Below are 57,671 nucleotides of genomic sequence, written 5' to 3'. Positions count from 1 at the left end.
TGGATCATAAAAAACATCATCTGGCTTAAATGCTGCTTCTGCATACCAGCTAAAATCCTTATAATTTAAGGTATTAAATAATGTAAATGCATTTGTATTATAGTTGGGAATAAACTGATCTTTTGCTAAGTATCCTGCAGAAATGTTGGTGAGGTCTGTTACTATTGCGTCGCCGTAAGTCCTGTTTACAAATCCAGCACCGGGTGCTATTGACCAGTTAGAGGAATCATTTGGCTGATAAAATCCATTTATAGATATTCCCTTTATTATTGAGTTATAGATCGTGAATAGATTTTTTTGTTTGCCGGTAAATGCTTTTACATTCCACTGTTCATTTATCCTGTATTTGGCGGAAACTCCCAAAAGAGCATTATCTAATAGTTGTGCCCTCTCTTCATACGCTCTATATATGATTCCGGAACCTATTTGATCATATAAATAACCCACAGTTAAGTCCAAGCGGTCTATTTCCTTATTGATGAACCATCGTCCAATCCCTTGCGCAGTATATGAATTCAATGGATTTAATAGATTTGAATTATTGAAAAGATCAAATCTTATGCCTCCATTAAACCCATTATAAGACATATTCAGATCCAACCAAGACTCTGCTCCAAATAGTTGATAATCATATTGAGGAATACCGGCAGCCCCAATTGCACTATCTCTTAGAAATAAATTCCCATTCGTCTGAAAACCGCCACTGATTAAAAGTGACTCTTGTGCTCCAGCCCCCCAAAAAACCAAAGCTAAAAGCTTGGCAATGAACAGTTTTCTAAATAGGTTAATCATTCGTTAAATATTTTTCGAAGGCCCAAATTAATGGAAATTTTAATTGAATTTTACGTTTAAATAAAAAACTTAGTCCTAGATGAAAAATCTTATTCTTTTATCTCTAATATGTTCATTTGCTCTGCTTTCATTTAAGCCGGTTGCAAACAAGTTTCCTTCTTTAAGTTTAAAAACTCTTGATGGGAAGTCTTGTGAACTAAACCAAAAGTTCTCTAAAAACAAACTAACCGTGATCAGCTTTTGGGCCACCTGGTGTTCCCCGTGTAAAAAGGAGTTAGACGCAATGAGCAGTCATTACTCCGAATGGCAGAAAAAAGGTATAGAAGTTGTTGCCGTTACTATTGATGATATTCAACAAGTTAATAAAGTGAAACCAATGGTACAACAAAAGAGCTGGGGATATACCATTCTATCCGATGCAAACAAAGACAGCCTAAAAAAACTTGGTTTTCAATCAATTCCACAAACATTTGTAGTGGATGCTAACGGCCAAATACTATATACTCATTCTGGTTACACACCAGGTGATGAACATGAGTTAGAGAAAAAACTAATGTCATTTTTATAAATTTTAAATCTCCGGATTTAATTTATAAAGTTATATATATTGGATTTTCCTATTGTGAATATTAAGAAAATTCTCAATTAATTAGTTCGAAATCTAAATCGATAATTTTATTCTACTTCATTCTATTCAATTAATTATCGTTAAAAATGTAGGGGTTTGATTAAGTCCAAGGAAATTGAAAATAGTTTACGGACTTTTATTCCATTGAAACCAATACTTTTTAATATTAAAAGTACTTTCTAGAATGATATCGTTGTTACTGCCATAAAGTTCTAAAGTTTTATAACTAAGCACAAATGGTAGTCTTTATATCTTGTTACAGTATTGGGTTTTGGTTGGAATAATTTTTCCAGAAATCATTTGCTTGTGGGTACAATTTGTTTTTCTCCAAAAAATTTAAAAAATCTGAGGTACCCATTATTTCTGCCCCCATTGACTTCATGTGGTTGGTATCCTGTTGACAATCAATTAATTCAAAAGAATTTTCTGTTAAAATTCGGCACAAAACAATAAGTGCAAATTTTGATGCACTGGTAACTTTTGAAAACATTGATTCGCCACAAAACATTTTCCCAATGGCTAAACCATATAATCCGCCAACCAAAACATTCTCCTTCCATATTTCAATGGAATGCGCTAAACCTAATTGGTGCAATTCCAAAAATGATTCTTCTAGTTCATTATAAATCCAGCTACCTTTTTGTCCTTTTCTGTCGATTTCCTTACAATGACTCATTATTTCTTTAAAATGCTGGTCAATGGTAAAATGAAATTTATTACGACTTATTACAACCTTCATACTCTTGCTAATATTAACTTTTGAAGGGTATAGAATCAATCTCGGTAAAAGACAATACCAAGAGATTGGTTCTCCCGCAGAACTCCAAGGAAAAATTCCATTCTGATACGCTAAAATTAACCTTTGTGGACTAAGGTCTCCTCCTATTCCGAGTAAACCATCACTATTTGCTAAAGTTGGGTGTGGAAAAACAATTTTATTATCCGGTATTCTGAAAACCGGCATTGCTCTTAAACTTTCATTTTTTCAATTACCGCTGATAATCCACGTTCACATAAGGATTCTTTCATAGGTCTGAGAGCATCAAAAGCACCTCTTTTGACACTGGCTTTCCCATTAAAATGAACCATAAGGGAAAGCTGCTCAGCCTGTTCAAAAGTATGATTGCATACATCGACAAAGCATTCTATAACCCAATCAAATGTGTTTACATCATCATTAAATACAATGATTTCTGATATTTCACCGACATGATCTTCAATTAGAACTTCTTCATCTAGATCTTGCCATGTTTCTGGATTAGAATTGATCATAATATTAATTTAATGAAGCCAAGGTTTGATTAATGAGATCGAAATTAGGAATATCTCCCGCATTTTCCAAAATTTCTTCATACTTTATTATACCCTCACTATTTATTACAAAAGCAGAGCGCTTTGATACTCCCTTTAGTCCAAGAAAAAACTCCTCATACAAACAACCATAAGCATTAGAGATTGATTTATTAAAATCAGAAAGTACTACATAAGGCAATTGCAATTCCTCTTTGTACTTTTTAAGACTATGAGGACTGTCTACTGAAATAGCTATAATTTGTACATTGAGGCTAGAATATCTGGTAATGTCATCTTTTATCATACATAACTCCTTTGTACAGGTTCCAGTAAATGCAAATGGGAAAAACAATAGGACTACATTTTTGCCGGCAAAGTCTGAAAGGCTCACCATCTGCTTATCTGTAGAGACAACTGTAAATCCAGGTGCCTTATCTCCAATGTTCAAAATTTTCATTCCCTTCTATTTTTAAGGACACAAAAATAGATATTTGCCTCATATTTAGGTTTAGCTTTTTTCAATTTTATATGCCTCAAGATGACCTTTTTTGTTAAGTCAGAACAATAATAACCTCAAAAAACCTTATGAAGTCTGAAACTAAATCTTATTTCTATGTGCATTTTGCTGTTTTTCTATTTGGCTTTACTGGTATCCTAGGGCAACTTATTGAGCTTCCGGCAATCATCTTAGTGTGGTGGCGAGCTTTGTTAACATGGGTTCTTCTCATCCCATATATGTTGTATTCAGGGGCTTTTAGTCACTTTGATAAACAAAATTTTAAAATTTTTTCAAGAATTGGAATTTTGGTTGCCTTGCATTGGATTTGTTTTTACGGTTCAATAAAACTCGCAAATGCTTCCGTTGCTATGATTTGCCTTGCAACAATTCCTGTTTTAACTGCATTTTTTGAAGCTTGGACAAGCAAAAAAGCAATATTATGGAGAGACGCCTTCATTGGCATTGTTACCCTTCCTGGAATATTATTGATAAACCAAAGCATTCCTGATAATTTTCGCTTGGGTTTTTTTGTAGGTTTAATTGCCGCAGCTTTATCTGCTCTTTTTGCAAGCTACAATAAAAAACACATTACCAAAGCTGACCCCATTTTAATAACTTGGATAGAACTCTTTTCAGTTTGGATTTTTATTAGTGTACTTCTACCTGGCTTGTATTGGTTCAAACCGGAAACTGCATTTTTGCCATCCTACAATGACTGGTGGTATATAATCCTTTTGTCTTTATTTTGCACTGTTTTTGCTTATGTTTTGGCCTTAAAAGCCATGAAATTTTTGTCTGCATTTTCGGTGATGCTCGCCTTCAATATGGAAACAGTTTACGGAATTTTACTTTCGATGATTTTCCTTCAAGAACATAAACAATTAGGCGGACTCTTTTATTTGGGCGTGATCATTATCATGGTGAGCCTTTTCATAGACCCCATCTTGAAAAAATCAAAAAATGCTTTCTCAAATAAAGAATTAAATTAAACAATATATGATTCAATATTAATTCGGAATATTTACTTCCAATTAGTTAAAAGCATTAATACCTGTTACATCCATTCCCGTTATAAGCAAATGAATATCATGGGTTCCCTCATAAGTAAGTACTGTTTCAAGATTCATCATGTGTCGCATGATTGGATATTCGTTAGTTATACCCATTCCACCTAAAATTTGTCTAGACTCCCTTGCCACGTTTAGTGCAGTTATTACACTGTTCCTTTTAGCCATTGAAATTTGAGCCGGAGTTGCTTTTCCATTATTTGCTAAGGTTCCTAACCTCCATACCAGTAATTGGGCTTTTGTCAGTTCAGTGATCATTTCAGCTAGTTTTTTTTGTGTTAACTGAAATGCAGCCAAAGGTTTTCCAAATTGAATTCTTTCTTTTGAGTATCTAAGTGCCGTGTCATAACAATCCAACCCTGCACCGATAGCTCCCCAGGCAATTCCATATCGAGCTTTTGACAAACAAGACAAGGGGCCTTTCAAGCCTCTCACCAATGGAAAAACCTGATTTTTTGGGACTCTAACATCTTCAAATACCAGCTCTCCTGTTATGGAAGCCCTTAACGACCATTTTCCATGCATTTCAGGTGCAGAAAAACCTTTAGAATCACTTTCAACAACCATTCCTAAAATTTCCCCTTCTTCGTTCTTTGCCCAAACTACTGCAATGTCTGCAACTGGGGAATTTGTTATCCACATTTTCGCCCCATTTAAAATAAGACAATCTCCATCGTCCTTAACATTTGTAACCATTCCAGCAGGATTTGAGCCGAAATCAGGCTCCGTAAGTCCAAAACATCCAATTAGTTCCCCTGCTCCCAACTTTGGCAAATACTTTTTTTTCTGATCTTCAGAAGCAAAACGATATATTGGATACATTACCAAAGAACCTTGGACAGAAGCCATGGAACGCAAACCTGAGTCACCTCTTTCCAATTCCTGCATTATGATCCCGTAAGCAATCTCATCCATTCCCCCTCCTCCATATTCCACAGGAAGGCTCGGGCCAAATGCACCGATTTCTGCTAATCCTTTGAATAAATGCGTAGGACATTCTGCCCTTTCAGTATATCCCTCAATAAATGGTGTAACTTCTTGTTTTACCCAACCTCTAATTGATTCCCGGGCAAGCAAATGCTCTTCTGAAAGAAATTCATCAAGATTATAATAATCATGTCCTTCATATAAATCCTTTCTATTGGCCATGGTTCAATTTTTTGCAAAGGTAAATGTTGATCTTCATAAACTCTAAAAGACGTTAAAGTTTCCAGTTCTAACCTAAATCTTATTCAGTGTTTTCCAATAAACTGATTCGTACATTGGTAAAATTTTACCAAGTTCAAATTTCATAGATTGCTTATATGCATTGGATTTAAACTGAGCGTGTTGCTCATTATTACTTAAGATCTTTAGACTGGCTTCTATGAATGCCTGAACATTACCAACTGGACAATTGAATCCTGAATAACCTTCAATATTCACCTCAGGCAAACCCCCAGCGTTGGATGAAACTACGGGAACTGAACATGCCATAGCCTCTAGAGCAGAAAGACCAAAACTCTCATGCTCAGAGGTTAACATAAATAAGTCAGATATTGCCAAAAGATCTTCTACTGCATCTTGCTTACCTAAAAAATAAACCTTCTCCTCAATCTCCAACTCCCTTACTAAATCTTCTAATCCTGATCGCTCTGGCCCATCACCAATGAGCAGTAGTTTTGATGGAAGTGTTTTATTTATTTCAAAAAATGATTTGACAATATCTCCTATCCTCTTTACTTTTCTGAAATTTGAAATATGACTGATGATTTTTTCATTTTCCTTTGCAAACCGACATTTAAGTAATTGATTGTCATTAGGTTTAAATCTCTTTGAGTCGACAAAATTAGGAATTACCTCAATCTCTCTTGTTAAATTAAATGCTCTTATTGAGTCGTCTTTTAAAGAGGCCGAAACTGCAGTCACGCAATCTGATTCATTTATACTAAACTCTACAACTGGGTAAAAGGAACCATCTAAACCAACCAATGTAATGTCTGTTCCGTGCAGAGTAGTTACCAATGGGACCCTCTTACCCTTTTTTGCGAGAATTTCTCTGGCCACAAATCCTATAATTGCATGAGGAATTGCATAATGAACATGGAGTATATCAAGATTGTGATGAATGGAAACATCAACAATTTTACTTGTTAAAGCTGTATCATAAGGCTTAAAATCGAAAAGAGGGTATTCACTAGTAGAAACTTCATGATAATATACATTTGTTTGAAAAGAGCCAAGTCTGGCGGGTCTTTTATAGGAGATAAAATGCACCTGATGACCCTTGGCTGCTAAAGCCTTTCCTAATTCTGTTGCAACAACTCCGCTGCCTCCATATGTCGGGTAACAAACAATACCAATATTGATGAATTCCTTACGCATATAAACTCTTAAACAAAAAAATGTATTAAATGTTATCCTCTTTGAATCAAATCAAGTACAGAGTTGGCCATTTATTCAATTACGGATTTAGAAAAATTAACAGGCATAAAGGCTCATACTATTCGTATTTGGGAAAAGAGATTTAACATTATACACCCTAAAAGGACTTCTACGAATATTCGGTATTATGATGACAATGATCTTAAAAAAGTGACCAGTATTGCGTTGCTCAATCATAAAGGTTACAAAATTTCTTCTATCAGCATGATGCCTGATAATCAAATTGAAGATATCGTTGCCCATTTGAGTGATGTTGCCTCTTTTAATGTAGATTCTATTGATGCACTAACTTTAAGTATTATACATCTTGACCAAACCAAATTTATTCATATAATTGACAGACACATCAAGCAACACGGTTTTGATGAGACATTTGAGGAATTATTGATGCCCTTATTGGATAAACTTCATGACATGTGGTTAGGTGGTTCTATTCGGAAAGCTCATGAAGAATTTGCTATGCAATTAATCAAGAGGAAAATTATACAGCAAATAATCCTTTTCGAAGAGAAACCCAAACTCAATGAAAACAGGTTTATTTTGGCCATGCCGGGTACCGAAAATCAACAATTAAGTCGTTTTTTTATTGAATATCTGCTTAGCCAAAGGAGTATACCTTCTTTATATATGAGCAATGATTCTGATGTCAAAGACATAGTAGAGGCTGCTCAAACTTTTAAAGCACGATTTATTCTATGCTTTGTAAATGAAGAACCAACTCTTAATTATGCAAAGGACTTACTACATTCTCTACAAAAAACTCCCGAAAATATTACACCTGTGTTCGTTGGTTTTCTTGCGCCTGAAATTAGCAGATGTAATGCACAAATAAGAGCAATATATAATTTTGATGATCTCAAAAATTTTCTAAATTTTCTTTCCGGTTCAATTGGATAAGAGTATCAAGAGCATCTATACTTGCAAGGCTCCTGATAATCCAATATTCATATTCCAATTAAACATGTCGTTACTTGAATTTTAATGAAAATAGTCAGAACCTTTAAAGCTTCTTACTATAATTCTTTAAATGATGGAAAAAATTGTCAGCGCATAAATCGCTTTATGAAATCCAATTATTTAAAATTAGTTAAAAACTAATTTTATACGTAATTTTCAAGCTAAATTTTGTCTTGTGTTTGGAATAAAACATTGGTATTATCCACTTTTATTTGGCTTCATTTTTATTGTTGCATTTTCAGGTTGGAAAATGTATAGTCTCCCTTTATGGGGTCATCTGCCACTCCTTTTCTTCTCTGCTCTGTGGGGTATTATAGTATTAGGATTTTATAAATTCAAGTCTAATAAATTTGAATTCCCCAAATTAATATTAGGGTCAACTATTTCTGGATTATTGTTTGCTCTTTCTTTTCCTCCATTTGGATTGACCCCACTCCTTTTTATTGCTTGGGTACCATTACTTTATATAAATGATAGCTCAATTATTAATGATAAATTTAATAAACTAAATCTATTCTTTCCTTACCATGCATTTGTAATTTGGAATATCCTTACTACTTATTGGGTTGCAAATGCTGCTCTTATTCCCGGTATGGTGGCTATTTGGCTCAATTCCTTTTTTATGCTGATACCCTGGTGGGGCGCAGTTAAACTCAGTCACAATAAAAAAAGTATAAACTTTTGGGCATTAATTTTCTTTTGGATGACTTTTGAATGGGTTCATTTAAACTGGGAAATTTCATGGCCTTGGCTGACGTTAGGAAATGCATTTGCTTCATGGCCTTCATGGATTCAATGGTATGAATACACTGGTGTTTTCGGAGGAACGCTATGGGTCCTCTTAACGAATATTATCTTTTATAAAATTTTCTCAGTTTTTATAAAATTTGGTAGGCACACCTTGTTAACAAATAATAAAAAATTATTGTGGAGTTTTTTCCTGTTAGTTTTTATCCCAATTCTAATTTCCTATTGTGTTTTCTTTACATATAAAACAACAGGTGTTCCAGTGGAAATTGGAATTGTACAACCAAACCTCGAACCACATTATGAAAAATTCAATGTTCCTGAATATTTACAACTAAAGAAATTTCGAAAGCTTGCAAAAGAAGCTGTTAGCCCAACTACCCAATATTTAATTTTTCCGGAGACTAGCTTCGGGGATCCTCCAGGAAATATTTTTAGAAGAAATGAAATGTCTTCAGATTCTAGAATTCAGGACTGGCAGAATTTCATAAGTAATTATGAAAATTTGAGTATAGTTATGGGAATCACCAGCATGAAAATCATCGAAAAAAATGAAGAAATTACAAAATTTTCAAGACCATTTCGCAATCTTTCAGAACCAAGATTTTATGAATTAGAAAACAGCGCCATTCAAATTTGTAAAGAAGATCCTAATTTCCAATTATATAGAAAATCCAAACTGGTTCCGGGAGCAGAAATCTTCCCTTACAGAAAATTCCTACCTTTTTTAAAACCATTGGTGGACCAATTAGGTGGATCTCCTGCCGGTCTTGCAACTCAAAAAAATAGAGCCGTCATTTCAACCAATAATTTTAAAATTGCGCCTGTAATTTGTTACGAATCCATTTATGGTGATTATATGCGCGGCTACATGAAAAATGGTGCTCAAGCAATTTTTATTATGACCAATGATGGATGGTGGGATAATACACCAGGATATAAGCAACATCTTGCATTTGGTGCACTTAGAGCCATTGAATTTAGAAAACCCATAGCAAGGTCAGCAAATACTGGAATATCCTGCTTCATTGACATAAAAGGCATTATACATCAGCCCACAAAGTATGGACAAGATGCAGCAATCAGAGGTGTTTGTAATTTTAACAACAAAGTCACAATCTATTGTTTGATTGGTGATGCATTAGCATACCTTGCCATGATAGCAAGTTTAGTGTTGATTGTATTATCAGTATTAACTAGAAAGCGATAAAAGTTAATTCTTCATTTCTCCAATGTTATCAGATTCCCCATTCATTTTTTGCTTGTTTGGTTGTTTCCCTTTACCAAGATCAAAAGACAAGGTCAATTCATGAGATCCATTGTTAAAGTTTTGGAAGGTTTGATACGACTGATCATAAGAATAATAAAACCTAAATTGTTCTACCCTAACACCTCCTAAAAAAGATACCCTGCTGTCAGAAGGGCCAAAGCTGTATGTAAATCCAGCAAATAACCGATCATCAAGCATATTTGCCACCACATTCAGATCGGTTCCAAAAGGAACATCACTGATTTTCCTGACACAAACAGAGGGCTCAATACTCATTCGGTAGGATGGAACATTCCATTTTACGCCTAAAAATCCAACAAAATTAAATGGCTTATCCTCGTCCGATTTTTTATTATCCAATCTGGATAACACCAGCTGTGGTAAGGTTATCCCAATTTTAAATTTATCTGAAAAATCAGCCCAAAATCCTAAGTCTGCGCCGAAAAAGTTTTCTCCATTTACCGCTGCATTGATAATGCCATCAGATGCTTGATGTAATCCATCTGTAATTGCCTCATTATCCAAGCTGTATTGGATATAGGAACCTGACAAACCTAAAGACATCTTTGTGGTTTCAGTAGCTCTAAAATTGTAAGCATAATTAACTTGACCTGTGAAGCGGTTTGCTACTCCAAAATTCTCAGAGTATATAACTCCCCCCAGTCCCATATTAGCAGCAGGACTTCCATTAATTCCAAGTGTCAATCCTTTTGGGGATCCTTCAAAACCAGCCCAATGGTTTCTGAAATTAAAAACGATTCTGTTTATTTGCTCAAAACCTGTATGTGCGGGATTAATTAAAAAAGGATTAAGCGTGTAGTGATTATATACAGCTGGTGTTTTTAATGCAACTGCATAATCTTGTGCCTTAATAGATTGGCCAAGAGTCACCAGAGCTACAAATATTATAATTGAATTAATTGATTTCATTTTTTGGTGTTTACTTGGATTAAAATTATTTTACCAGGGTAACTGTTCCTTTGTAAATTACATCATTTTTTCCTGGCTCCTTTACCGTTAGAACCCACATATATGTACCTTCCGTAAGGTCAGCTTCATCAGGGTTTTGGTCTGGCCACTCATTTACATAATTACTTTTATTGAAAATCAACTTTCCCCATCTGTTAAATATTTGAAGATTGTTATTATAATTTTCAATGCATTCAATTACAAAAAAATCATTAAAACCATCTCCATTAGGAGAAATAGCCAGACGTCCTTTGAAACAAGGTTCATCAGGAGGTGTACCAACACAAACTGTAAAACTTTGTGATTTACTGCATCCATTTTGATCAGTTACTCGTAGGCTACAAGTTCCTGCCGGGAGCGCATCCGCTATTGGCGTAATTTCATTGGAACACCACAAATAAGTCAATGTTCCAGAACCTCCTGTTGCTATTGCTTCATATCTACCATCTGAGGTGTTGTTGTCTGTAGCGCAACTTAATTTCCGAATATTAATATTAATATCTTGTGCATCATTTACTGTTAATGAGGTTGAGGTGCTTGTTTTTCCAAGAGCGTCAGTAACAGTTAATGTATAAGTTCCCGGACAAAGGTTATCTGCAATATTTGAATTTAAATTTGAATTGTGAGACCATTTATAAGTTAATGGGGCTGTTCCTCCCGTTACCGTAGCAATTATTTTTCCATCACACACGCCTCTGCAACTTACTGCAGATCCCCCAGGCTTGGTATCTATTCTTATACTTACTGTTGGCCCTCCTCCTGAATTATCTTGAGGTATGATAACTTCAATTTGTTGAGTACAGTTGTTAGCATCGGTTACAAGAAAAGTATAAGTCCCTGGTGCGGCATTGGTCAAATCTTTTGTTGTGGAAACAACTCCTGATCCTGCCTTAGACCATTGATATTTATACGGAGCGGTTCCTCCTGAAGAAGTGGTGGTTGCTGAGCCATTTGAACCAGATGAAGGAACAATCTGATCCACTACTACACTTAATCTTTGTGGTTCGGTAATAATAAATGTATCTCTCGAAACATTGCCATTTACATCAGTTACACGGACTGTATAGGTACCGGCACATAGACTATTAATAGATATAGAAGTTTGCCCTCCTGGTGACCAAAGATAACTATATGGAATTGCACCTCCTTGGGTTTCAACTCTTAATGCTCCAGTACATTCTCCAAAACAACGGATGCTGTCAGTCCTAACAATGTTAGTAACCAAAGGCGCAACTGGACAATTGACCCTGAAGGTGTCTTTGCTAATGCATCCATTACAATCAGTCACACTTACAGCATAATTACCACATCTAAGATTGATAACTTTATCAATTGTGTCCAGAACAGTATTATTAGGTGTTCTGAACCATTTATACCTATATGGCTGACAACCACCTGTTACTGTTGCTTCAACTCTCCCGTCATTTTTTATATCTGATTCATGCGTTACCGATGCATTTATAACTATAGGTAGAGCATCATTTATGGTTATAGTTGGGCTGTTTGCCGTTTTATTAGGTGGGGCTGTATCTGTCACTTTAAGAAAATATCTTCCGGGGCAAAGTGTTGTTGGGTCTTTAACTGTTATTGCTGGTGAAACAGGTTGGTTTGTATTGGCATCAAACCATTGATAAGTAAAGTTCCCCGAACCAGCTGAGACATTCACGGAAGCTGTTCCATTACATTCTCCTGCACATTTTACATGACCAATTGAATTTACACTGACTATTGGGTCAGTTGGTCCGGTATTGCACTGGATGGTAATGGTTTTCTCACTCAGCACAACTGTAGGTTGTGGTTTATTACATCCTGCAGAAAATTCTAGACTGCCACCTAGAGGTATAAACTTTGGACTGGTAGTAGTAACACACTTACCTATTACGTCAAAACATAAACTAAATAATGAAGTTCCATTTGCCAAAGTTTGAGCTCCAGCTGTTCTAAAAGCCCAAAGCACCTTAATAGTATCATTAGTAGGAACAATATCGGAAGGCTGTAAATCAGCAAGATTTATTCCAGAAACTCTTTTAAATCTGAGTTTAGTATTGTCATATTTAAGGGCAAATTGGAAGGCTTCAATGCAACTAAAATCATTCACATAAATAGGTAGACACAGCTCTGTACTCTCCAATACACTGGTGTCTCTGGTAAATAAAGTTAATAAGGATTGCGGTTCGACAATTGTAAACGAGCCTTTTTCTGAAACCACTGGCACATTTCCCTGTGCGTTTGTTACCTCAATCACTCTAAAAGGGGCATTTACAAATTCCATATCGGTAGAGGACCCATTTGAACCAACCGCTGTAAAACAAACTTGAAAAATTACTTGATTATCTGGAATTGTAACCCCAACTCCACTATTTGGTGACCAAACCCACCCAAGCTCAGTGCTATCAGAATTAATACTAAAATCCCCTCCGTTTAAATCAACAAGATTAAAACTTCCAACACTTTTATATTTAGCAACCGATTTGTTCCATTTCAAAGTTGCTTGCATGGTTTCAATTCCTGTAAAATTCTTTACACTAATGCTTACACATCCATCTGTTCCCTTGGGTACATTTATCTTAGTAGCTGTAAAAGTAAAATCTTTTGCTCCACCCCCACCTGAACCAGGGCAACCTACACCGTTAATTTTCACCTTTCCATCTTGCGAATTAACTGTAATGGGTTCTTCGTTTTCATCTAACACCTCAATAGAAGTAGGCTTATTGGCCAACCGAATAAAAGAGGAATCACATGGTTTCCCTATTAACTTAAAGCGGATTTCAAATAAACCTGTATTGTTTGGGAAAGTTACCGGATCGGAAGTTTCACTATTCCATGTAAAGGTAAGTTGACCATTTTTGATATTCGCTTCCCCACCTCTATGGTCGCCCACATTGACATTATAATCTACTTTCTTATTGACCACGTCAACCAACTCCAAAACAGCTGAATCATAGGTAATTGAGTATTGTGTTGCAGTGATTTTTGTAAAATTATCTGTTTCCACTTTAACATTTACAAAATCATTCTGATTACCGGCAGGACTGCTGAATTTGATTAAAAATTGAGCATTCGCAGTAAAAAGTGAGAGGAGTAAAAAAAACGCTAAAATTAATTTTTTCATAATTTACTGAATTTCGGGAAAACCAATTTCAAAAAATACCTTACAAAGATAAAGACAAGTTAACAATTGTTTGAGCAATATGGTAATTTTCTTTAATATCTAATTTTTTGACAATGAATTTTAATTTCATTTTAATTTTCATTTGTACTTATATTAAATTAGCCTGATTGTGAGAAATTCACAATCAGGCCTTTAATCTGTATTTACTCAATCCTTATCATTTTATAAACACCATTTTGCGTGTCTCACTAAAGTTCTGGGTATTCAGTTGTATATAAAATATTCCTGCTGAACCCAATTCTGAAGCCTTGACTACATACTCATGGTATCCTTTACTATATGTTTTAGTAATCTTCTTTAATACCTTGCCATCTAAATCATAGATTATTAGACTAAGTTCTTGAATTTCAGGTAATTCAAATCCCACAACTGTAGTTTCATTGAACGGATTTGGTTTGTTCTGATACAACTTTGCGGTTGGCCTAATCTGTTCCTTTCCATCTTGTGTGGTTCTGAAATTAAGGTCAAGTTCAAATAAATTAGCCTGCTCATCATAAATTTCAGCATTCAAGTCTATTTTATTAAATCTCAACACTTTGTCCAATTTTGAATTAGTCTTTGCTTTCAAAATTATGCTAAACAACTGACCTCCGTTTGTTATATTTATAGCCTTTTGAGCAACATAACTTACTTTTAATCTATTCCCTACAATGGTATAGTCTTCGTTTGTTAATTGAATTAAGCCTGGTTCTAATCCAATAAATTCTGCGTCTGATAGGTCCATTTCAAATGCCATTTGAATTCCTTCGCAATTTAAGTTGTCTGTGGCAAAGATTGGAACACTTACATTGGCTCCTGCAATTAATTCAATTTGGTCTGCAAACAATTCAAATTCATCCGCAGTTCTTGAACTTATTGTTCCACCTAAATTATTAACGTCTGCATTTCCTGAAACATCCCCAATCTTTATTCCATAAAAATCTGTGTTCATTTCATTTTGTCCGATTGAACCATACTTTATGTATTCGTCAAATGGGAATGGAATTTTAGGATTGTTGAAATTAAAAGCAGTAGGTACAAATCTCCAGGATTTATTATTCGCAAATTTATCTATTTTACCTAGGACCAATTTTCTTAACTCTGCCATGTCCGCAGCTGTAATGGTCTTACTGTTATTTGCATCCGCTGCTATTACTAGATAAGGAGAGTTAAATTCTTGTTGACCTAAAATATGCTTTTGAATTAATAATATGTCATGAGTACTCACTCCATTCAAGAAATCATAGTTTTTGGAAGGAATTACCGTATAATCAATTTTTGACGTAACGGTATTGAAGCTATAAATTCCACTGGCGTTTGTATATGTTATATTGCTTCCTGCTGGATTTGTTCGCTCAAGAAGAATTTCGGTATTGTTCAAGGACCTGTTGTCTGGAGTCGCAATTCTACCTTGTATAGTCAAACCGGTAGGACAAACATGGTTTGGATCCTGGACTTCTAAAGTTGTTTCACAATAATCCGAATTACCTGCCTTATCGACTACATAGATTCTCAGTATATTTTTTCCTCTATTACTACAATCAAATATCATACTTGGAACAAAAGTATTGTTAACCAGAAAATAAAATTTCAAGCTATCTTTTGGAGTACAATTGTCTTCACTGTTGATATTAAAATCTTTTGCCCATATCTCTATACTTCGGGTACTTGGCATTACTGTTGTCGTTATACCACTATTGCAGTATGGTGTCGGCTTTTTACCATCTCTGACTGTAAGAATAAAAGTACAGCTAGTGAGGTTATTACATGCATCTTTAACTCTGAAAGTAATTTTGTGATCTCCAACCGGATAAACTGCACTTGCATCGGCACCAATTCCAGTGAATAAAGGATCAATTCTACCATCATTATTTAAATCAACCTCGTGAGACCAAACTAGATTTAGAGTATCTGTGCAATCATCTGTCGCTCTAGCTTTAAGATCTACAAACCCGGCACATCCAGGACCAAATACATCTATCGTTCTGTTTCTACAATCACTGATAATTGTGGGTGGTACGGTGTTGCTGATTTTAATTATTTGCTTCCAGGTCCAATATCCTTTTGTAAGTGAATTATTAGGGTCATAAAGGCACCAATCTATCACAGTCCAAGTTCTGATAATCTTTACACATGCATCTGGATCCAAGGTGAAAACCTGATCTGTATAATTTGTAAAAATACTGTTACATCTATCTCCAAACTCAACTTTAGGTTTACCTGTTATATCAGGCGATATCTCTGGTTTGTTGAGACAGGTTGTATTGCTTATGTAATCCGATGGCCATGTAACTTTCACATTATCAGGAGTAAAATCAAAAATCACTATGGTTTGCGTACATCGACTTACTAAACCGTTGCCATCGGTTGCTTCAAATACTCTCGTAATAGTGTCTCTTCCACATTTACCTCTAGTTGAAACATACTCTTTCAATGTAACTCCACATCCGTCATATGCATAACCATCAAGTGCTGGTGCATCCATTTTAACACGTGGATCCTTAATCACTATTGCCTTTCTATCTGAAACATTATTTCTTACAGTCCCAAAAACACTCAAATCTGGATAATCGTATTCACAACTTACAGTTATATTCGGAGGGCAAAAGATGAAGGGTGCAATTTTATCCTGAACTTCAACTTCTACCATACATGTATTACTGTTTCCGGCCAAATCCCATACCCTTAAGGAAACCATAATTGTCTTTCCAATGTCTTCGCAGCAGAAATAAACATACGGTCCCCACTTACTGCTTCTTGCTGAATCCTTGCATGGTACACCATTATCCATTCTCTTTACTTCAAAATAATCAATAACACAATTATCATGTGATCTATCGTCGAAAGTTAATGCCTCAATTTTAGCTGTACCATCAATAGTTAATGTTACAACTGTTTTCTGATCACATACCACCACTGGTGGAACCTTATCTTCAACCAATACTTCGGTAGAACAATCAGTATAATTGCCACATTCATCTGTAGCTCTGAAAATTACCCAATTTAATCCCAAAGGAAGTCCTGATATAGAAAAATACCCATTTGGTAACTTTACAACATTTGCTGAAGAAGTTCCCTCAAATGTAGGCGCACCTGTTGGGGACTGAACCTTGTATCCTACTTGAAATGTTACTCTAGAACACTCTTTAACTATGGTAGGAGGTGGAATTAAAGCGGTTCCTGTACAACTCCAAACATCTGTACTAATATTCATCAAAGGATTGCAAAAAAGAATCGGACCTCTGTCATCAACAACTTTTACAATTTGGAAATGAGTAAAAATATTTCGCCCCGCAGGAGCACACCAGTCCAAAACAGTCCATTTCCTAAGTACTTTGAAAGACTTCGGACACACTGGAATGAGTTGGTCTTCATAAGCTACAGCTATTTTACAAACTCCCCAGTTTGGATAAATTGTATCATTTCCAACAAGTGGAACCCCACTTATTAATGGGGAAGGAATTGTATCAAATTGATCGCAACTATATATTGCATCACTTGGCCAAACGATATCTGATAGTTCAAATTTTTTATAGTAAATACATTGATTACAAGTGTCAGATCTATTTCCACTTGCATCAACATAATAATATCTAATGGTTCTTTTTGCAATTATGCTGTCATTAGGATTGAGTGTACAATCAAACATTTCAGTGTTATCAGATAAATTGATTCTGGTCACGCCTGAACAGTTGTCCACCACATATGGCTGCAAAAGTAAATGATCTCGGTTGTTACAGAAAATTGTATCATTTGGAGGACAAATAATTATTGGAGGTAATTTATCCTCAACAACAATATGGCCCCAACAAGAGTTGTTGCCAAGATAAACAGCAACTTTTAGTCGTTTGCCAATGTGAATTCCACTTACTTCTGGAACTGGTAATGGAAGACCGTTAGTGCCAAAAACCACAACGACATAATTGCAGGGTGTTCCTGGGTCTTCGAGAATCATGTCTGGGGTGATAATTGCCTTGCAGTCTTCATCAAGTGATACTTGGATTTCATCATTACAAGCCAAAGGGCATTGTGAGATACCTTGCACTTGAATTATAAAAAAGCTGAGCAATGAAAACAGTGCATTCATATAGAATGCCTGCCTTCGAGTTTGGAAATTAATTTTGGTAGTAAACGTTTCCTTTTTCATGTTAATACTTTCAGTTAAACGGATATGAGTAAATCAAAAAATTTTACAAATGCTTAGCTTCTCGGACAATTTGGTCCAAGTGCGAGTTTAGGTTTTGAATTAAGCTTTTCTAAATCAAGTTATAGTCACGGGCAATTTTTAAAAGATTCAAAGCATTTGAAGCGCCTAACTTTCTCATCAGATTCTTTCTGTGGACACTTACGGTCTCCTTACTGATGTACAGTTCTGCAGCTATAGTCTTTGAAGACTTTCCCTCGGTCATTTTTTCAAGTATTTCTGATTCTCGTTTGGTTAGATGAAACTTGGCATTGAAGCGATTTAACATTGGCGAACTGGCCTGTTTGACTACTTCAGATGAAATTTTCTGGGTAGCTTCAATGCCTTTCCCAAAAAAAATATTTCCATCCATTACTTCTCTGATCCCTTCGATCAGATTTTCCAAATCAGAATACTTTGAAAGATACCCGTCGGCACCCTGTTGAAAAGATTCTCTTACTACTTTGGCTTCTGTAGACATACTTACAATGAAAACCTTGGTATCAGGATTCTTCTCCTTGATTTTTGGAATCAACCGAATCCCATCTGATTTAGTCAGATTAAGATCCAGAAATACTAAATCAAGATCATTTTGTCGGAGTTTGGTTAGAAAGTCATCTTCTGATGAACTTTCAACAGTTACCGTGATATCAAATCCGGATTTTAAAGTTGTCAAAAGAAGAACAAAACTCTTTAGAAACAACTCATGATCATCAACCACACCAACTTTCAAACTTCGCATATAGTCTTGGTCTAATATGTCCTGTGTTCTTACAAGCAAAACCAATGCCAAAAGCTGTATTAAAGACGTTTTATATCTTTAGTTGATCTAGTGCGAAGCTGAATAAAAGTGATTTATAGTGTTGTATATCAGTTCTTTATATCCATTTTATATGGATATAAATATCAAAATAATGGATGTAATTTTTTTTTAATAAGATTGTGTGCTTCGATATTCTCTAGTGTGAAAAATAAGACTCAGCATCATAGACAGTAATTTTACCTCCTTCTGCCACAATAAATTGAAAGCCTTTTCTAAGACTGAAAGCCCCAATTTGACCCTTCTTATTTATGGCAATGTACCCGACTTGAATTTCATTTGAGTCTTTAAGTGACAACAGCCTTTTAACTGCCTCCTTACAGGCATTTCGGGGATTCATACCATGTCTCATCATTTCAACAATTGAAAAAGCACCGACTTTTTTAATTACTGCTTCTCCTAAACCTGTTGCAGTTGCTGCGCCTACTTCATTATCTACATACAGACCAGCTCCAATAATTGGTGAATCCCCAACTCTACCTTTCATTTTAAAAGCAAGGCCGGAGGTACTGCAAGCTCCTGATAGGTTTTGCTTTTGATCAAGTGCAAGAATTCCAATGGTATCATGTCTTTCTACATTGATTCTAGGACTATATTCAGATTTTATTAACCATTCCCTCCATGCCTTTTGTGCGACTTCAGTTAATAGATTTTGCTTTTCGAATCCTTCAGCAAGAGCAAACTGCTGGGCCCCATCGCCGGCTAGAAATACGTGGGGTGTTTTTTCCATCACCATCCTGGCAACTGACACAGGATGTAAAATGTCTTGCAAATAAAGTACTGAACCTGCATTTCCCAAATGGTCCATAATACAAGCATCTAAGGTCACATTCCCATCGCGATCAGGAAAACCACCTAAGCCAACTGAAGTATCCAAAGGATCTGCTTCTGGTTCTCTAGCCCCTGCTTCAACAGCATCCAATGCACTTCCTCCAGAATTAAGCTTTTCCCAAGCAGCTTTTGCAGCTTTTGGATTATTCCAAGTAGCTACAACTTTTATAGATGGAAGCTTAGCACTCAAGTTTGCCATTGATACCAATCCAGATAAAATCTGACTTGATGATATGCCTAAAGCTGAAATTCCTAATGTCTGAATAAATTTTCTTCTCTCCTTCATTTTTTTATTATTTTTATCTCATCTGCAAAAATCCAACTACTCTCTCCTGCTGAAAGATGCCAATCTGGGAGTTTTCCCGGATTTGTTGCAGCAAGTTTAATAAATCTTGCATTTGAATTTTCAATTTTAAAAGAAAATTTTTTAGCAAATGCACTATCTGACTTTTGATTAATCTTGTTAACTACTTCAGCTTCTCTATTAAAATTTACTCCATCAATTGAAGTAAAAACAATAACACAAGATGGCAATAATATCCAGGAATTTTGATCTTGCAAAAATCTTACTTCAAGGCTATCTGCCTTTGCTTCCTCCGAAAGTGAAAATTCAACATTTAAATCTTTTCCAAAATAACCCTGCCAAAATCCATCTCTAAAATCTAAGCTTCCTTCTAATCCATCAATCAATGCATCCTTTCCTCCAGCTGAATACATAGGTGCATATTCAGATATTGATTGAATCTTAAATCCGCTTGGTCTCTTTGAAAATCTTGCAGTCAGCCAAGGCAGATTAAAATTATTAGAATCATTTTTCTGTTGCCGAAAGTAAATACTTTCATTGTCATGAATAATTATTGGATTAGTATAATACTTACTGATCGCATGGAGATCTCCTAATTTATATTCTATATTAAAATCGCTTAGTGAGGATAATTCAATCCGTGTGCTATCCTGAAATGTCCTTTCACCTCCTACTACAAAAGGTAATACCTCATTGAGGTCATGGCTTTTATTATTTTGACTCAAATCCAACTGAATGTAATTATCATCGTGATAAATAAATTCAATGTGGTCTCCAGGATTTAAATCAATCAATGAATTTTGAGAAAACCCATTTTTAGTAACTTTTTGAACGAATTTTGAACCTTCCTTCTTGTTTGATACTAAATTGATCTCCCTTTCCCCTGGTACCCTAATACTGGCTTTATCAAAAACAAAACATCCTAAATCATAGGAATTTAAAAGTGGATTTACAGGATAGAATCCTAAACTACTCCAAAGATACCATGCCGACATTTGACCACAATCTTCATTTCCACATAATCCATCCGGTTCATTCGCATACATTGTCCTTAATATTCTTCTAACAATTTGTTGTGCCTTGTCTGTACGGTTACAATAATTATATAAATAAGCAATATGGTGACTTGGCTCATTACCATGTGCATATTGTCCTAATAAACCTGTGATATCAGATTGAGCCCGACCAGTCATTTTAGAATCAGATTGAAACAAACTATCTAGCATAATTTCCAAAGGATGCTTGCTCAAATAGTTTGCCTCTCCATTAAATTTGATTTTACTAAAACAATCTATCATTCCCGCAACATCATGATGTGCTCCAAAAAGATACTGCCATGCATTCGCTTCAGTAAAATGAAAATTTACCTCTGTTGGGTCAAAAGGTTCTACGAATGTATGGTTTAGCTTTGCTTGAAAAAATCCAGTTTTTGGATTAAACAAATTTTTATAGAATGTATTCTCAACTATGCGTTCGTCAGACGGACTGACCAATTTTAATGCACCAAAATCAACACTATTTTCAATCGTTTTTGAAACTGACTCGCTGCACTCATCAGAAGAAATAAAACCATTTCGAAAATTTTGAAGACATGAAAAATCTTGAACCAAGGTCTCCCTAATTGCTCTTTCAATCCTTTGTCTATACTTACTAATTCTAGAATTTTGATCTAACAATGCATTAGTCAACACTGGAATAGAGTGGTTTCCAATCATACAATATGTTTCATTACCGGCCAATTCCCAAACCGGAAGTCTTCCACATTCATCAAACTGCCCTAAAAAACTCAAAACGAATTTCTCATTATAATCTGGATAGACCAATTGGTAAAATGGATGAGCTGCCCTATAGGTGTCCCACAATGAAAAAACAGTATATCTTGGATATTCCGGATCTCCAAAATGTATTTTATTGTCCATTCCACGATACCTATTGTCTGCATCTTGAAATATATTAGGTTGGATTAATAAATGGTATAAAGAAGTATAAAAAATCTCTTTCTGTTTGCCTTCATAAATTTTACTGGTTACATCAATTCTTCCAAGCATTTTATTCCATGAGTTCTTTGTTGATTTATATGCTTTTTCAAAATTGAATCCTATCCATTCCGATTTAAGATTGGTTTTTGCACCCTCTTCATCTACTGCAGAAATTGCACATTGCAATACGACCCGTTTTGTACTCTTTTCGAATTCACAAAAAAGTACAGTACCATCTTTGCTCAATATTTTACTTTTAAAAGCGACTGAAGATTTTAGCTTAAAATAAATATGCTGTTCCTTGGCCCAGGAACTTGAAATTCTGGTTCCTGTAATCTCATTTTCTGTAATTGTACTGAAGTTCCCTTTTATCAATTTATCCCGATGCTTTAGATCAATTTTAATCCATTTAGAATCATTTTCCTTTTGAAAGACATATTCATGAATTCCAGTTCGTGGTGTCACAGTTAGGCGAACCCTAATTTGTGGCTTCGTTAAGAAGCACTCATATATTCCTGGTAATGCTTTTTCTGTTTTCTTATTAAATGCTGAGGCGGATTCGGGGCTGTCTAAGAATCCGTTTGTGAGTTGAAGCTTTCCACTTCCTGGCATAATCAAGACATCACAATAATCTGCAACACCTGTTCCCGATAGATGCGTATGGCTAAATCCATATATTATGGAGTCCGAATAATGATATCCTGAGCAACCATCCCAACCTTCAAGTCTTGTGTCAGGACTCAATTGCACCATCCCAAAAGGACTGGTAGCTCCAGGAAAAGTATGCCCATGCCCACCAGTACCTACAAATGGGTTTACAAATTCTACATATTGTGAGTAAATAATTATTGGAAAAAGTAAATAAAGAAAAAACAAAAGCCTATTCATAAAATGCAATTAACATACAATTGTCCAAATATAAATTAGTGTGATGAATTGTCATTGATTATTTTTGCAAGGACATGTTAGTTTATAGTATTTTCCGAATTATTCTGTTTTTCTTTCGAATTCTACCCTTTAGAGGGCTACATTTTCTTGCTGATTTAGTATACATTTTTTTATTATACATAATCAAGTATCGTCGTAGGGTTATAGAGGAAAACCTCTTGGCTTGTTTTCCAAATATGAGTGAAATTGAAAGGTATTCTCTTGTTAAGAAAACTTATAGAAACCTTGCTGATATCCTTATTGAAGGAATCAAGGGCTTACTTCTAAGTAAAGAAGAAATATTTTCCAGAAACACTTTCATTAAAGCCAGTATTGTAAATGAATACTTAGAAAAAGGTCAGTCAGTAATATGTGTCTGCGGACATTATAACAATTGGGAATGGACCGTATTGGGAATTGGTTACCATTTTCAAAATAAAGCCATTGGTATTTACAAAAAAATTTCAAATTCATATGTCGAAAAATATATTAAGCAATTAAGGGCTAAAAGTTCCATGTTGCTGCTTCCTACAAGTGAAACAAGAAAAATGGTTGATGAAATTCCCAAAGGAAAATTGATTTTACTAATGGCTGACCAGAACCCTTCCAATGTTAGAGATGCAATATGGGTAAAATTTTTTAATAAAGAAACAGCATGTTTACATGGCTTGGAAAAGTATTCTAAGACATATAATTTACCCGTAATTTATATGGGAATGCAAAGAGTTAAAAGGTCCCTTTATACATTAGAATTTACATTATTGGTTGAAAATCCTGCAGCTTGTAAATATGGAGAAATAACACAAAGATTTATGTCGATGCTGGAAAAAACAATTATCGATGATCCGTCGAATTGGCTCTGGTCGCATAAAAGATGGAAACACACCAGGTCTCTTAACCAGTTATAATTATTTACTATACAATTTCACTTAAATTTTGAGACTGCTCAATTTTCAACTTTGGAATTGAAATAATGTAATGTTTGTGGCAAATCTCAATATACTAATTAGAATAATTTATTTATGAACATTGAGTATAGTATGTTTAACTTATTGTTCAAAGTTAATTTAAAATTTTATTACTCAATATTTTCTGGAATATGTAGTTCATTTTCCCATTTGCCAATAACTACTGTTGCCAAACAATTTCCTAATGTATTCACGGCTGTTCTTGCCATATCCATTAATGCATCAATCCCCAAAATTGCTGCAATTGGCCACTCAGGAAGTCCAAAGGAACTTACTGTTGCAGCTAATATCACCAATGAGGCTCTTGCCACACCAGCAACTCCTTTACTGGTTAACATAAGTGTCAGAAGCATAACTATTTGTTGTCCAAGTGTAAGTTCAACACCAGCAGCTTGTGCTACAAATATAGCAGCAAGAGATAAATACAGTGTTGTGCCATCTAAATTAAAACTTAAACCTGTAGGAAGAACAAACGCTACAACCTCGCGATTTACACCAAATTTCTCCATGTTCTCCATCGCTAAAGGCAAGGCAGCTTCTGAACTTGCAGTACCAAAGGCAATGCTTACAGGTTCTGTGACATAAGTAATAAATCTCTTGATTGGAATTTTTAAAAAAAGTATCAATGGAACGAAAACCAATAAGACAAAAGCAATTAGAGAAAGATACAAAGTAAATAACAACTGCAATAGATTTTTCATTACATCTAACCCAAGGTTAGAGATGGTATATGCTATTGCTCCTCCAACAGCAAAAGGTGCAAAGTACATGATTATGTCTGTGAACTTAAACATAATTGCTGACAATGATTCTGCAAAACCTATAAAAGGTCTTCTGGTTTCTTTGCTTACAAACAGCATGGAAATTGCAAAAAATAAACAGAATACTACGATCTGTAAAACCTGCCCTTCAGAAATAGCCTTAATAAAATTTTCAGGAAAAACATGAAGAACAAGATCTTTCCAGCCTTGTTGTTTTAAAGATTGAGGTATCTCTTCTTTAATGCCTGTATTAACAATGCCTACCCCAGCCTTACTTATGTTTATTGCAACCAAACCTATAACCAATGCAACTGTTGTCACAAGTTCAAAATACAATAAGGATTTCCAGCCTAATCGACCTACTTGTTTAATATTGGAATGACCAGCAATACCAACTATAAGTGTGCCAAATAACAAAGGAGCTATTATTGATTTAATCAACTTTATGAATATCTTACTTAATACATTAAGCTCATTTCCCAGTGTTGGAAAATCATATCCAATTTCTGCTCCAACAAACATGCTGATAAATATCCAGGATGTTAATTTGTTGGAATTTATACCTATTGCAATTAACCCTAATATCCCTATCCATCTGACCCCTCCACTAATGGTTTCAGGAATATCAAACTGAATAAAACCATGAACCCCGGAAAAAATACCAATTAGAATAGTTAGTAGATAAATAAATTTTATTTGTCCTTGAATGTATTTTTTCATGTCTATTTACAAGAATTCATTTTTCTGGAAATTATGCCTCTTCATCAAATATTTTGGTCTTACTAAATATACGCTTTCGGTTAATTATAGTAATAAATAATGGCATCGCACTGACAATAATTATAAAAATAATCACTAATGAGAAATTATTCTTAACAAAAGGAATATTGCCAAACCAATATCCAATTGAAGTCAAAGGAATAATCCACAATACTGCTCCTAAAACATTGTAATATGTAAATCTACCTGCATTCATTTTCCCAATTCCTGCAACCAAAGGCACAAATGTCCTAATTAATGGTAAAAACCTACCTATGATTAAAGCCTTTCCTCCATGCTTCTCATAAAACTTTTGTGTTTTGATTAAATAATCTTTTCTGAAATACTTCGAATCTTGTTCAAATACTTTTGGTCCTAACCACTTTCCAATAAAAAAATTCACCGTGTTACCTAAAATTGCTCCTAATATGCATACAAACATTACCGTTAGCAAATCTAAATTACCACTTGAAGCCATAGCACCAGCAGCAAACAATAGACTGTCTCCTGGTAAAATAGCAGCCACAACAAGACCCGTTTCAGAAAAAAGAATTAGAAAAAGTATCATGTATATATAGATTCCATATTGGGTTGTCAATTCAACCAAATGGACATCAACATGCAACAAAAAGTCTAATATTTGTTTTAACCAACCCATTTTATTCCTTTACAAATCAAAGGTAGCAAGTATTTTAATGGCTCCGGTTCTTACAATTGCTTTTATTGGCATTCCAAATGTTACGATTTAAGTCATTAGCCATATATATTAAATATTTGTTTATTATATACAATATTAAAATATAGATATTTATATATCATATTATATGTTATTGTTATATATTTGCTCTCCCAGATCTGATTTTTAATGGAACGTAATTTAAGCATTTTAATCTCAATGCCTTTTAAAGGTCTTACCGAAAGGACAAAAGACCTTCTGTTGGCATTTATAATAACGATAGTAGGAATAATTGGCAGTTATTTGATACTTGGGCGTTCTATTACCCCCGATTCTGAAAATCTCTCGAGCTCTGGATTTCTTTCTAAAAATAAAACTTTCAATTCCATCCAAAATAATACGCTTAGCCAAAGGTTGGAGTTGGAAAAGTTAGGAAAATTAATTATTCAGGGAAATTTTGTTACAAACGAACTGCTAAACTTTGTATACCTAGACTATAATTCCAATCAAAAGTATCTTATCGATTTTGGCAATGGAATCCGTCAGAAAATGCTAAATAGTAATATTTACATGAAGTTTGCTCAGCCGGGTTTATATGTCGTACAACTTTACTCCTTCATTGATGAAAAGTGGGTACTGGTTGCTTCTCAGACTATAAATATAAAATCTTTAGAGGATAAAGCGGTTTCCTTTATTTAGTTGCTATCTGGTAAATGCATATTGAACTAAATTGGCGCCCATTTGCAAAGCTTGAGCCCTGATTTCTTCTGGATCTTTGTGAACCTCTCTATCTTCCCACCCATCCCCTAAATCACACTCATAACTATAAAAACAAACCAATCTTCCTTCCCAAATTAGCCCAAATCCTTGTGAAGGCTTCCCATCATGTTTATGAATTTTAGGTAAACCACTTTTAAAATTGAAACTCTGATGATAAATTGGATGACTATATGGTAATTCGATAAAATCTATCTCCGGAAAGACTTTTTTCATGAATGGCCTTATAAAAGGATCCATTCCATAGTTATCATCTATATGGAGAAATCCACCAGCTAACAAATATTGTCTTAAATTTAAAGATTCCAAATCACTCAGGACAATATTGCCATGACCGGTCATATGAATAAATGGATAGTTGAAAATTTCAGCACTTCCTACTTCTACTGTTGCATAATTAGGGTCTAGATTGGTTCTTAATTCCTTATTACAAAATTTCGACAAATTACTCAATGATGTCGGATTTGCATACCAATCTCCACCACCGTTATATTTCAATAAACCTAGCTTAATACCTGGTGGATTAGGGGTAAAAGATGTGAAACAAATAATAGAAATTAATGCTGATGTCAAAAAATATTTGTTACTCATTTAATGTTTTTTACTGTTTGTAAAATGATACAGGTAGCCAATGCAGCTGTTTCAGTTCTAAGGCGATAATCACCTAAATTAGTCTGTTTGAAACCTGCTGCCAAACTACTTTCTATCTCTGCTAATGTAAAATCCCCTTCAGGACCAATCAACACGATAACATTTAGATCAGGGTCATAATCCGTCCCTAAAAAATGTTCTGCACCTTCTTCACAATGACATATAAAACGTTGGGTTGATCTATTTGTTTTAAGCAGGGCATCTATCTTAATTAAAGGTTCAAGAATAGGTAAACTAGGCCTTAATGTTTGTTTGGCCGCAGAGAGAATAATTTTTTCCCATCTCTCCCTTTTCTCCTTATGAATCTTAGTGCGGGCACAAGCCATTGGGTAAATTTGATCGACACCAGTTTCCACAGCTTTTTCTAAAAACCACTCAAATCTATCCAAATGATTTGTAAGACTGACACCTAATGTAATTTTTCCACCCTTTGGAACCAATTCTTTGTAAATTTCAATAATCTCAATATTACCTTGATCATTTGCGATTCCGACTATCTTACCAGACCATATTATACCACCAAAATCTGTAACTAAAACGGTGTCTCCTGCCCTATGTCTGGTAACTTTAAAACAATGGTGACTCTCTTCGGGTGACAGCAAAATATTTTTGAGTCCATCCCTTATTCCTTGAAACAATAGCATACCTAAAAATTATCCATAAATATATCTGTATTCTATTTTATAAAATACCTATAATTCAACATAAATTGAGTATTGCGTATCCTGGGTTTAAGTACTTATCTTCGCCTCTTAAACAATTTATCAAATTTGTCGTTTTCAACCACAATATTTAAAGCATGGATAATATAATTATGATAAGCCAATTTGTATTGAGTCTTACAATTTTGGTGGTATTGCATGAATGTGGCCATTTCTTCCCAGCTCGTTGGTTCAAAACTCGAGTGGAAAAATTCTATTTGTTTTTTGATCCATATTTTGCAATTTTTAAGAAGAAAATTGGCGAAACAGAGTACGGTATAGGTTGGCTCCCACTTGGCGGTTATGTTAAGATATCTGGAATGGTGGATGAAAGTTTTGACACAGAGCAACTCAAACAAGAACCAAAACCATGGGAATTTCGATCTAAACCAGCCTGGCAAAGATTGGTCATTATGCTTGGAGGTGTAACAGTAAACTTTATCCTTGGTTTTTTTATATTCGCAATGTTGCTTTGGAAAAACGGGATTGAATACCTTCCTACTGCTAATATGACATACGGAATAAGCGTAGACAGCATGGCTTATGAAATGGGATTTAGAGACGGCGATAAAATTATTAAGGTCGGAAACTCAGATTTTATTAGATTTGACAGAGGCAAATTGTTGAAGAGTATTGTTTTAGAAAACGTGACCAGTATTACAGTACTCAGAAATGAATCACCAATTGAATTGGAAATTTCACCAATTTATGCCCAGGCTCTGGCCAAGCCAGAAATTAAATCAATGGAGCTTTGGGGGGTGCGATTTCCGATTTCTATCGCTCGGATATTAGACAATTCTTCAGCTTCAAAATCAGGGGTTTCTCCAGGTGATGTAATATATTCCATTGATGGCGTAAACGTAAGTTTTCTGCATGAGGCTCATCGTAAATTGAGAAACAAGCCAAATACTGCATTTAAATTAGGAATTTTAAGGGGATCAGATAGTTTATTGATTGATGTGCATTCCGATGATAAAGGAGTTATTGGTTTAGGATGGAAATTAATGGATCAATTCCTAAAAACTGAGAAAGAACATTTTGGTTTTTTTGAATCCCTTCCTAAAGGGGTAACCACTGGAGTTGATCTTTTATCCGGTCAGCTTAAGGCTTTTAAGCAAATGTTTGCTGGAAAAATAAAAGCTAAAGATTCTTTGGGAGGTTTTGCTTCCATTGCAAATATGTTTGAGAAAACTTGGGATTGGACTTCCTTTTGGAGAATGACCGGAATTCTTTCTATAATATTGGGCTTTATGAATTTGCTACCCATTCCGGCTTTAGATGGGGGATATGTTGTCTTTCTGCTGATTGAAGTGGTCAGCGGGAGAAAGGTTCCAGACAAGATTATTGAAAAAGCTACTTTAATTGGTTTCATATTGTTGCTAGGCCTTCTTCTTTATGCAAATGGTTTAGATCTATTCCGCTTTCTCAATAAATAAGATGGACTATTTCGAACACTTTGGTTTAAAACAAATCTTTAACCTAGACCTTGCTTTGTTGAGAAGACAATTTTATTTAAAAAGTAAAGAAAGTCATCCTGACATAGTTAATGATCATAACATCCACAATAGTTCTGTCTCTTCTTACAACAATGAAGCTTATAGAATTTTATCTAACCCTTTATTTCGGTTAAAATATATTCTCCATCTCAAATTTGGCCCAGATCTAAATGAACCAAAACCGAATACAGCATTTTTAATGGAAATGTTAGATTTTCACGAAAAGATAGATTTTGCAATTTCTAAAAACAACCCAACTGAAATCAATATTCTTAAAAAAGCACTAGATGACCTTTTTCTTACAGAAGAAAAGAAAGTAAAAGAATATTTAGAGCGTTTTGATGCAGGAGATAATTCTAATGAGGTTTATCAAAAAATGCTAGACTACTATACTAAATTAAAATATTTTGATCGACTGTTCAACAATTTAAATAATAAAGAAAATGAACTTTGATTGTTGTTTTGAAGTTTTCGTCTTAATTTTCTTTGGCTAGAATTACCTGAAATCATTTTATTAATTTTTTACTTCTCTAAAGTCGGAAACTTTTACACAGGTCCCAATTTTTAACTGCTTTAGTAAATAAAAAAGCCTCCACAAAAATGTAGAGGCTTTTTACAAAAATTTAATTTTCTACTTTTGGTTTGTAACTTTCCAGTCCATACCTACAGAAGTTCCTTCTTTTACAAGCACTGGCGTTTCAAGACCTTTAATTCTTATGGCCTTATAATCTTCATACCCTTTTCTTACACCTTTTACTTCCCAGTCAAATTTATATGTACCATTTCCTTTTCGCAGTTCCTTTACCTTAAAACCTTTAGCAGTTCGTTCAACTACTGCAAGTCCTTCAGATTCGGCTGATTGAGGCGTAAGTTGTACAGTCATGGTATTGGGATTGATCACTATTTCAAAATGCTCACTGAATTTTACTTCACACTCTCCGTTTAAAAGTTGTGCTGACCCTCGTTCATAAGCAGCTGCTTCAGGACCCTCTACACAAGCATACCAAATCTCCTTCGTTGGATCTGTTGGGTGATCCATCCAAAAGTTCTTCATGTTTGCAGCAACAATTGATTGTGTGCCATTAATATAAATACCACCAATTAGTGAATTGGGATTTGAAGGGCTAAACACACCCATATATGGAGTTATTACATTGTTTATTGTTGCCGCAACCAGACCGCAACCAGGTCGCCCAGCCAAAGCAGTTATTGCTCTACCGATTCCTCCCTGAGCATCTAACAATGTTCCAATCACTCTTACTGGTGTGGTCCCGCTAAGTACTGCATTATTCAAAACTAATTGGGTACTTACTCCTGGTGAAGTAAAATTTGTCGCCCTTACATGAAAAAATGTATCCGCGTTGAATCTTAAATAATACTGACTGAAAGTCGCAGGATACTCTTGAATTTCAGCACCATAGGCTGTTGTCTTCATTGCATTGGTGGGAAAGGTTGTATACTCCTCAGCCCATTTATTGGTGCTTGATGTAAAATTCTTTTTCGAAGTAGGCCCAAAAGAAAGTTCGAATTTGCCAGGATTAAAAGTAATACCAACACTGGAAGAATGTGAATATTTTAATTCACTTCCTGCTTTAGTCCACAAGCTATTACCACTGGAAGGTAATATAAAGCTACCTCCATTTTTACTCAACCGTATTTCATTATTGGTGGTGTCCAAGGAGATGGTTTGAATTTCATTCGCCGCATCGGAATCTGCATCGTTCTTTAATGCAGTTAAATCAACATTGTTTCCTTGAGTGATGGACAACATATTACTGTTGGCATTAAAACTAAGGGTCTGCAATTCGTTTTGTGGATTTCCATCATTATCTCCTGTTACGGAACCTGCTTTACTTGCATAAGCAGCCACCGGAACACTTAAAATTGGTGAGTTCCCCATATTTAAATAGCTGGATCCTCCTGCAGGATCTAATTCAACTTTAAGTTGATATCCTGCAACGCTCCAATCTATGGTTGTACAAGTACCCGATGGATTTGATCCGCCACATACATTCACATTAAAAATTCCCAAATCAGATGTTCGTGTATTATGTATTTCAGAATAGACTGTTGCATTTGCAGCATTAACTATCGACAACCTCAGCGAAATATTTTGATTCACCAAGGCCGCATTTTGGGCATTTCGGGCAACTCCCTGATACTTGAATGATGGGCCCTGCGCCATCATATTTATGCTTAGACCAAAAGCAATTGCGAGAATTAATAGACTTTTATTCATGATTCAAATTATTTATTTATTTTTTCAATTTTAAAATTTTGTGCTTGGTGGTGATTCTGCACCCTTAAAATATAAGTTCCCACGGGGACATTTTCAATATTTATTTGATGAATTCCTTCTGTAATTTTATTGTTTTCAATTTCCAAACCATGCATGTCGACTAAACTATATCGAACAATACCATTTGTAAAATTTTCCAAATTTATTGAGAAGTATGCTGGATTTGGATAAACACTAAAGCCTTCAATTATTGAATTGGAAACTGAGGAAATGACAATATTGCCTTGATGAAAACCTTGCGTAAGTCTAAAATTTGAAGAACTTAAACTTTCGGTTGCAATTTCCCCTAATGTCCACTCAAGAGTAAAACCTCCTGACTTAAATACATCACCTGCAGAAGCAATTACCTCAGGTGTAATCTTTTGTGCGTTAATAAGACTGCCAAAACTGACCAAAACAGCCAAAAAAAATATTTTCATAATTTCAAATTATACTATAAAAATACAAAGTATAAAGCATAATCACAAAAGTCTGAACTAATTTAATTAAAATTCAAAATGACATTGGACTTGACAATTTTTGGATTTTGAATTATTTTAAAATATTGTTTTGTATTTAATTATAAATAGTGCTATTTTAAAATTTATTATAAAAATCATACTATTTCGCCAAATTAAATATATTTCTATGATTGTGCTATTCTGAAATCTTTTTTAATTATTCCTTCTCTCCTTCTGTTTTCTTAAGTATAACTTGGTTAAATCGATCCATTTCCTTGTCAATATAATACAGGCTCTGAGGACCATCACCTATTAAATCAATTTTGTCTATAATCTTTCGGATCATAGACTCCTCTTCTCTTTGCTCAGCCACATACCATTGTAAGAAATTATTAGTTCCATGGTCATTGGCCTGAGTTGCCATTTCAATTATTCTATGAATAGATTGACTTACAGTTTTCTCTTGTTCTAATGTATGTTTAAAAATAGATTGAACAGAGTCATATTCATTTACCACATTCCCCAAAGCAGGAATAATAGGTTTACAATCCATTTCTAATAGATATTCGACTAATTTCATCATGTGAAATTTTTCTTCATCTGATTGCCTGTAAAAAAATTGGGCAGTACCTTCTAATCCTTTGTAATCACACCAAACTGCCATGCTTAAATATGAGAAACTAGCTTCGGCTTCCTTTGCAATTTGTTCATTTATTGCCTGTTCAATTCCTTGTATCATTTATTTATCATTTAAAATTATTAAAAATCTAACACTTTTTATATCAGGAGAATTGAGAGATCATCGCATGGCAACCTGCTTCAATTTTATCAAATGCCTTTTTAAAACTCCCATCATAATATGGATCTTCCACTTCCTCATTAGAATTAACAAAACTCATTATGCATTTAATATTTTTGTCTGACCGGTCACCAAATACTTTGAAGCACTCCTTTAAAACTCTGTTATCCATTGAAAATATTATGTCAAAGTATTCAAGATCCGATTTTCTAATTTTCCTTGATCTTTGTTGGCTAATATCTATTCCCCTGTTTCTGGCCTCCTCAATAGCCCTTTTATCAGGAGATTCACCATTATGCATTCCGTTTGTTCCAGCAGAATCAATTACCCAATCTAATCCTCTATCTTTGACAAGCTTTTCCATAATTCCTTGAGCCATCGGAGATCGACATATATTTCCCAAGCACACCATTAAGATTCTCATTTTTGCACATGATATTAAGGCAAAGATAATTATCCGCCGGAATTGGATATCGGATTAGCACAAGATATAAATCATAAGAATGGTGTAATATCCAAAAATGGTGTATAACCACTATCTGACAAAACCTACATATTTGGCACATATTTTGATAATTATATATTATAATATATAATTATATGTTTGGTTACGCTAAATCTTTCTACTCAACTTCAATCATAACTACCAAATTGGTTCTCTTTTTATTAATGTATGTTAATTCAAATTGTCTTGCAAACTCCCCATCAGAAAACAAAATTACCTTTGTATTTACTCAAATTGGTTCGGACTTTGCAGAATTAAAAATTGACTTTCCAGAAGTAATTCACAATTTAAAAATCCAGCGAAGTACCCATCTAGAAAACTTTAAACCTTTGAAAGACTTTGTGGGAAATCACTCCGAAATACTTCTCATTGACCAAATTAACTCTTTTCACGAAGTAAATGTCAGTTATAAGCTTAGCTACACAGACCAAAATAATGAAGACTTTTCAATAATTTATTCCTGCTTACTGGATACACCGGTAGTTATACCAATTCTATTGGATGACAAATTAATTCTTAAGTCATCCCAAGAGTATAAAAATGAAAACATTTCTATTCTAATTTATGATATGAATGAGCTAATTCTATATCAAAATGACCTAGTTAATGTTTCAACATTTTCATTCCCAATAATTGATAAAAAAGATAAAACTTGGTTTCTACTCTATGAATTTAAGGGGAAAAAGGGTATTTTAAAAATTTAATTTTGATCCTTTCTTTTTGAACAATATTTGCTTATTTAAACTAAATCCACTTTTGTCCACTTATTAAATTGATACATGATTTAAATTTCAAATTGTGTTTCAATTAATTAAATAATTTTCTTAACTTTCTCCAACAAAATATTGGGTCTGACGTTTAAGTTTTCCAAGAGAGTGTACATGAGTATTAGATTTATTATATTAATTGGTTTTTTGTTTTATTCTTCTCAATTACTAATGGGGCAGAACGATACATCCATGATTGTACTCATTAATGGCTCTTTTGAAGGAACGCCCCAGTGTTGTAATCCTCCAGCTGCCTGGATTGATTGCGGCTTCCGTAGTGAAACGCCACCTGATATACAACCACAGGTTCCAGGGATGGAGCCCTTGTTCAAGGTTACAAAGACAGCTTATCATGGAAGCACTTATTTAGGAATGGTTGTTAGAGAAAATGAAACCTATGAACGTGTTGGACAGAAACTTTCAAGTCCATTAAAGAAGGGACGCTGTTATGCATTTTCAATTTATTTAACAAGATCGCTTGAATATAAAAGTGCATCCAACACAGGCAGCATGGAACTTAAACCTTTCACTACACCTGTAATTTTAAGAATTTATGGTGGTGAAGGATACTGTAACCAGAAAGAATTACTTGCAGAATCTGAACCGGTAGCAAATTCCGATTGGAAAAGATTTGACTTTGAGTTTAAACCTAAATCCGATATGGCTTATTTTGAACTTGAGGCCTTTTACAAAACCCCTGTTCTTTTTCCCTATAATGGGAACCTACTCCTTGATAATGCCTCTAATATTAAACTAATTCCATGTCCTGAGGATAAGAAAAAATACCTCGCATATAAAAATGAAAAAGCAGCAATTGAAGCCTCAGAACAAAAATCTCACACTGCTATTCTTGGCTCAGCCGAAAAAATCAAAAGCACACCAGAATCACCAAATGTTTCAATTAAAAAGCAACAAAAAATATTAAAAGAACTAGATAAATCCAAAGTTAAAGTTGGCCAAACTATAAAAATTGAAAAACTTCAATTCCCTGCTGACAGTTTTAAAATTAATGCAAATTCTTTTCCTGTTCTAGATGAAGTGTATGATTTTTTAAAAACCAATCCAAAAATAACCATTGAAATCGGAGGTCATACCAATGGCCAACCTAGTCATGAATTTTGTGATCGCTTATCGACCAATAGAGCCAAAGCAGTGCGTGATTATATCTTAGCTAAAGGAATAGCTGAAGAACGTATTTCTTACAAAGGGTATGGGAAAAGACAACCTGTTGCTTCAAATTCAACAAAAGAAGGAAGATTATTAAATCAAAGAGTTGAAATTAAAATAATAAGTATTTAGTTTAATTTTGATTTTACAAAAAAATCCTATTATCAACTAATTTATTCACTTTTCGTTTCCCCCGATGAATTCCAATGAAAAGTAACAACCTCTTCAATTTCATGATTCAGACTCCTTGATACGGGGCAGCCCTTTGCAGCATTTGTCAATATCGCTTTTTTCCTAGAATCATAGTCGAAATCCGGCATGTAAATATCTACTTCGATTTTTACAATTCTTCGCGGGTTTTCTGCCATAGTTTTTTGAACATCAACCTTAGTCCCTTCCATGTCTATTTCATGGGTTCTCGCGGCAATTCCCATAATAGATAAAATACAACAGCCTAAAGCTGTTGCAACAAGATCGGTTGGTGAAAAAGCTTCTCCTTTTCCAAAATTGTCTGTAGGACCATCTGTATATATTAATTGCCCGCTTTTATTGTGTTTGGCTTCAGTTCTAATATCTCCTTTATAAATTATACTTGATGTTTTCATATTCTATTCTTCTTCTAATGGATTGTTTTTCTTGTATTCATCCTCATATGCCTTTAATATTTCTTTTACAAGCCTATGTCTGACAACATCATCTCTAGTTAGATAAATTGAGGTAATTCCCCCTATTTTATTTAACAATTTTGATGCCTGTTTCAAACCAGAGGTTTGACGATATGGTAAGTCTATCTGTGATAGATCTCCTGTGATAATGCATTTAGCCGTTGGGCCTAATCTGGTTAAAAACATTTTCATTTGAAGGGTTGTCGAATTTTGTGCCTCATCCAAGATTATAAAGGCGTTATCTAATGTCCTACCCCTCATAAAAGCAAGTGGAGCAATCTCAATGACCCTGCTTTCTATCAATTGTGAAAGTCTTTCTGAAGGAAACATATCGTCCAATGCATCATACAACGGCCTTAAATATGGATCAATTTTTTCTTTTAAGTCGCCTGGAAGAAAACCAAGATTTTCTCCTGCTTCAACTGCAGGCCTTGTGAGTATGATCTTTTTCACAAGTCTATTTTTTAGGGCTCTGACTGCAAGAGCCACAGCCGTGTAGGTTTTTCCGGTGCCTGCAGGGCCAATGGCAAATATAATGTCGTGTTCCTCTGCAGCCTTTACTAAAAGTTGTTGATTTTTTGTTTTTGCATAAATTACCCTTCCTTCCCTACCATGTACTAAAACCTGTTTACTCTCTTGTTGTGAGATTTGAATCTGATAGGGATTTTCTCCTTGAATTAAATCTTCAATCGTTTGGAGACTCAGTTCATGATTACTTCGCAATAACTTAACCATTAACTCTATTTTATGCTTCACCTCCTGTGTATCCTTTTTCTCTCCTAAAATTTTCAACTGGGTTCCCCTGGAGGTTATAACCAGCTCAGGATAAGCTTTTCTCAATAAATTCAGTTTGGCGTTGTTTTCTCCATAAAGTGCCAATGGATCAACGTTTTCAATGTTTAGAATAATTTCGCTTTGGGACAAATTTTTTGATTTAAAAAATATTATAAAACAAGATTTATTTAATATAATTAATTTATAAGTTTACAAAGCTATAGGATAATTAGGAATTGAGTAATTTTCCAACGAATTTTAATAACTTATCAATGACTTATATCCATAAACCCCAATTAATTGCTCTTTGTTCCGATTTTGGCAATAAGGATTTTCGACTTTCTGCGCTCAAAGCTACAATTCTTAAGGAAAATCCTACGGTTAACCTTGTAGATATTAGCCATGAAATTCCTTCCTTTGATTTAGTTCAAGCTGCTTTTATTCAATCCAATGCATTCAGATCCTTTCCAGAAGGTAGTATTCATATTTGTTGGGTTTTCAATGTTGGAGAAGACCGAGGCATCTTATTAGCTTTGTGGGAAGGCCAATTTTTTATCCTTCCTGACAACGGACTTCTAAGTCTAATTTGTGATCAATACAAACCTGAAAAAATTTTCAGGGTCAGTGATGATTGTTTCCGTTTTAGAGAAAGAATTTCTTCTGTTATTAAACATATTGTGTCTGAAGAAGATTTGTCTGAGCTCTTTGATCCATGTGAAGACCCTATTGTTAAGATTAATGTTTCGCCTGTCTATCAAAAAGATAGGATACAAAGTAGGGTCTGTTTCGTAGATCGTTTTGGAAATTTGATATTTAATATTCAGAAGGATCCTTTTGAGAGGATAACTGCTGGAAGAATGTTTTCATTTCATACAAAAACCCACCAGATAATATCTAATTTTGAACTTGATGAAAACAATGTCCATAATGGTAGTTTTTATCTTTATTTTAACGATGCTGGATATATGGTTTTAGCCCTTTGCGGTTCAAACGCTGCTAAAACTCTTGATATCAAGGCTGATGAAACATTACAAATTGTTTTTGAATGATTACACGGTTTGTAAAAATGCATTTTAAACCTGAATTAAAAAAGGATTTCATTATTTTGTTTTATGAAAGTGTCGAAGTAATTAAAAAATTTGAAGGCTGTTTGGATGTTGTACTTTTAGAAGATGCTGATGACGAAAGTTCAATGTGTACACTCAGCTTTTGGAAAGATCTTTCACATTTAGAAAATTACAGAAAATCAGAGTTTTTCAAATCTACCTGGCATAAAACTAAATCTTTGTTTAGTCAAAAGGCTCAGGCCTGGAGCTTATTAGAAGTAAAATAATCTACACAAAACCATGCAGCTTGATATTATTCGTCCATTCGCAGAAATAACTTTTGCTCATGAGTTGGAAGCCCTTAAAAAATATGACCAAAATGACAAACCAAGCGTTTGGAAACTTTCCCCTAATGCTGTTTTGATGTATTTACTAGGGACTAAATTACCCGATGGAACAATAATTTCACCCAAATACTTTGGAGAAAAGAAAATTTTGGAATTAGCTATTGCCACACTTCTGTCTGATCGGGCTTTACTTTTAACAGGACTACCTGGTACCGCTAAAACATGGGTAGCAGAACATTTAACCGCAGCAATATGCGGAAATTCTTCTTTACTCATACAAGGGACCACCGGAATACATGAGGACAATTTAAGATATGGGTGGAATTATGCATCCTTAATTGCTAATGGACCCTCTGAGGAAGCTTTGATCCCTTCACCTATTATGTCCGCTATGCGTTCTGGACAAATTGTTCGAATTGAAGAACTTTCAAGAATCCCCACCGAGACCCAAGATGCCCTTATTACAGTTTTATCCGAAAAGGTACTCCCGGTGATTGAATTAAATAAACAGGTTCAGGCCGTTAGAGGGTTTAATGTTATTGCAACCTCCAATGACCAAGACAAAGGTATTTATGAAATGTCTTCTGCGTTAAAGCGTAGATTTAATATAATTTTAATGCCATTACCTTCTTCACTTGAGGAAGAAATTAAAATAGTCGACTTCAGGGTTAAACAAATGGAAAAATTGTTGGATGTATCTCTCCCAAAAATCAAAGAAAAACAAATGGAACAATTAGTGACTATGTTTAGAGAATTGAGAGTTGGAAAAACAATTGACGGAAAACAAAAAATAAAATCAACTCAAGCAAACCTTAGTCCGGCAGAAGCAATTTCAATTTTACATCATGCCAGAATCCATGCTCACTATTTTAATCAGAATCAAATACCTATTGAATTAATTGCTCCAGGTATGATAAATATAATTCAACAAACAGATAATAAAGACTATGCTTCTTTGGAAGAATATAATGAGGTGGTCATCAAAAAAAGGTCAGATTGGAAAGAATGGTATGTTGCTTTCAAGAACTTGTTATAAACTATTTTTTGAAGCTTATTATTGCTTTTATCTCCTTAATGTCTTCAATTGACTCTAACATTTGATCATCTACTTTCATCCAAAGGTTCACACCATTAAATTGCAGCAGGTTCTTATTTTCTATATTGATTTTAATTTTCCGGATTTCCCTCGGAAACTTCCATTCTTGCAATATCTGTATGCTCATAGCGTTAAAAAAATCTTCTCCTTCTGATATCTCTCCGGCTTTATTTGACATTTCGATTTTACCCGAATTCAATAGGGTGTTAGGAATAAATTCATCATATAATAGCTCTTCATCAAAATGATCGGTCACAATTAAATTAGAAGTATCATTCATTAGGCTTACTTTTCCATACGAAGTCGTATCGCGAAATATATTATCCTTATACTTTATAATAAAGTTGTGATGTTTGTCTAACTCAAATGTTTGTCTTGAAAAATCAAATTCATTTTCTTCCTCTGGAAAGTATTTTTCAAGTTTACTTCGTTTAATCAATCTTATTATTTCTAATGCATTGTTCAAGGTCTTAAGGTCTAGAAATTCAAATTCAACTGTGTAATAAAAATCCTTTTCCAATAGAAAATGAACATTTTTAATGGAATTCGGCAACATTGGACTAGATCCTATCTCAAATTCCATTTTTACTAATTCCACTTGGATGGAATCAAAAGCCTTTTGAAATTTTTCTGGATCACTATTACATCCACTTTCGAAAAACTCTTGCCTTAAAGAATTTAGCAACATTCTTTGACGAAAATGACCTCCAAATTGGTCATTAAAAACTGTACTCTGTTGAATGTCACAAGAACATAAAATAAAAAAGAAAAACAGAACCAAATGATAACAATTTGTCTTTCTCAATTTTGAATTTATCATTTATAATCTTTTCAGTAAAATCATTCTCCCGATTCATATCTATATCTATGTCTGTACTGTCTTCTTGCAATAAAGCCGGCAACTACTCCAAATGCAAATCCTCCTATATGTGCCCACCAGGCAACACCAACTGACTCTTCGGCAGTTGGATTCAGTGAACCCACTCCGGCAATCATTTGCTGCACAATCCAAATTCCTAAAAAAAATAGGGCTGGAACATAAACTACTGTGAAGAATAATAGAATCAAAACTTTTATTCTCGAAGAAGGAAACATAATTAAGTAGGTCCCCATAATTGCCGATATTGCTCCACTTGCACCAATCATTGGTATTTCGCTGTATGGATTAAAAAATACATGAACAACTGATGCGGCAACACCTCCAAGTATGTAGAAAATAATAAAATTAACTGTACCAATAACAGCCTCAATATTATCAGCAAAAACCCACAGAAATAGCATATTTCCTATTAAATGCATCCAGCCGCCATGTAAAAACATGCATGATATTAATGTATAAAAATCTTGACCACCTAAAATTTCTGAAGGAATTGCTCCATATTGGCTTACAAATATATTGCTCATTTCTGAGCCTAAACTGAGCTCATAAAAAAACACCAGAACATTTGCAAATATTAATGAATAGGAAAATAGAGGTTTGTTGCCTCCCTGAACTTGATCATCTCCAATTGGAAAGAACATATACCTGCGTTTTAAATTATAAAATACCTTCCTTTAATAGATCATGAACATGTACCATTCCCAAGTACTTGTTCCCATCCATTACGATCAATTGCGAAATGCTGTTTTCCTGCATCATTTGCACAGCGCTAACAGCCATTTCCCCCAGCTGAATTGTTTTGCAATTCTTTTGGACTAGGTTTTTTGCGGAAACGCCCTTAAGTTCTGTTTCATTCTCAAAAAATCTTCTGATATCTCCATCTGTGATAATTCCTATAAGCATTTCCTCATGATCAAGCACTGCTGTCGCCCCCAATCTGCTCGAAGATATCGTTATCAAAGTCTCCTTCAAAGATGTTTCCATTCTTACATTTGGGCGTCCATGAAGTTGATAAAAATCATCAACTTTCATATACAGTTGTTTTCCTAGTGATCCTCCAGGGTGAAATCTTGCAAAATCTTCCGGACCAAAACCTCTTAATGCCAATAGTGAAACAGCAAATGCATCGCCCATGACTATCTGTGCTGTTGTGCTTGCTGTCGGAGCTAAATTGTTCGGTTCAGCTTCTTTCATTATGGGTGTGTACAATAGATAATCCGATTGTTTGGAGAGGTATGAATTTATTTGTGCACACATTCCAATTAGTTGGATTCGTCTTGATTTAATTAAAGGAATTAATACCCTTATTTCCGGAGTTTCTCCACTTTTTGAAATGCAGAGAACAATATCGATTTCTTGTACCATGCCAAGATCACCATGAATGGCATCTGCTGCATGCATAAACAAAGCTGGTGTTCCTGTAGAATTTAAAGTTGCAACTATTTTTTGGCCGATAATTGCACTCTTTCCTATTCCGGTTACGACTAATCGACCTTTTGAATCAAAAACTCTTTGAACTGTCTTAACAAATGATTCGTCTAAACTATTTAAAAGATGACCAATTACAGCATATTCAATTTCTATACAATTTTTAGCTGCATACAAGATAGTCTGACTTGAATCTCTTTTCATGGAGGCTTAAAGTTAATAAATTTTCATATTGCCTCCTCTTGAAAATTTCAGGCAATTAATATTTTGGCTTAAAAATTTATTCATGGAGGGCATTATTTGGCCAATTTAATCTATGCTACCTTAATAAAGTAAACTACGTTTTAATGATTTTGCTATTGGCTGGATTTGTGAATAATGCTTATCAATTTATTGCAGTATCTAGTTTACAGTATTTAAATTTCAAAAAGTAAACTAAAAAATTTCAATGAGACCATCATGCTAATTTTTGAAATCAAAAAATATTTCCATGCATTTAGTTCTCACTAAATTGCTCATACTTTTTGGATATTTTGAATTTAAATATCTCTATAAATATTTATTGCTAGCTTACTTGTAGGTTAATCATAAATCATTAATTTCTAACTTTTAGAAATATATATTTAGTGGTTTAGAAAAGCAGCAATGTAAATTCAATTCAAATGAATCTGGTTTGCGAATCTTAATACAGAATAAACAAAATGTTATACCTTTTCTTGTTTTGTTGCAATTCTAAATAACACCCAAGCCATAAAAGTAAAAAAAGCAACCCCTAACAAATAATAACCATTTGTTCCAAGCAAAGAAGTAAGTCCATGTTCAGCACTAAAATTAGCTATCGAAGCAGCAATTCCTTCGTCAACAGTCAACAAGGCTACTACTACACCAGCAAGAGCCCCTCCTGCCACTAAACCTGTGGCAAATAAACTTCCTTTGCCCAGTTCAGAATCCTCAGATTCAATGTTTTTAAATTTTGCCCTCCAATCCACGATTCCCTTAACTACACCACCAATGAAAATAGGCAAGGTTGTAGATAAGGGTAAGTAGAGACCAACAGCAAAAGACAAAGCTTTAACCTGACACAATTCTAAAACAATTGCGATAAAAACACCACTGAGAACAAATACCCAGTCAAGATTAAAAGACAATAAGCCTTTGATTAAGGTTGCCATAAGAGTAGCTTGTGGCGCAGCATACTTTTCTCCTATGGCATGTTGAATTCCTCTTGATGCCATTTCTGCGGTTGGGGTGTCAAGATATTTAACGGTAAAGCCAATGACCATAGATGAAAAAATTGCTCCGATAAACAAGGCCAATTGCTGATATTTTGGAGTAGCGCCAACGATATAACCTGTTTTTAAATCCTGAGAAGTTGCTCCGGCATTTGCAGCCGCAATGCAAATCATACCTCCAATTACCAGTGCCATGGGCTCATAAACTTTTCCTGTCCAACCAACGGCAATAAACACTAATGCTGTACCCATAATTGTTGCAATGGTCATTCCAGATATCGGATTATTACTTGAACCAATAATTCCAACAATTCTACTTGATACTGTAACAAAAAAGAAGCCGAATACAATTACCAAAATTCCCAACAATAGTTTACTGATGACAGATGTCCCTGGAATTTGAGGAAGTATAGCTAAAAGTAGTACCAAAATCAATGATCCAATTAGAACTACTTTAAACGAAAGATCATTTTCAGTACGTAGCATTCCTCCAGAAACTTTTTCTTTCATTGAACCCAAACTTTCCTTAAAAGAAGATACTATGGTAGGAATAGTTTTTAGTAATGTAATGAAACCTCCTGCAGCTACCGCCCCTGCACCAATTTGTCTAATATATGCCCTGTAAACAGCTTCGGCTGTATTTGTAAATGTGTGGCTTGTAGGATCCCATCCAAATTTTTCACTTACTTGATTTACATCCAACAAATTTAACTTAGCTAATTGGGTTGCTATAATATCTGGATGAACAAGATATGATAGTAATGGAATTAATCCTAAAGAGGCTAAAACACCTCCTGCGACCAAGACCCCTGCAATCTTTGGACCAATAATGTAACCAACACCAAGATATTCCGGCGTTACCTCAGAACTTACAACTGCTGATGGAAAAAACTTGTTCGCTTGTTCAGTTCCCCATTTAGGAAGCTCGGCAATAACGTGGAAAATTTTTTGGAGAATTGCATAAACCATAGAAAAGCCTAATCCATAAAATGCACTTCGCGCAAAATCACCTCCCTTTTCTCCAGCAATGAGCACTTGAGCACATGCAGTACCTTCAGGATAGGGAAGGGTATCGTGCTCCTTTACTATTAGAGACCTTCTCAAAGGAATCATCATCAATGTTCCAAGAATCCCCCCAAATACAGCTAAAGTGAAAATTGTCCAATATTTAAAATATGAATCACCGACTAAAGGGTCTGATAAGAATAGAAATGCTGGTAATGTGAATACGACTCCGGCAGCAATAGATTCACCTGCTGAACCCGTTGTTTGTATGATATTGTTTTCCAATATAGTCGTGCCTAAAAACTTTTTCCCAAGAGAAATTGCAAGAACTGCAATAGGTATGGATGCAGAAACAGTCAATCCAGCCTTTAAGGCCAGATACACTGTTGAGGCACCAAAAATAACACCAAATAGAATTCCAAGAACTATAGCCTTAATTGTAAATTCAGGAACTATAACATTTGGATCAACGAATGGCTTGAAGGATTTACTGCTTTGGTTTTCCATAAAATTTTCTTGATTGAGGCTTAAAGATAAACCTTTCCAAGAATTTGGAAATAGGCAAATTAAATCCTGTTATTAACCTGGAAACTAAAATTTGAATTTGTGATTTAACCTTTAGACAGCAGGTCTTTAACAATCGAAGAAATTGACTTCCCGTCAGCTTTTCCAGCCAACTGCTTAGATGCTACCCCCATCACTCTCCCAAGATCGCCCGCACTTGTAGCACCTAAATCCTGGATTAAAGTTAATATTGTACTTCTGAGCTCCTCTTCACTCATTTGTTCTGGCAAATACTTAATAAGCACTTGAATTTCTTGCCTTTCTATTGCTGCTAAATCTTCTCGTCCTTGTTTCTCATAAATTTCCAAAGACTCTTTTCTCTGCTTAACTAACTTTTGAAGTATTTGTATGCCTCGTTCTTCTGTCATTTCCTGACCACTTCCATCTGTGTTCGCTAGCAAAATTGCAGCCTTAATAGCTCTGATGGCTCGCAAAGAATTTTCATTCTTTGCCTTCATTGCTTCTTTTAGATCTTGATTAATCCTATCTTGAAATCCCATATTTTTTTATCAAAGGTAATAACAGTAAGCTGATCATATTAAAAATTTCTTCGTGAGTCTTAGAAATTCTTCTGGTAAAATTTCTTCCGGCCTCTTATCATAATATTCATCTTTTAATTCATCCAAAGGAATATTCGAAGTTTTCAAATTATTTCGTAAGGTTTTCCTTCTGAATTGAAATGACATTTTTACAAAGGTCTTAAGTTTTGAAAAAGTTTCCTTATCAATATCGTGTTTTTTCCTTTTAAGGTATACAAAGCTTGACATGATTGATGGTGGAGGCGAAAAGCTCTCGGGTGATATGTCGAACAAAAGTTCTCTCTCAAAAACCAAAGCACAAAGAACTGAAAGTATCCCATAGTCTTTTGTTCTGGGCTTTGCCACAATTCTGTGAGCCATTTCTTTCTGGAACATCCCCAGAAACTCTGGTACAAGATGATTGTTTTCTAGTGCTTTGAAAATAATTTGTGAGGAAATGTTATATGGAAAGTTTCCACAAAGTAAAAACTCTTCACCTTTGAAGATTTCCTCAAAGTTGGTCTTCAAAACATCTTGAAGTATAAATACATTCTTCTTATTTGGAAATTGTTTGACCAAAAACTCAAACATATCCTTGTCTGCATCGACTGCCTTGAAATTTTCAACTTTTCTAATAAGCAATTTGGTTATTGCGGCTTTTCCTGGACCTATTTCCAAAACATTCTTGGAATCTATTTTTAATATAGCATCGATAATTTTATTTATAATTTCCTGATCTATTAGAAAATGTTGTCCAAATGATTTTTTTGCTTTCAACTGTTTTTATTTCAAGTATAAAGGTACTTCTTTTATTTTCGCAAATTCAGCAAGGGGGATTATATTGCGTGAAGAAGGTAAATTTGTTAAAATTTTTATGGTGTTAAATTTTTAGATTATCTTGTGGTCAATTAAATTATATTTTATGAAAAAGTTCCTTCTTCTTTGTTTTTCAATTATTTCCGGAGCTGCTTTGGCTCAACCTATTTATAACAGTTCTCCAAGTATAGGCTTGAAAGTAATAGAAAAACAGTTAGATGCTAATTATATAAGTCCTGTTAGTGTTGAATCTTTAGGAGGTAACGTTTCTTGGGATTTTAGCCCTGCGGACATTCTGGTTATTTCTCCTGATACAACCGTTGTAGTGAATCCTTCCGGATTACCAAATTCGAATCTTTTTCCTCAAGCTACTTTCGCAATTCAGAGTGGTAGAGATAGTTCTGCTTATTATCAATTTTATAGAAAAACCAATAATTTGATAGAATTCCTTGGCGAATCAGATGCCTCCGGAGAACCTCCGACGCTTCTTAATTCTGGTTTGACCGTAGTCGTGCTGCCATTTACTTTTGGGACTAGTTTTGAAGACACAAGTTCAGCAACATTTGATTCAGAATTCGGCCCAATTCAGGTAGAATTCGCTTCCAATAATAAAGCAGAAGCTTGGGGAACAATCAAAACTACTGCCGGGACATTCAACTGCCTTAAATTGACAACCAGAAGCACTGCAATTTTATCATTAGGTTCAACACCCATTGGTTCTCAAACTGATGTTGTGTATAATTTTTATTCTCCAGGGTATCCTGAGCCCATTGCTAGTTATACTGCTTCTGAAGTAGAGTTTGGACCAGATATTGAAAACGATACTTTTGCATTCTTTCTAGTAAAACCTACCTTATCTGGGCTTGATCCATCCAAAGTGATCCAAATAACTGTCAGTCCAAATCCGGTAAAGGATTTACTTATTATCGATTTAGGAACACAAAATATTAAAAATCAACAAGTTAACGTTGTTGACCCCTCTGGCAAAGTCGTTTATCAAGATAAGATGGTTTCCTCAAAACACATAATTAATGTTAATAAATGGCCTAAAGGAACCTACATGGTTCAGGTAATTGATGAAAACAATGCTTGGGGTATGGAAACGATCTTGATTCAATAATGGGATTGTTCAGCTTTAATTCGTAATTCTTAAAGAATTTGATCGTTTTTACTTGTGCTTTTCAAACGGGTTTATATCTTTGCACCTCGATATTTAAAAAGCCTCTTTAGCTCAGTTGGTTAGAGCGTCGGACTGTTAATCCGTAGGTCCTTGGTTCGAGCCCAAGAAGGGGCGCACGTTTTGAAAGCCTTGCATAAAGCAGGGCTTTTTTATTAGACAATAAATACTAAAAATGAGCATACTTACTGTTGGAACCATGGCCTTTGACAGCATTGAAACACCATTTGGCAAAGTTGATCATGTAATTGGTGGTGCATGTACATACATTAGTTGGGCTGCTTCATATTGGTATGACCACATAAATTTAGTTTCAATTATTGGAGATGATTTTCCTGAAAGTGAGATTGAAGCTTTGGTCAGTCGTGGGGTAAAAACTGATGGGCTGGTACGAGTTCAAGGTAAAAAATCATTTTATTGGTCTGGTCGTTATCATAATGATATGAATGGTCGCGACACGCTCATAACTGACTTAAATGTTTTAGAAGATTTCAGCCCTATACTGCCTAAAAGTTTCCAATCGAGCAAATTTATAATGCTTGGAAATCTTACACCTTCCATCCAAGCTTCTATTCTTGATCAACTTTCTGATCCCCCAAAACTAGTTATTCTTGATACAATGAATTTTTGGATGGATGTGGCGATGGACGAATTAATGAAATTATTGCCCAGGGTTGATGTCCTTACAGTAAATGATGAAGAAGCTCGTCAGCTATCAGGAGAAAGATCATTAGTTAAAGCTGCTGCTGTTATCCACAAAATGGGACCCAAATACCTGGTAATTAAGAAAGGAGAACATGGTGCATTACTGTTTTATGAAAATCAAATATTTTTTGCTCCTGGTTTACCGGTAGCAGATGTCCTTGACCCAACGGGTGCCGGAGATAGCTTTGCAGGAGGAATGGTGGGATACCTGGCTAGAACTAATGATATTAGTTTTAATAATATGAAAACAGCAATAATTTATGGCAGTGTAATGGCTTCTTTTTGCGTAGAAGATTTTAGCCTTTCAAAATTGAAGAATCTAAATCAAGATGAAATTTATAAACGGATAAATCAGTTTGAAAATTTAAGCACTTTCGATGTAAAAGAACTTACTGTCTTGAATTCTTGATTTAATTCAAAGTCTATTTTCTTTATAGCACTCCTTTTAACTATCTTCAACTTCAAATTCATATATGAAAAGGATAGTTAGTTTTAACGTAAACGGGTTAAGATCTGCTGTGCAAAAGGGTTTCAATGAGTGGTTGAGAAAATGTGATTTTGATATCATCTGTCTTCAAGAGACGAAAATGGACATCTCATATGCTGATCCTGAAATGTATCTATCCTTAGGTTATAGAGCCTATTGGCATTGTGCTGAAAAAAAGGGTTACAGTGGAGTCCTTGTTTTAACTAAAGAGATTCCTGATAAAGTACATTTTGGTTGTGGAATAGAGACCTATGATCGGGAAGGTCGGTTTATTCGATTAGATTTTGGAGATTGGTCTGTTATGAATGCATATTTCCCTTCCGGATCCTCTGGTGAAGAAAGACACTTGTTTAAAATGAGGTTTTTACAAGATATTTATCCCTGGATTAAGAACCTTTTATATGAAAGAAAAAAATTAATCCTAGTCGGGGATTACAACATCGTTCATAAAGAACTTGATATACATAATCCTCAAAGAAAAGATAACCCTAGTGGTTACAGACCTGAAGAAAGAGCTTGGTTAAATGCTTGGTATAATGAATTATTTGAAGATAGTTTTCGTGTTGTCTTTCCTGAACTTCAGGCATTCAGTTGGTGGAGTTATCGTGCCGGGTCATACAATAAAAATAAAGGCTGGAGAATAGACTATCAATCCATTTCAAAACCTTTTGGGAATTTAGTTAGAGACTATAAACATCATAGAGAAATTCGCTTCTCTGACCACTGTCCTGTTGAAGGTGTTTATGATATCTGACCTTTCCCATTTTTCATAAAGAATGCATAAATTGGTTTTATTTTGTTTCTGTTTAATCTTTCAGACAGATGTCCTTGCCAGCGACTTTGTCCAATTTGAAGGACCAGTAAAAAGAATATATAATTCAATATTAAATCTGGATTTCAATTATGCCAGAGATTTGCTCTTTTGTGATACACAACAAAAAACCAATTATGCTTATGTATTAATGGCTAATGAGCTCGATTTTTTTGAAATCTTCATTAGTGAAAATCTTTATCTTTTTAATAAAAGAAAGTCTTTTAAGAATTTGCGTTTAAAAAAAATAAAAAATTCATCTCTTCCAGTAGAATGGAAGTCGTTTCTCACAAGTGAAGTTTTATTACAATGGGCTCTGTTGGAATTAAAGATGGGTTCCTCGTTGATTGCATTTACTGACTTTCGAAAAGCTTTAACTATATTAGAAGAAACTAAACAGAAATACCCACATTTTATGTATACATATAAATCGTTGGGGGTTCTACATTCTTTGGTTGGGTCTATTCCAGATGAATTTTCATGGATAAAAAATTTGATTAATTTAAATGGATCCATATCTCTTGGTAAAAAAGAAACAAATTTGTTTTTGAATTATGCAAAAAATAATGCAGATCTTTTCTATTTAGAATCCACTGCTGCGAATGCTTTAATTATTTCATTCTTAGAAAACAAACCGGAGGAGGGTTATTTGTTCTGGAAGAAGAGTTCTGAATTTTGTAATTTGAATCCTATGAGCACCTTTATTGAGGCCAGGCTTGCAATGAAATCATTTAAAAATGAGGAAGCCATTATTTGTCTTTCTTTAATTTCAGAAACTAAAAAAGAAATTTTTCCTTATTTGTTTTTTATGGAGGGTTTAACAAAGCTGCAACAGCTAAATGGTGCTGCAGAAATTGATTTTAAAAAATATTTAGAGCATTTTCATGGAAACAGCTACATAAAAGAAACCTACCAAAAATTAAGTTGGTGTGCTTTATTAAAAAGTGACCTGAACTTGTTTAAATTTTATCAAAGTAAAATTGGAATGATTGGAAATACAAAGACAGATGAAGACAAAAAAGCACAAAATGACTATTTGACAAATGATATTCCTGACTTAATATTATTAAAATGTAGACTTCTTTTCGATGGAGGTTACGCCTCTCGGTCATTAAAGCTTCTTGAAACTCGCATTGCCACTTATTATGAGAATCCAAAGTTAAAAACAGAGTGTGCATATAGGATGGGGCGTATTTTACAATCTAAGAAAGAGTTTAATGGGGCTCTTTTATACTTTAATGATGCCATAAAATTCGATGTCACGTATAAAACTTTTTACGCCTCAGCTTCTCTTCTATATTCTGGACAAATTTGGGAGATTATTGGTGATTTTGAAAAATCCTGCCAAGCATATAGAAATACTTTAAAAACGCATCCTCAACAATTTGCTCATAGCATACATCAAAAGGCGAGAGCAGGAATAATACGGTTGGGGGTATGTAAATAATAATCTGATATGCTTAATACGCAGAGTTTGTTTGCAGTAAGTTCTTTGCATTTGGTATTTCGATTACCTTATTTTGAATGGTAGAAGATTTTATAGTTTTGCTAAAGTTCTTTAATTCTTGATTTCTTTTTTTGTTTTACCTTTGCGCCTCCTTGGCGTGGTAGCTCAGCTGGTCAGAGCGTGCGATTCATAATCGCAAGGTCGGGAGTTCAAGCCTCCCCCACGCTACTCTTTATTTCTAACAACCCTTGTTAGATCCTATATATTTGTTTAAATATAAGTGGCATTCTTTACTCTAACTTATTATTAGAGAAGTTTGATTTACCATTTCTCGGTTTTAGCTATTTAAGTTATTATCTGGATTAGAATAGCACAATCATAAGCCATTTTTATAATCAATTGATTATTAGTGTTTTGTAAAATTAATAAGGATTCTAATTTCTTGTCACCTGGTGCAATTTTCTCTATTTTTACAAAAAAATAAATTTTTGTCAATGAAAAAGATATTTTCCTTCATTTCGCTTAATTTTTTTTGGGTTTGTCTTTTTGCACAGGTAGGGTTTCAAACACCTCCTGAACCCATTCTTGCTCTAGCAGAAGCCAAGACTCCTTCGCAAACGGCATTGAGTCGTCATAGCAAATATCTGGCCCTAATTGATAAACCAAATTATAAATCATTAGAAGACTTAGCCGAACCGGAAATCAAATTAGCTGGTCTTCGTTTTAATCCCGAAAATTTTAATTCATCCCGGAACCTGTATTTCACTTCCCTAACTATTCAGAACGTTAAAAATAAAAGTCAAATTAATATTCAAGATCTTCCTTTTCCATTAAAATTTCAATCCTACTCATTTAGTCCAAGGGAAAATTACTTCTCCTTCATTCAGGTATATAAAGATCATTTAAGCCTTTGGGTAATTAACCTAAAAACTGGTAAAGCAAAAGAAATTCTAAACCAAGGTATCAATAGTATATTAGGAAATTCATATTCTTGGGCTGAAGATGAAAGTTTTATTATTTGCAGATCAAAAGGTGCTAAATCCAGATTATCAGATACCCGCGATTTACCTAAAGGCCCGATTATCCAGGAAACTACTGGCGAAAAATTACCTGCTAGAACTTTTCAAGATCTTTTGAAAAACCAGCAAGACGAGGGTCGTTTTGATTATTACGCTGCATGTACATTGGTAAAAGTTTACCCTGAAGGTGAGCTTCCGACGCAAGACTTTTTAGGGGTGGCGGTGTATAAAAGTTTTAGCTTTTCTCCTGATGGAAAATTCCTCCTGACAGAAGAGCTGTCAAAACCTTACAGTTATACTTTAAGTCTTGGTTTTTTCCCCAGCAAATTTAATATTTATAACAGCAATGGTGTTTTTGTTAAAACCTTTTACAACAGGCCACTTAACGATCTGAAATCAACCAGTTTTGATGCTGTTGAAGCCGGTAAAAGAAACATATTTTGGCGTTCAGATAAACCTGCAACTCTCTTTTGGTGTGAAGCTACCGATGGTGGAAACCCAACAATAGAGAGAGAATTCCGAGACCAGTTGTTTATTTCTGATGCCCCATTTAATGTTCCTAAAAGTATATGTTTTATTAAAAACCGTTTTGCTAATATAATTTTTGCAAATGAAAATCTTGCGATTGTAGAGGACCGCTGGTGGAAAAATAGGAATACCAAAACATATATTATCGATCCCTCTAATAGTTTGGATTCCGTCTCGTCCAAAAGTATTAAGGTGATTTTCGACAGATCAAGTGAAGATCTTTACAACAACCCAGGTTCTTTTATATCAAAATACGACGAAAAATCAAATCGTGAGGTCTTACTTTTAAGTAAGGATTATAAAAAAGCATATTTGAATGGAGAAGGTTATTCTCCCGTTGGAAATAGACCTTTTCTTGACGAAATTGATTTAAGCTCTTTTGTCAGAAACCGTTTGTGGCAAGCGGATGGTGTTTCAACTTATGAAAAGCTTGTGAGAGTTCTTGACATTAACTCTAAATTATTACTAACAAGCATACAAAGTCCAACTTCATTTCCAAACCTTTATATAAGAGATTTAACATCCAAACAAAAGCCTGAGTCCGTTACCTTTCGGGAAAACCCTTATAAATCAATTGAAAATATTACCAAGAAGAAGATCCACTATCTGCGTAAAGATGGGGTTTCCTTGTCTGCAACGCTTTATCTTCCTGTTGGCTACAACCCATCAAAAGACGGTCGGTTACCCCTCCTTATGGAAGCATATCCTGAAGAATTTAAAGATGACAAAACTGCTGGTCAAGTTAAAGATTCTCCTCATTTCTTTAACAGTATTAATTGGGCCTCACCCTTGTTTTGGGTAACCAGAGGTTTTGCTGTTTTAGAGAATACCCAATTTCCAATAATCGGTAAGGGTGATGAGGAACCAAACGATACCTATCTCGAACAATTGGTAGCAGATGCTGAAGCTGCAATTAAAGCTGTTGATTCTTTAGGTTATATCGATCCTGCAAGATGCGCGGTAATGGGTCATTCATATGGAGCATTTATGACAGCCAATCTTCTTGCTCATTCCAATTTATTTGTTGCTGGCATAGCCAGATCCGGTGCTTACAACAGAAGCCTTACCCCTTTTGGTTTTCAATCTGAGGAAAGGACTTATTGGCAAGCACAAGATAAATACAATGAAATGTCTCCTTTCAATTATGCCCATCAAATCAAAAGTCCGATTTTACTTATTCACGGAGAATCTGATAATAATTCCGGAACCTTTACCATGCAGACAGAACGATTTTTTCAGGCCATTAAGGGCAATGGTGGAAAAGCAAGGATGGTTATTCTCCCATTCGAGAGTCATGGATATTCGGCGCGTGAAAATATTTTGCACATGCTTTGGGAAATGGATTCCTGGCTTGAAAAATATGTAAAAAATAAAACTAAATAAACGAGAATTTGTCTTAACGCGGATTTAACATACAACACATAAACGAAGGTTTGTTTTCTAAGTCAAAAGTCTATAAATCTTTTGTCATGAAAACCTTGTTCACTCTTCATTCTGCTAACTCTAACAATAGACTAGTATTTGTTTATTCTTTTTTATTGTTAATTATCATTACTTCCTGCTTTCAAAAGAGCGGACAAATTTCTTCATCAAAGAATGTATTAAAAACTAAAAACACAGTGGTTGTCAAAAAGCACAAAAAGGGAATAATTCAAAGTAAAGAAATATTTTCGAACAGTAACAACAAGATAATTCTTATCGACTCTGTTGATTCTTTTACAAAAACTCAAGATAACGACTCAGACATCACTAATCTTGATAACTCTGACGATATAATTTATTTTGAAAAAGATGAGCTGTTGTTAGACAGTACCGAATTCGTTAACGTTGTACTGAATGATGAAATGGTTATGGACAGTTCGGGTATTGAAGACTTAAAATAAAAAGTTCTCTCTTTTATTTTTACTGGATGTTGTGATAAAAATTGTTGGGGTGCCAAGAAATATTTGTTCATGGATAAGATGTACCGCACATTGTGATTTCACAAATTATCCAACTCGCCTAACGATTCAATACCTTTCGTCTTTTTTCCACCCTAACTTTTTCATGCAGTGAACTTCCACGCTTGGAAAGCCAAAATCCTCTGTCACAACACCATGGATTTCATAACACCCTTTTCCCTGAAACGGGTAGTGTTCCAAAGATGGGGGAAAATGTGTGGTATCAAAAAAATAACCTTCTTCGTCTACCCAAGTACCAAAAGACATTAGTTTTCCATTGCTGGTAGTTACCGGCTTGCGTGTGACGTAATAGCCCACAAGTATAATTTTTTTTGAAATTTTGGTTTTCAAATCTTTGGACATTGTATAGCTGTGGGGTTTTTCCAGGATCAAATTAAATGGTGAACAAAGTGAAAATCCCAGCAGCTCGATCTCATCAAAGGCCTGATCATAAAGTCCGTCCTCTAAAATTGGAAGCTCATACTTATCTTCTTTTTCTGAAAAAATCGGTCTTGCCGCTACATACTTCTGGGGGGATTGATACTTTGCATTTCTTTCCCATAATAGAGAACATTTACTTTGTTTGGTAAAGCGAAAGCCCCCGATACGAATTAACAAATTCAGTTGTTCGCGAGTCATTTTATTACGTTGAATAAAATCATCCAAATTACTATACGGCCCTCTTATTTCTCGTTCACGGACGAGTTGTAGCGCTTGCTCTTTTTCCAAAGATTGGATATGAATTAGGCCAACATAAATTGTCTTCCCTTCAATGTGTGTCAGATAGCGGCTTTTATTAACGCATGGCGCTTCAATCCTGGCCCCGCACATTCTGGCTTCATGTATGTAAAGTTCTGTGCTATAAAAACCACCAAAGTTATTTATGACCGCCACCATAAATTCAAGCGGGAAATAGGTTTTTAGATATAAGCTCTGAAATGATTCAACTGCATACGAAGCAGAATGTGCCTTACAAAAAGAGTATCCACTAAAACTTTCTATCTGTCGCCATACTTCTAGTATCAGATCTTCGGGATAACCTCGTTCTCTACAGTTATGAAAATATTTTTCCATAAGTTTTCTAAACGTATCTGATGACTTTTTCTTGCCAGTCATAATGCGTCGCAATACGTCTGACTCGTCAAGATCCAACCCGGCAAAATGATGTACTATTTTCATAACATCCTCCTGATACACCATAACACCAAAGGTTTCTGATAGATTTTGTTTGAATACTGGGTGTAGATATTTTACTTTATCTGGTTTGTGGAAACGTTCAATATACTCCCTCATCATACCGCTCTTCGCAACTCCCGGTCTAATAATTGAACTGGCAGCAACAAGGTGGACATAATTTTCGCATTTCAACTTACTCAGTAAGCCCCTCATGGCTGGTGATTCTATATAAAAGCACCCGATACATTGAGCTGATTTTAACTGAGCCCTCACCCGATCATCATTTTTTATTTTTTCTACCTGATGAACATTAACTTCCTTTTCTTGATTCTCTCGTACCAGATCAATAGCGTCCTTAATGTGGCCCAACCCTCTTTGACTCAAAATATCATATTTATGAAACAAGAGGTCTTCAGCTCCATACATATCAAAATGTGTCGTTGGAAACCCCTTTGGCATTTGTAATAATGCGGTATGATAGTATAGTGGCCGCTCAGAAATAATGATTCCCCCTGCATGAATGGATAAATAATTTGGAAAACCTTCTATCTTTTTTCCATAATGAAAAATGTATTTGGCATATGGATGGTGCTTGTGTGAAGCCAGGGGTTCATCAATAATTACATCAATTTCTTTTTTGGGTAGACCGAAAACCTTGCCCAGTTCTCTAATGATAGATTTTCCTTTAAACGTATTGTATGTAGCTAATAAAGCGGTGTATTCAATTCCATATCTGTCAAAAATATATTCGGTAACATCATCCCTATCACTCCAAGAAAAGTCAATATCAAAGTCCGGGGGTGAACTTCTGTGTGGATTAATAAATCTTTCAAAGTATAAATCAAGCTCCAAAGGATCTACATCCGTTATAAAAAGACAGAACGCAACAATACTATTTGCACCACTTCCTCTCCCAACATGATAGTAGCCCGCACTTTGAGCGTAGCGAACAATATCCCATGTAATTAGAAAATAAGCGGAAAAACCCAACCGATGAATTACCTGAAGCTCCCTCTTAACTCTATCTGCAGCGCCGCGATTGTGATCTCCATATCTCCGCCTGCATCCTTGAACGGCAAGTTTACTAAGCAAGCGATAATCTCCATCAGTATGCCCCGTAAAGGTTTTGCGGTTATTTTCATTTCCTGAATGCACTTCAGTAAAGCACGAATCCAAAATCATTTGGGTATTTTCAAGTACCTCCGGATAGGCTAAAAATTTGCATTCAATTTCACTGAGAGAATAGAAAATTTCGTCAATGGGGGCAAACTGTCCGGGCTCAAGTTTTCCTAGAATTATATTATGGTCTATGCATCGAAGAAGTTTGTGTACTTTCCACCCATCCTCATTCAAAAATGTAACGGGAGCAAAAACAACATACTTTGATAAATCCTGAGATCTCTTTTTGATGGGATTTAGTTCTGAAGGTTTTATGCCAATAAATTCGTTCTCTTTCAGCTGGCCAATATCTTCCTCTGGAAGATTCCTATATACTACAAAACAGTTTAGCAAGGAAAGTGGTCGTTTAGGAAGCGGCTCTTTTGTGGAAGAATGTATTGTTAAAAGTTGGTTTAGCTCTTTTATCCCTTCTTCGTTTTTTGCTATCCCAAGATATAAGAAACTATTCCCATCTCTGAATTCAATTCCAAAAATTGCTTTTATTCCATTTTTCTTACAAGCTGTATCAAATTGAAAAAAACAAGATGTGTTATTTATGTCCGTTAGTACCATAGCCTTTATACCTCGTTCAACAGCTTCAAAGACAAGCTCTTCAGGAGAAAGTGTCCCATAACGTAGAGAATAATAACTATGGCAACTTAAAAACATGTCGAATTATTCGACAAAGATAGTCGTATTTTACTACCTAACAGGACTAATAAAAAATTAAAAAATAGCGCCTTCACTTTGGGTTAATGAAGTTCGTAATAAGAAGTGTAATGTTTGGTTAAGTAAGCTTACCTGACAACTTTGCCATTTTTGGCAGCTTCATAGTCAGGTGTTTTTAAAAGAGAATCATAGTTCTCTGGAAACCTTCTTTTTAAAAATACTTGCCAATAAGCATCTTTTGTCATCGAATCCCAATGAATTTGTCCCTCCAGCTTCTGACGCGTCTGAAAGAGATTAACAAAAATAATGAAGGCTAAAAAAATTGTAAAAGTTAACCTAGACATAAAATGGCGAGATAAACAATACTCAATTACTACAGCGAGGGGAAATGCAAACAAGCCATAGAAATCAACTAAAACTCTACAACCAAAGGTTCCGCCAAACCACCAACACCACCAACAAGAATTGACCCAGATCATAACCAATAATAATATTAGAATTTGTGGTAAAATCTGGTTTAAAGTTTTTTTCTGAATAACAAAACCAAACAACATAAGGGCCATCATAGGTGTGTAA

Annotated in this window: 49 protein-coding genes and 2 tRNA genes (2 of these 51 only partly in view); 21 read left to right on the top strand and 30 right to left on the bottom strand. The window is 34.8% G+C overall.

Annotated features, from left to right (window positions below):
- Positions 1-792 carry the start of a hypothetical protein gene (locus tag IPJ53_01770; GenBank protein MBK7797816.1) on the bottom strand. 846 nt of this gene lie to the left of the window's left edge, so only the first 792 of its 1,638 coding nucleotides appear in the window; it begins with the start codon at positions 790-792; its stop codon lies off the left edge, out of view.
- Between the two features lie 79 nt (positions 793-871).
- Between IPJ53_01770 and IPJ53_01765 the strand changes: the two genes are divergently transcribed.
- The gene (locus IPJ53_01765; GenBank protein ID MBK7797815.1) at positions 872-1,360 is read left to right on the top strand and encodes a TlpA family protein disulfide reductase; all 489 of its coding nucleotides are present in this window, start codon (positions 872-874) and stop codon (positions 1,358-1,360) included.
- A 316-nt stretch (positions 1,361-1,676) separates the two neighbouring features.
- Here the strand turns inward: IPJ53_01765 and IPJ53_01760 are convergent, their stop codons facing one another.
- Genes IPJ53_01760 through IPJ53_01750 form a run of 3 tightly spaced genes read right to left on the bottom strand, consistent with a single transcriptional unit; the run spans position 1,677 to position 3,170 of the window.
- Entirely contained in the window at positions 1,677-2,384 is a 708-nt protein-coding gene (locus tag IPJ53_01760) for a leucyl/phenylalanyl-tRNA--protein transferase (protein ID MBK7797814.1), read from the bottom strand.
- Positions 2,385-2,389: 5 nt separating this feature from the next.
- Positions 2,390-2,692, bottom strand: a complete 303-nt coding sequence (locus IPJ53_01755) for an ATP-dependent Clp protease adaptor ClpS (GenBank protein ID MBK7797813.1) — start codon at positions 2,690-2,692, stop codon at positions 2,390-2,392.
- A 4-nt stretch (positions 2,693-2,696) separates the two neighbouring features.
- On the bottom strand, positions 2,697-3,170 hold the full coding sequence (locus IPJ53_01750) for a redoxin domain-containing protein (GenBank protein ID MBK7797812.1): 474 nt from the start codon (positions 3,168-3,170) through the stop codon (positions 2,697-2,699).
- A 128-nt stretch (positions 3,171-3,298) separates the two neighbouring features.
- Between IPJ53_01750 and IPJ53_01745 the strand changes: the two genes are divergently transcribed.
- Positions 3,299-4,201 (top strand): DMT family transporter, encoded by a 903-nt coding sequence (locus IPJ53_01745; protein MBK7797811.1) that lies wholly within the window; start codon positions 3,299-3,301, stop codon positions 4,199-4,201.
- A 42-nt stretch (positions 4,202-4,243) separates the two neighbouring features.
- On the opposite strand, the gene IPJ53_01740 is transcribed toward IPJ53_01745, so the two are convergent.
- Positions 4,244-5,428: an acyl-CoA dehydrogenase family protein gene (locus tag IPJ53_01740; GenBank protein MBK7797810.1), complete on the bottom strand. Its 1,185-nt coding sequence runs from the start codon at positions 5,426-5,428 to the stop codon at positions 4,244-4,246.
- Between the two features lie 72 nt (positions 5,429-5,500).
- The gene (gene bshA / locus IPJ53_01735; protein ID MBK7797809.1) at positions 5,501-6,628 is read right to left on the bottom strand and encodes an N-acetyl-alpha-D-glucosaminyl L-malate synthase BshA; all 1,128 of its coding nucleotides are present in this window, start codon (positions 6,626-6,628) and stop codon (positions 5,501-5,503) included.
- 78 nt (positions 6,629-6,706) lie between these two features.
- Here bshA and IPJ53_01730 point away from each other — a divergent pair, with 78 nt between their 5' ends.
- Together IPJ53_01730 and lnt are read left to right on the top strand one after the other, a co-directional pair.
- On the top strand, positions 6,707-7,600 hold the full coding sequence (locus IPJ53_01730) for a MerR family transcriptional regulator (GenBank protein MBK7797808.1): 894 nt from the start codon (positions 6,707-6,709) through the stop codon (positions 7,598-7,600).
- Positions 7,601-7,835: 235 nt separating this feature from the next.
- Positions 7,836-9,617 (top strand): apolipoprotein N-acyltransferase, encoded by a 1,782-nt coding sequence (gene lnt, locus IPJ53_01725; protein ID MBK7797807.1) that lies wholly within the window; start codon positions 7,836-7,838, stop codon positions 9,615-9,617.
- A 3-nt stretch (positions 9,618-9,620) separates the two neighbouring features.
- On the opposite strand, the gene IPJ53_01720 is transcribed toward lnt, so the two are convergent.
- The 6 genes from IPJ53_01720 to IPJ53_01695 all read right to left on the bottom strand — a co-directional run bounded on the left by IPJ53_01720 (position 9,621) and on the right by IPJ53_01695 (position 22,802).
- Positions 9,621-10,607, bottom strand: coding sequence for a PorP/SprF family type IX secretion system membrane protein (locus IPJ53_01720; protein MBK7797806.1), 987 nt, complete (start codon positions 10,605-10,607; stop codon positions 9,621-9,623).
- Between the two features lie 25 nt (positions 10,608-10,632).
- Positions 10,633-13,758 carry a gliding motility-associated C-terminal domain-containing protein gene (locus IPJ53_01715; protein MBK7797805.1) on the bottom strand — a complete coding sequence of 1,042 codons (3,126 nt, stop codon included), beginning with the start codon at positions 13,756-13,758 and terminating at the stop codon, positions 10,633-10,635.
- A gap of 217 nt (positions 13,759-13,975) precedes the next feature.
- Positions 13,976-17,944, bottom strand: a complete 3,969-nt coding sequence (locus IPJ53_01710; GenBank protein ID MBK7797804.1) for a T9SS type A sorting domain-containing protein — start codon at positions 17,942-17,944, stop codon at positions 13,976-13,978.
- A gap of 109 nt (positions 17,945-18,053) precedes the next feature.
- Positions 18,054-18,722 carry a response regulator transcription factor gene (locus tag IPJ53_01705; protein ID MBK7797803.1) on the bottom strand — a complete coding sequence of 223 codons (669 nt, stop codon included), beginning with the start codon at positions 18,720-18,722 and terminating at the stop codon, positions 18,054-18,056.
- Positions 18,723-18,939: 217 nt separating this feature from the next.
- Entirely contained in the window at positions 18,940-19,917 is a 978-nt protein-coding gene (locus IPJ53_01700) for a N(4)-(beta-N-acetylglucosaminyl)-L-asparaginase (GenBank protein ID MBK7797802.1), read from the bottom strand.
- On the bottom strand, positions 19,914-22,802 hold the full coding sequence (locus IPJ53_01695; GenBank protein ID MBK7797801.1) for a GH92 family glycosyl hydrolase: 2,889 nt from the start codon (positions 22,800-22,802) through the stop codon (positions 19,914-19,916). Before IPJ53_01695 ends, IPJ53_01700 begins: the two co-directional genes overlap by 4 nt.
- Before the next feature lie 74 nt (positions 22,803-22,876).
- Here IPJ53_01695 and IPJ53_01690 point away from each other — a divergent pair, with 74 nt between their 5' ends.
- Entirely contained in the window at positions 22,877-23,749 is an 873-nt protein-coding gene (locus IPJ53_01690) for a hypothetical protein (protein MBK7797800.1), read from the top strand.
- Positions 23,750-23,919: 170 nt separating this feature from the next.
- On the opposite strand, the gene IPJ53_01685 is transcribed toward IPJ53_01690, so the two are convergent.
- Both IPJ53_01685 and IPJ53_01680 read right to left on the bottom strand, forming a co-directional pair.
- A complete protein-coding gene (locus IPJ53_01685) occupies positions 23,920-25,290 on the bottom strand; it encodes a cation:dicarboxylase symporter family transporter (GenBank protein ID MBK7797799.1) in 1,371 nt (456 codons plus the stop codon).
- A gap of 31 nt (positions 25,291-25,321) precedes the next feature.
- Positions 25,322-25,987, bottom strand: a complete 666-nt coding sequence (locus IPJ53_01680; GenBank protein MBK7797798.1) for a DedA family protein — start codon at positions 25,985-25,987, stop codon at positions 25,322-25,324.
- 207 nt (positions 25,988-26,194) lie between these two features.
- Between IPJ53_01680 and IPJ53_01675 the strand changes: the two genes are divergently transcribed.
- Positions 26,195-26,704, top strand: a complete 510-nt coding sequence (locus IPJ53_01675; protein ID MBK7797797.1) for a hypothetical protein — start codon at positions 26,195-26,197, stop codon at positions 26,702-26,704.
- Positions 26,705-26,707: 3 nt separating this feature from the next.
- Here the strand turns inward: IPJ53_01675 and IPJ53_01670 are convergent, their stop codons facing one another.
- Both IPJ53_01670 and IPJ53_01665 read right to left on the bottom strand, forming a co-directional pair.
- Positions 26,708-27,373: a DUF4159 domain-containing protein gene (locus tag IPJ53_01670; protein MBK7797796.1), complete on the bottom strand. Its 666-nt coding sequence runs from the start codon at positions 27,371-27,373 to the stop codon at positions 26,708-26,710.
- A complete protein-coding gene (locus tag IPJ53_01665) occupies positions 27,370-28,077 on the bottom strand; it encodes a 16S rRNA (uracil(1498)-N(3))-methyltransferase (GenBank protein MBK7797795.1) in 708 nt (235 codons plus the stop codon). Before IPJ53_01665 ends, IPJ53_01670 begins: the two co-directional genes overlap by 4 nt.
- 155 nt (positions 28,078-28,232) lie before the next feature.
- On the opposite strand from IPJ53_01665, the gene rseP reads away from it, so the two are divergent.
- Complete coding sequence (gene rseP / locus IPJ53_01660) at positions 28,233-29,570, top strand: RIP metalloprotease RseP (GenBank protein ID MBK7797794.1); 1,338 nt, start codon at positions 28,233-28,235, stop codon at positions 29,568-29,570.
- Position 29,571: 1 nt separating this feature from the next.
- Positions 29,572-30,084 carry a Fe-S protein assembly co-chaperone HscB gene (gene hscB, locus IPJ53_01655; GenBank protein ID MBK7797793.1) on the top strand — a complete coding sequence of 171 codons (513 nt, stop codon included), beginning with the start codon at positions 29,572-29,574 and terminating at the stop codon, positions 30,082-30,084.
- A gap of 177 nt (positions 30,085-30,261) precedes the next feature.
- Here the strand turns inward: hscB and IPJ53_01650 are convergent, their stop codons facing one another.
- The 4 genes from IPJ53_01650 to IPJ53_01635 form a co-directional block, all read right to left on the bottom strand.
- Positions 30,262-31,869, bottom strand: coding sequence for a hypothetical protein (locus tag IPJ53_01650; protein ID MBK7797792.1), 1,608 nt, complete (start codon positions 31,867-31,869; stop codon positions 30,262-30,264).
- Between the two features lie 8 nt (positions 31,870-31,877).
- Positions 31,878-32,348, bottom strand: a complete 471-nt coding sequence (locus IPJ53_01645) for a T9SS type A sorting domain-containing protein (GenBank protein MBK7797791.1) — start codon at positions 32,346-32,348, stop codon at positions 31,878-31,880.
- Between the two features lie 238 nt (positions 32,349-32,586).
- Positions 32,587-33,108 (bottom strand): ferritin, encoded by a 522-nt coding sequence (locus IPJ53_01640; protein ID MBK7797790.1) that lies wholly within the window; start codon positions 33,106-33,108, stop codon positions 32,587-32,589.
- A 43-nt stretch (positions 33,109-33,151) separates the two neighbouring features.
- Positions 33,152-33,592 (bottom strand): low molecular weight phosphotyrosine protein phosphatase, encoded by a 441-nt coding sequence (locus IPJ53_01635; protein MBK7797789.1) that lies wholly within the window; start codon positions 33,590-33,592, stop codon positions 33,152-33,154.
- Between the two features lie 176 nt (positions 33,593-33,768).
- Between IPJ53_01635 and IPJ53_01630 the strand changes: the two genes are divergently transcribed.
- Complete coding sequence (locus IPJ53_01630) at positions 33,769-34,377, top strand: hypothetical protein (protein MBK7797788.1); 609 nt, start codon at positions 33,769-33,771, stop codon at positions 34,375-34,377.
- 435 nt (positions 34,378-34,812) lie between these two features.
- Complete coding sequence (locus IPJ53_01625; GenBank protein ID MBK7797787.1) at positions 34,813-35,739, top strand: OmpA family protein; 927 nt, start codon at positions 34,813-34,815, stop codon at positions 35,737-35,739.
- Positions 35,740-35,780: 41 nt separating this feature from the next.
- Here IPJ53_01625 and IPJ53_01620 read toward each other — a convergent pair whose 3' ends face one another.
- Entirely contained in the window at positions 35,781-36,212 is a 432-nt protein-coding gene (locus IPJ53_01620; protein MBK7797786.1) for an OsmC family protein, read from the bottom strand.
- A 3-nt stretch (positions 36,213-36,215) separates the two neighbouring features.
- A complete protein-coding gene (locus tag IPJ53_01615; protein MBK7797785.1) occupies positions 36,216-37,196 on the bottom strand; it encodes a PhoH family protein in 981 nt (326 codons plus the stop codon).
- A gap of 122 nt (positions 37,197-37,318) precedes the next feature.
- Here IPJ53_01615 and IPJ53_01610 point away from each other — a divergent pair, with 122 nt between their 5' ends.
- The 3 genes from IPJ53_01610 to IPJ53_01600 are packed head-to-tail and all read left to right on the top strand — an operon-like array spanning position 37,319 to position 39,475.
- Entirely contained in the window at positions 37,319-38,095 is a 777-nt protein-coding gene (locus IPJ53_01610; GenBank protein ID MBK7797784.1) for an SAM-dependent chlorinase/fluorinase, read from the top strand.
- A complete protein-coding gene (locus IPJ53_01605; GenBank protein ID MBK7797783.1) occupies positions 38,092-38,379 on the top strand; it encodes an antibiotic biosynthesis monooxygenase in 288 nt (95 codons plus the stop codon). The genes IPJ53_01610 and IPJ53_01605 overlap by 4 nt, the downstream gene beginning before the upstream one ends.
- Before the next feature lie 13 nt (positions 38,380-38,392).
- Positions 38,393-39,475 carry an AAA family ATPase gene (locus IPJ53_01600; GenBank protein MBK7797782.1) on the top strand — a complete coding sequence of 361 codons (1,083 nt, stop codon included), beginning with the start codon at positions 38,393-38,395 and terminating at the stop codon, positions 39,473-39,475.
- A 1-nt stretch (position 39,476) separates the two neighbouring features.
- Here IPJ53_01600 and IPJ53_01595 read toward each other — a convergent pair whose 3' ends face one another.
- The 6 genes from IPJ53_01595 to rsmA all read right to left on the bottom strand — a co-directional run bounded on the left by IPJ53_01595 (position 39,477) and on the right by rsmA (position 45,939).
- Positions 39,477-40,355, bottom strand: coding sequence for a hypothetical protein (locus IPJ53_01595; protein ID MBK7797781.1), 879 nt, complete (start codon positions 40,353-40,355; stop codon positions 39,477-39,479).
- A 20-nt stretch (positions 40,356-40,375) separates the two neighbouring features.
- On the bottom strand, positions 40,376-41,056 hold the full coding sequence (locus IPJ53_01590) for a rhomboid family intramembrane serine protease (GenBank protein MBK7797780.1): 681 nt from the start codon (positions 41,054-41,056) through the stop codon (positions 40,376-40,378).
- A 16-nt stretch (positions 41,057-41,072) separates the two neighbouring features.
- Complete coding sequence (locus tag IPJ53_01585; GenBank protein ID MBK7797779.1) at positions 41,073-42,047, bottom strand: KpsF/GutQ family sugar-phosphate isomerase; 975 nt, start codon at positions 42,045-42,047, stop codon at positions 41,073-41,075.
- Positions 42,048-42,547: 500 nt separating this feature from the next.
- A complete protein-coding gene (locus tag IPJ53_01580) occupies positions 42,548-44,587 on the bottom strand; it encodes an OPT/YSL family transporter (protein MBK7797778.1) in 2,040 nt (679 codons plus the stop codon).
- A 104-nt stretch (positions 44,588-44,691) separates the two neighbouring features.
- On the bottom strand, positions 44,692-45,144 hold the full coding sequence (locus tag IPJ53_01575) for a GatB/YqeY domain-containing protein (protein ID MBK7797777.1): 453 nt from the start codon (positions 45,142-45,144) through the stop codon (positions 44,692-44,694).
- A 33-nt stretch (positions 45,145-45,177) separates the two neighbouring features.
- Positions 45,178-45,939, bottom strand: a complete 762-nt coding sequence (rsmA, locus tag IPJ53_01570) for a ribosomal RNA small subunit methyltransferase A (GenBank protein ID MBK7797776.1) — start codon at positions 45,937-45,939, stop codon at positions 45,178-45,180.
- A 145-nt stretch (positions 45,940-46,084) separates the two neighbouring features.
- On the opposite strand from rsmA, the gene IPJ53_01565 reads away from it, so the two are divergent.
- The 8 genes from IPJ53_01565 (at position 46,085) to IPJ53_01530 (ending at position 54,035) form a co-directional block, all read left to right on the top strand.
- Entirely contained in the window at positions 46,085-47,098 is a 1,014-nt protein-coding gene (locus IPJ53_01565; protein MBK7797775.1) for a T9SS type A sorting domain-containing protein, read from the top strand.
- Between the two features lie 100 nt (positions 47,099-47,198).
- Positions 47,199-47,272, top strand: a tRNA-Asn gene (locus IPJ53_01560).
- A 58-nt stretch (positions 47,273-47,330) separates the two neighbouring features.
- Positions 47,331-48,269 (top strand): bifunctional hydroxymethylpyrimidine kinase/phosphomethylpyrimidine kinase, encoded by a 939-nt coding sequence (locus IPJ53_01555; protein ID MBK7797774.1) that lies wholly within the window; start codon positions 47,331-47,333, stop codon positions 48,267-48,269.
- Between the two features lie 64 nt (positions 48,270-48,333).
- Positions 48,334-49,101: an exodeoxyribonuclease III gene (gene xth, locus IPJ53_01550; protein ID MBK7797773.1), complete on the top strand. Its 768-nt coding sequence runs from the start codon at positions 48,334-48,336 to the stop codon at positions 49,099-49,101.
- A 289-nt stretch (positions 49,102-49,390) separates the two neighbouring features.
- Entirely contained in the window at positions 49,391-50,605 is a 1,215-nt protein-coding gene (locus IPJ53_01545; GenBank protein ID MBK7797772.1) for a tetratricopeptide repeat protein, read from the top strand.
- A 154-nt stretch (positions 50,606-50,759) separates the two neighbouring features.
- A tRNA-Met gene (locus IPJ53_01540) sits at positions 50,760-50,833 on the top strand.
- Between the two features lie 266 nt (positions 50,834-51,099).
- Positions 51,100-53,535 (top strand): S9 family peptidase, encoded by a 2,436-nt coding sequence (locus IPJ53_01535; GenBank protein ID MBK7797771.1) that lies wholly within the window; start codon positions 51,100-51,102, stop codon positions 53,533-53,535.
- A gap of 86 nt (positions 53,536-53,621) precedes the next feature.
- Positions 53,622-54,035: a hypothetical protein gene (locus tag IPJ53_01530; GenBank protein ID MBK7797770.1), complete on the top strand. Its 414-nt coding sequence runs from the start codon at positions 53,622-53,624 to the stop codon at positions 54,033-54,035.
- A gap of 126 nt (positions 54,036-54,161) precedes the next feature.
- On the opposite strand, the gene IPJ53_01525 is transcribed toward IPJ53_01530, so the two are convergent.
- Both IPJ53_01525 and IPJ53_01520 read right to left on the bottom strand, forming a co-directional pair.
- Positions 54,162-57,095, bottom strand: a complete 2,934-nt coding sequence (locus IPJ53_01525) for a DNA polymerase III subunit alpha (GenBank protein ID MBK7797769.1) — start codon at positions 57,093-57,095, stop codon at positions 54,162-54,164.
- A 128-nt stretch (positions 57,096-57,223) separates the two neighbouring features.
- A protein-coding gene (locus IPJ53_01520) for a glycosyltransferase family 39 protein (GenBank protein ID MBK7797768.1) crosses the window boundary here: on the bottom strand, positions 57,224-57,671 show its 3' portion. Its footprint extends 944 nt past the window's final position; only the last 448 of its 1,392 coding nucleotides appear in the window; the start codon falls outside the window, past its right edge; its stop codon occupies positions 57,224-57,226.

Origin of the sequence: Candidatus Vicinibacter affinis, from assembly GCA_016714365.1 — a bacterium.
Taxonomy (GTDB): domain Bacteria; phylum Bacteroidota; class Bacteroidia; order Chitinophagales; family Saprospiraceae; genus Vicinibacter; species Vicinibacter affinis.
The sequence above is the reverse complement of the archived record's forward strand: the minus strand, read 5'-3'. Positions and strand labels throughout refer to the sequence as shown.

Bases quoted from the DNA above. Each gene is read 5' to 3' on its own strand.
- IPJ53_01765 (MBK7797815.1), top strand. From the start codon at position 872: ATGAAAAATCTTATTCTTTTATCTCTAATATGTTCATTTGCTCTGCTT.
- IPJ53_01760 (MBK7797814.1), bottom strand. From the start codon at position 2,384: ATGCCGGTTTTCAGAATACCGGATAATAAAATTGTTTTTCCACACCCA.
- IPJ53_01755 (MBK7797813.1), bottom strand. From the start codon at position 2,692: ATGATCAATTCTAATCCAGAAACATGGCAAGATCTAGATGAAGAAGTT.
- IPJ53_01750 (MBK7797812.1), bottom strand. From the start codon at position 3,170: ATGAAAATTTTGAACATTGGAGATAAGGCACCTGGATTTACAGTTGTC.
- IPJ53_01745 (MBK7797811.1), top strand. From the start codon at position 3,299: ATGAAGTCTGAAACTAAATCTTATTTCTATGTGCATTTTGCTGTTTTT.
- IPJ53_01740 (MBK7797810.1), bottom strand. From the start codon at position 5,428: ATGGCCAATAGAAAGGATTTATATGAAGGACATGATTATTATAATCTT.
- IPJ53_01720 (MBK7797806.1), bottom strand. From the start codon at position 10,607: ATGAAATCAATTAATTCAATTATAATATTTGTAGCTCTGGTGACTCTT.
- IPJ53_01715 (MBK7797805.1), bottom strand. From the start codon at position 13,758: ATGAAAAAATTAATTTTAGCGTTTTTTTTACTCCTCTCACTTTTTACT.
- IPJ53_01710 (MBK7797804.1), bottom strand. From the start codon at position 17,944: ATGAAAAAGGAAACGTTTACTACCAAAATTAATTTCCAAACTCGAAGG.
- IPJ53_01705 (MBK7797803.1), bottom strand. From the start codon at position 18,722: ATGCGAAGTTTGAAAGTTGGTGTGGTTGATGATCATGAGTTGTTTCTA.
- IPJ53_01700 (MBK7797802.1), bottom strand. From the start codon at position 19,917: ATGAAGGAGAGAAGAAAATTTATTCAGACATTAGGAATTTCAGCTTTA.
- IPJ53_01695 (MBK7797801.1), bottom strand. From the start codon at position 22,802: ATGAATAGGCTTTTGTTTTTTCTTTATTTACTTTTTCCAATAATTATT.
- IPJ53_01690 (MBK7797800.1), top strand. From the start codon at position 22,877: ATGTTAGTTTATAGTATTTTCCGAATTATTCTGTTTTTCTTTCGAATT.
- IPJ53_01685 (MBK7797799.1), bottom strand. From the start codon at position 25,290: ATGAAAAAATACATTCAAGGACAAATAAAATTTATTTATCTACTAACT.
- IPJ53_01680 (MBK7797798.1), bottom strand. From the start codon at position 25,987: ATGGGTTGGTTAAAACAAATATTAGACTTTTTGTTGCATGTTGATGTC.
- IPJ53_01675 (MBK7797797.1), top strand. From the start codon at position 26,195: ATGGAACGTAATTTAAGCATTTTAATCTCAATGCCTTTTAAAGGTCTT.
- IPJ53_01670 (MBK7797796.1), bottom strand. From the start codon at position 27,373: ATGAGTAACAAATATTTTTTGACATCAGCATTAATTTCTATTATTTGT.
- IPJ53_01665 (MBK7797795.1), bottom strand. From the start codon at position 28,077: ATGCTATTGTTTCAAGGAATAAGGGATGGACTCAAAAATATTTTGCTG.
- rseP (MBK7797794.1), top strand. From the start codon at position 28,233: ATGGATAATATAATTATGATAAGCCAATTTGTATTGAGTCTTACAATT.
- hscB (MBK7797793.1), top strand. From the start codon at position 29,572: ATGGACTATTTCGAACACTTTGGTTTAAAACAAATCTTTAACCTAGAC.
- IPJ53_01650 (MBK7797792.1), bottom strand. From the start codon at position 31,869: ATGAATAAAAGTCTATTAATTCTCGCAATTGCTTTTGGTCTAAGCATA.
- IPJ53_01645 (MBK7797791.1), bottom strand. From the start codon at position 32,348: ATGAAAATATTTTTTTTGGCTGTTTTGGTCAGTTTTGGCAGTCTTATT.
- IPJ53_01640 (MBK7797790.1), bottom strand. From the start codon at position 33,108: ATGATACAAGGAATTGAACAGGCAATAAATGAACAAATTGCAAAGGAA.
- IPJ53_01635 (MBK7797789.1), bottom strand. From the start codon at position 33,592: ATGAGAATCTTAATGGTGTGCTTGGGAAATATATGTCGATCTCCGATG.
- IPJ53_01630 (MBK7797788.1), top strand. From the start codon at position 33,769: ATGTTTGGTTACGCTAAATCTTTCTACTCAACTTCAATCATAACTACC.
- IPJ53_01625 (MBK7797787.1), top strand. From the start codon at position 34,813: ATGGTTGTTAGAGAAAATGAAACCTATGAACGTGTTGGACAGAAACTT.
- IPJ53_01620 (MBK7797786.1), bottom strand. From the start codon at position 36,212: ATGAAAACATCAAGTATAATTTATAAAGGAGATATTAGAACTGAAGCC.
- IPJ53_01610 (MBK7797784.1), top strand. From the start codon at position 37,319: ATGACTTATATCCATAAACCCCAATTAATTGCTCTTTGTTCCGATTTT.
- IPJ53_01605 (MBK7797783.1), top strand. From the start codon at position 38,092: ATGATTACACGGTTTGTAAAAATGCATTTTAAACCTGAATTAAAAAAG.
- IPJ53_01600 (MBK7797782.1), top strand. From the start codon at position 38,393: ATGCAGCTTGATATTATTCGTCCATTCGCAGAAATAACTTTTGCTCAT.
- IPJ53_01595 (MBK7797781.1), bottom strand. From the start codon at position 40,355: ATGATAAATTCAAAATTGAGAAAGACAAATTGTTATCATTTGGTTCTG.
- IPJ53_01590 (MBK7797780.1), bottom strand. From the start codon at position 41,056: ATGTTCTTTCCAATTGGAGATGATCAAGTTCAGGGAGGCAACAAACCT.
- IPJ53_01585 (MBK7797779.1), bottom strand. From the start codon at position 42,047: ATGAAAAGAGATTCAAGTCAGACTATCTTGTATGCAGCTAAAAATTGT.
- IPJ53_01580 (MBK7797778.1), bottom strand. From the start codon at position 44,587: ATGGAAAACCAAAGCAGTAAATCCTTCAAGCCATTCGTTGATCCAAAT.
- IPJ53_01575 (MBK7797777.1), bottom strand. From the start codon at position 45,144: ATGGGATTTCAAGATAGGATTAATCAAGATCTAAAAGAAGCAATGAAG.
- IPJ53_01565 (MBK7797775.1), top strand. From the start codon at position 46,085: ATGAAAAAGTTCCTTCTTCTTTGTTTTTCAATTATTTCCGGAGCTGCT.
- IPJ53_01555 (MBK7797774.1), top strand. From the start codon at position 47,331: ATGAGCATACTTACTGTTGGAACCATGGCCTTTGACAGCATTGAAACA.
- xth (MBK7797773.1), top strand. From the start codon at position 48,334: ATGAAAAGGATAGTTAGTTTTAACGTAAACGGGTTAAGATCTGCTGTG.
- IPJ53_01535 (MBK7797771.1), top strand. From the start codon at position 51,100: ATGAAAAAGATATTTTCCTTCATTTCGCTTAATTTTTTTTGGGTTTGT.
- IPJ53_01530 (MBK7797770.1), top strand. From the start codon at position 53,622: ATGAAAACCTTGTTCACTCTTCATTCTGCTAACTCTAACAATAGACTA.
- IPJ53_01525 (MBK7797769.1), bottom strand. From the start codon at position 57,095: ATGTTTTTAAGTTGCCATAGTTATTATTCTCTACGTTATGGGACACTT.